This is a genomic window from Mesorhizobium sp. WSM4829 (genome assembly GCF_055811475.1).
The window spans coordinates 1-57,671 of record NZ_JBVVQJ010000003.1 but is presented as its reverse complement, the minus strand read 5'-3'; the positions used below and the strand labels follow the sequence as shown (position 1 = coordinate 57,671).

General features: G+C 57.6%; 41 protein-coding genes and 4 pseudogenes (1 of these 45 running past the window's edge). 25 read left to right on the top strand and 20 right to left on the bottom strand.

The window, feature by feature from the left end:
• Together AC0L17_RS04125 and AC0L17_RS04120 are read right to left on the bottom strand one after the other, a co-directional pair.
• Nucleotides 1–2,684, bottom strand: partial view of a DUF3320 domain-containing protein gene (locus tag AC0L17_RS04125; protein WP_473514868.1) — the start only. Its footprint begins 2,884 nt before the window's first position; 2,684 of the gene's 5,568 nt are visible here — the first part of the coding sequence; it begins with the start codon at nt 2,682–2,684; its stop codon lies beyond the left edge, outside the window.
• A gap of 412 nt (nt 2,685–3,096) precedes the next feature.
• The gene (locus AC0L17_RS04120) at nt 3,097–3,528 is read right to left on the bottom strand and encodes a hypothetical protein (protein WP_473514867.1); all 432 of its coding nucleotides are present in this window, start codon (nt 3,526–3,528) and stop codon (nt 3,097–3,099) included.
• A gap of 1,053 nt (nt 3,529–4,581) precedes the next feature.
• Here AC0L17_RS04120 and AC0L17_RS04115 point away from each other — a divergent pair.
• Nucleotides 4,582–4,950 carry a helix-turn-helix transcriptional regulator gene (locus AC0L17_RS04115; RefSeq protein WP_473514866.1) on the top strand — a complete coding sequence of 123 codons (369 nt, stop codon included), beginning with the start codon at nt 4,582–4,584 and terminating at the stop codon, nt 4,948–4,950.
• On the opposite strand, the gene AC0L17_RS04110 is transcribed toward AC0L17_RS04115, so the two are convergent.
• The 4 genes from AC0L17_RS04110 to AC0L17_RS04095 all read right to left on the bottom strand — a co-directional run bounded on the left by AC0L17_RS04110 (nt 4,931) and on the right by AC0L17_RS04095 (nt 9,352).
• A complete protein-coding gene (locus tag AC0L17_RS04110) occupies nt 4,931–6,184 on the bottom strand; it encodes a tyrosine-type recombinase/integrase (protein WP_473514865.1) in 1,254 nt (417 codons plus the stop codon). The two genes, AC0L17_RS04115 and AC0L17_RS04110, sit on opposite strands and share 20 nt — an antisense overlap.
• Before the next feature lie 862 nt (nt 6,185–7,046).
• Entirely contained in the window at nt 7,047–8,453 is a 1,407-nt protein-coding gene (locus AC0L17_RS04105) for an exonuclease domain-containing protein (protein WP_473514864.1), read from the bottom strand.
• Between the two features lie 7 nt (nt 8,454–8,460).
• Nucleotides 8,461–9,015, bottom strand: a complete 555-nt coding sequence (locus AC0L17_RS04100; protein WP_473514863.1) for an ImmA/IrrE family metallo-endopeptidase — start codon at nt 9,013–9,015, stop codon at nt 8,461–8,463.
• Nucleotides 8,993–9,352: a helix-turn-helix domain-containing protein gene (locus tag AC0L17_RS04095; protein WP_473514862.1), complete on the bottom strand. Its 360-nt coding sequence runs from the start codon at nt 9,350–9,352 to the stop codon at nt 8,993–8,995. Before AC0L17_RS04095 ends, AC0L17_RS04100 begins: the two co-directional genes overlap by 23 nt.
• Nucleotides 9,353–9,503: 151 nt before the next feature.
• Here AC0L17_RS04095 and AC0L17_RS04090 point away from each other — a divergent pair, with 151 nt between their 5' ends.
• The 4 genes from AC0L17_RS04090 (at nt 9,504) to AC0L17_RS04075 (ending at nt 12,405) form a co-directional block, all read left to right on the top strand.
• A complete protein-coding gene (locus AC0L17_RS04090) occupies nt 9,504–10,031 on the top strand; it encodes a hypothetical protein (RefSeq protein WP_473514861.1) in 528 nt (175 codons plus the stop codon).
• 7 nt (nt 10,032–10,038) lie between these two features.
• The gene (locus AC0L17_RS04085; protein WP_473514860.1) at nt 10,039–10,536 is read left to right on the top strand and encodes a DUF7665 family protein; all 498 of its coding nucleotides are present in this window, start codon (nt 10,039–10,041) and stop codon (nt 10,534–10,536) included.
• Nucleotides 10,523–11,023, top strand: a complete 501-nt coding sequence (locus tag AC0L17_RS04080) for a hypothetical protein (RefSeq protein ID WP_473514859.1) — start codon at nt 10,523–10,525, stop codon at nt 11,021–11,023. Before AC0L17_RS04085 ends, AC0L17_RS04080 begins: the two co-directional genes overlap by 14 nt.
• Nucleotides 11,024–11,328: 305 nt before the next feature.
• A complete protein-coding gene (locus AC0L17_RS04075) occupies nt 11,329–12,405 on the top strand; it encodes a ThiF family adenylyltransferase (RefSeq protein WP_473514858.1) in 1,077 nt (358 codons plus the stop codon).
• Nucleotides 12,406–12,657: 252 nt separating this feature from the next.
• On the opposite strand, the gene AC0L17_RS04070 is transcribed toward AC0L17_RS04075, so the two are convergent.
• The 6 genes and pseudogenes from AC0L17_RS04070 to trbG form a co-directional block, all read right to left on the bottom strand.
• Nucleotides 12,658–13,407: a hypothetical protein gene (locus AC0L17_RS04070; protein WP_473514857.1), complete on the bottom strand. Its 750-nt coding sequence runs from the start codon at nt 13,405–13,407 to the stop codon at nt 12,658–12,660.
• Nucleotides 13,407–14,462 carry a nucleotidyltransferase domain-containing protein gene (locus tag AC0L17_RS04065; protein ID WP_473514856.1) on the bottom strand — a complete coding sequence of 352 codons (1,056 nt, stop codon included), beginning with the start codon at nt 14,460–14,462 and terminating at the stop codon, nt 13,407–13,409. The genes AC0L17_RS04070 and AC0L17_RS04065 overlap by 1 nt, the downstream gene beginning before the upstream one ends.
• A gap of 375 nt (nt 14,463–14,837) precedes the next feature.
• A complete protein-coding gene (locus AC0L17_RS04060; protein ID WP_473514855.1) occupies nt 14,838–15,104 on the bottom strand; it encodes a DUF2274 domain-containing protein in 267 nt (88 codons plus the stop codon).
• A gap of 3 nt (nt 15,105–15,107) precedes the next feature.
• On the bottom strand, nt 15,108–15,917 hold the full coding sequence (locus AC0L17_RS04055; RefSeq protein ID WP_473514854.1) for a TraB/TrbI/VirB10 family type IV secretion system protein: 810 nt from the start codon (nt 15,915–15,917) through the stop codon (nt 15,108–15,110).
• Nucleotides 15,829–16,281 (bottom strand): hypothetical protein, encoded by a 453-nt coding sequence (locus AC0L17_RS04050; RefSeq protein ID WP_473514853.1) that lies wholly within the window; start codon nt 16,279–16,281, stop codon nt 15,829–15,831. The genes AC0L17_RS04055 and AC0L17_RS04050 overlap by 89 nt, the downstream gene beginning before the upstream one ends.
• 63 nt (nt 16,282–16,344) lie before the next feature.
• Nucleotides 16,345–17,280, bottom strand: a pseudogene (gene trbG / locus AC0L17_RS04045) (P-type conjugative transfer protein TrbG); the annotation flags it as partial.
• Nucleotides 17,281–17,407: 127 nt separating this feature from the next.
• On the opposite strand from trbG, the gene AC0L17_RS04040 reads away from it, so the two are divergent.
• From AC0L17_RS04040 to AC0L17_RS04020, 5 genes are all read left to right on the top strand, one after another.
• Nucleotides 17,408–18,751 carry a metallophosphoesterase gene (locus tag AC0L17_RS04040; protein ID WP_473514852.1) on the top strand — a complete coding sequence of 448 codons (1,344 nt, stop codon included), beginning with the start codon at nt 17,408–17,410 and terminating at the stop codon, nt 18,749–18,751.
• Entirely contained in the window at nt 18,752–20,836 is a 2,085-nt protein-coding gene (locus AC0L17_RS04035; protein WP_473514851.1) for an ORC-CDC6 family AAA ATPase, read from the top strand.
• Nucleotides 20,826–21,869, top strand: a complete 1,044-nt coding sequence (locus AC0L17_RS04030) for a hypothetical protein (RefSeq protein ID WP_292596915.1) — start codon at nt 20,826–20,828, stop codon at nt 21,867–21,869. The genes AC0L17_RS04035 and AC0L17_RS04030 overlap by 11 nt, the downstream gene beginning before the upstream one ends.
• Nucleotides 21,870–22,366: 497 nt before the next feature.
• Nucleotides 22,367–22,750 (top strand): hypothetical protein, encoded by a 384-nt coding sequence (locus tag AC0L17_RS04025; protein ID WP_473514850.1) that lies wholly within the window; start codon nt 22,367–22,369, stop codon nt 22,748–22,750.
• Entirely contained in the window at nt 22,731–23,045 is a 315-nt protein-coding gene (locus AC0L17_RS04020) for a hypothetical protein (RefSeq protein ID WP_473514849.1), read from the top strand. The genes AC0L17_RS04025 and AC0L17_RS04020 overlap by 20 nt, the downstream gene beginning before the upstream one ends.
• 113 nt (nt 23,046–23,158) lie before the next feature.
• Here the strand turns inward: AC0L17_RS04020 and AC0L17_RS04015 are convergent, their stop codons facing one another.
• Nucleotides 23,159–24,010 carry a hypothetical protein gene (locus AC0L17_RS04015; protein ID WP_473514848.1) on the bottom strand — a complete coding sequence of 284 codons (852 nt, stop codon included), beginning with the start codon at nt 24,008–24,010 and terminating at the stop codon, nt 23,159–23,161.
• Between the two features lie 188 nt (nt 24,011–24,198).
• Between AC0L17_RS04015 and AC0L17_RS04010 the strand changes: the two genes are divergently transcribed.
• The 10 genes from AC0L17_RS04010 (at nt 24,199) to AC0L17_RS03965 (ending at nt 43,736) form a co-directional block, all read left to right on the top strand.
• Nucleotides 24,199–24,774 (top strand): hypothetical protein, encoded by a 576-nt coding sequence (locus tag AC0L17_RS04010; RefSeq protein ID WP_473514847.1) that lies wholly within the window; start codon nt 24,199–24,201, stop codon nt 24,772–24,774.
• A gap of 155 nt (nt 24,775–24,929) precedes the next feature.
• Nucleotides 24,930–25,649, top strand: coding sequence for a LuxR family transcriptional regulator (locus AC0L17_RS04005; protein WP_473514846.1), 720 nt, complete (start codon nt 24,930–24,932; stop codon nt 25,647–25,649).
• An 84-nt stretch (nt 25,650–25,733) separates the two neighbouring features.
• Complete coding sequence (locus AC0L17_RS04000; protein WP_473514845.1) at nt 25,734–26,393, top strand: acyl-homoserine-lactone synthase; 660 nt, start codon at nt 25,734–25,736, stop codon at nt 26,391–26,393.
• A 326-nt stretch (nt 26,394–26,719) separates the two neighbouring features.
• Nucleotides 26,720–28,525 carry a S8 family peptidase gene (locus AC0L17_RS03995; protein ID WP_473514844.1) on the top strand — a complete coding sequence of 602 codons (1,806 nt, stop codon included), beginning with the start codon at nt 26,720–26,722 and terminating at the stop codon, nt 28,523–28,525.
• Between the two features lie 116 nt (nt 28,526–28,641).
• Complete coding sequence (locus AC0L17_RS03990) at nt 28,642–29,064, top strand: S8 family serine peptidase (protein WP_473514843.1); 423 nt, start codon at nt 28,642–28,644, stop codon at nt 29,062–29,064.
• Nucleotides 29,065–29,178: 114 nt separating this feature from the next.
• Complete coding sequence (locus AC0L17_RS03985) at nt 29,179–29,487, top strand: twin-arginine translocation signal domain-containing protein (RefSeq protein ID WP_473514842.1); 309 nt, start codon at nt 29,179–29,181, stop codon at nt 29,485–29,487.
• A gap of 20 nt (nt 29,488–29,507) precedes the next feature.
• Nucleotides 29,508–37,157 (top strand): phage tail family protein, encoded by a 7,650-nt coding sequence (locus AC0L17_RS03980; RefSeq protein WP_473514841.1) that lies wholly within the window; start codon nt 29,508–29,510, stop codon nt 37,155–37,157.
• 14 nt (nt 37,158–37,171) lie between these two features.
• A complete protein-coding gene (locus AC0L17_RS03975) occupies nt 37,172–42,220 on the top strand; it encodes a hypothetical protein (RefSeq protein ID WP_473514840.1) in 5,049 nt (1,682 codons plus the stop codon).
• A 243-nt stretch (nt 42,221–42,463) separates the two neighbouring features.
• On the top strand, nt 42,464–43,222 hold the full coding sequence (locus AC0L17_RS03970) for a glycoside hydrolase family protein (protein WP_473514839.1): 759 nt from the start codon (nt 42,464–42,466) through the stop codon (nt 43,220–43,222).
• 118 nt (nt 43,223–43,340) lie between these two features.
• Nucleotides 43,341–43,736: a hypothetical protein gene (locus AC0L17_RS03965; protein ID WP_473514838.1), complete on the top strand. Its 396-nt coding sequence runs from the start codon at nt 43,341–43,343 to the stop codon at nt 43,734–43,736.
• A gap of 823 nt (nt 43,737–44,559) precedes the next feature.
• On the opposite strand, the gene AC0L17_RS03960 is transcribed toward AC0L17_RS03965, so the two are convergent.
• Nucleotides 44,560–46,311 (bottom strand): adenylate/guanylate cyclase domain-containing protein, encoded by a 1,752-nt coding sequence (locus tag AC0L17_RS03960; protein WP_473514837.1) that lies wholly within the window; start codon nt 46,309–46,311, stop codon nt 44,560–44,562.
• Nucleotides 46,312–46,723: 412 nt separating this feature from the next.
• On the bottom strand, nt 46,724–47,917 hold the full coding sequence (locus AC0L17_RS03955) for a trypsin-like peptidase domain-containing protein (RefSeq protein ID WP_473515022.1): 1,194 nt from the start codon (nt 47,915–47,917) through the stop codon (nt 46,724–46,726).
• 587 nt (nt 47,918–48,504) lie between these two features.
• Here AC0L17_RS03955 and AC0L17_RS03950 point away from each other — a divergent pair.
• Both AC0L17_RS03950 and AC0L17_RS03945 read left to right on the top strand, forming a co-directional pair.
• The gene (locus tag AC0L17_RS03950; RefSeq protein WP_473514836.1) at nt 48,505–48,615 is read left to right on the top strand and encodes a DUF4236 domain-containing protein; all 111 of its coding nucleotides are present in this window, start codon (nt 48,505–48,507) and stop codon (nt 48,613–48,615) included.
• Between the two features lie 759 nt (nt 48,616–49,374).
• Entirely contained in the window at nt 49,375–49,833 is a 459-nt protein-coding gene (locus AC0L17_RS03945) for a thermonuclease family protein (protein WP_473515021.1), read from the top strand.
• 263 nt (nt 49,834–50,096) lie between these two features.
• Here AC0L17_RS03945 and AC0L17_RS03940 read toward each other — a convergent pair.
• Nucleotides 50,097–50,471 (bottom strand): annotated as a pseudogene (locus AC0L17_RS03940) (DUF3604 domain-containing protein); the annotation flags it as partial.
• A 117-nt stretch (nt 50,472–50,588) separates the two neighbouring features.
• Complete coding sequence (locus tag AC0L17_RS03935) at nt 50,589–51,191, bottom strand: HdeD family acid-resistance protein (protein WP_473514835.1); 603 nt, start codon at nt 51,189–51,191, stop codon at nt 50,589–50,591.
• 526 nt (nt 51,192–51,717) lie between these two features.
• Between AC0L17_RS03935 and AC0L17_RS03930 the strand changes: the two genes are divergently transcribed.
• The 3 genes and pseudogenes from AC0L17_RS03930 to AC0L17_RS03920 all read left to right on the top strand — a co-directional run bounded on the left by AC0L17_RS03930 (nt 51,718) and on the right by AC0L17_RS03920 (nt 54,048).
• Nucleotides 51,718–52,071: an AI-2E family transporter gene (locus AC0L17_RS03930; RefSeq protein ID WP_473514834.1), complete on the top strand. Its 354-nt coding sequence runs from the start codon at nt 51,718–51,720 to the stop codon at nt 52,069–52,071.
• Between the two features lie 73 nt (nt 52,072–52,144).
• Nucleotides 52,145–52,757 (top strand): annotated as a pseudogene (locus tag AC0L17_RS03925) (AI-2E family transporter).
• A 496-nt stretch (nt 52,758–53,253) separates the two neighbouring features.
• Complete coding sequence (locus AC0L17_RS03920; protein ID WP_258118459.1) at nt 53,254–54,048, top strand: methyltransferase domain-containing protein; 795 nt, start codon at nt 53,254–53,256, stop codon at nt 54,046–54,048.
• Between the two features lie 264 nt (nt 54,049–54,312).
• Here AC0L17_RS03920 and AC0L17_RS03915 read toward each other — a convergent pair whose 3' ends face one another.
• The 3 genes and pseudogenes from AC0L17_RS03915 to AC0L17_RS03905 form a co-directional block, all read right to left on the bottom strand.
• The gene (locus AC0L17_RS03915; protein ID WP_473515038.1) at nt 54,313–54,906 is read right to left on the bottom strand and encodes a phospholipase D-like domain-containing protein; all 594 of its coding nucleotides are present in this window, start codon (nt 54,904–54,906) and stop codon (nt 54,313–54,315) included.
• Between the two features lie 57 nt (nt 54,907–54,963).
• Nucleotides 54,964–55,077 (bottom strand): annotated as a pseudogene (locus AC0L17_RS03910) (hypothetical protein); the annotation flags it as partial.
• Nucleotides 55,078–56,793: 1,716 nt separating this feature from the next.
• Nucleotides 56,794–57,432 carry a hypothetical protein gene (locus AC0L17_RS03905; RefSeq protein ID WP_473514833.1) on the bottom strand — a complete coding sequence of 213 codons (639 nt, stop codon included), beginning with the start codon at nt 57,430–57,432 and terminating at the stop codon, nt 56,794–56,796.
• Nucleotides 57,433–57,671 lie beyond the last annotated feature (239 nt).

Below are 57,671 nucleotides of genomic sequence, written 5' to 3'. Positions count from 1 at the left end.
CCAAGTATGGACGGCGCGAGGTGGCCGAGATCGTTCCAAAAACCCTCGATCATCGGCCGGCCGATATCAATCACCTTGCGAACCCGAAGCGCTCGCGCGCCCGCTTCGGAGCGCTCGGCCATCCGCCCAGCAATAAGTCGCGGTTCCGAGCCAAGCCCCCTCAGCGTGCGCATCCATTCCACTAATGCCAAAAGCGGTGCCGACGACGATTTCTCCCGGCGCCAATCTGCTCCGAAGGCAGAACGACCAAAAGCGTCGCCATCACGAACCCTTGCGGCCGCCGCTTGCCCCTTCATCAACAGGTCTAGGAGGCGCACTATCTCCGTCGGCGCGCTAGGGTCGACCAGAAGGGATCGCCCAAGTGCCTTGGCGCGACGGTAGTCGCCGCTCAATGCCTTGAACAGTCCACTATAAGTGGCGAGGGCCTGCCTTGTCGCCGCTACGTCCGTGTTCCAGGCAGCATCGACAACCTTGCCCTTCAGCTCGGCTTGGACCGCCTCAAGTGTCGCGACGCACTCGGCAAGGTCTGCCGCTTGTTCAAGTCCAGAGTCCCAGACGGTCGCCGCGAACGCTTCGGGGCTTGCGTCAGGGGCTGCCGCAACTCTCTCCCCCGTCACGATTAATCTAACGAGCCCTGCCAGCGTATCCGGTACAACCGTTGACCCCAGCTCTTGGTTCAACCGCTCCGCTTCATCCCGCAAGCGCGGGAGCAAAACGGTCAGCTGTTGCGCGCGAACAAAGCCGTCTTTCGGAAATTCCGATGGCAGCGTCGCAAGCTCTGTCTCGAGATCTTCAATTGGCGTGTCGATTGCCGTCGCCGCCAACTGCTCCGAAAGGTCTTCGAATTGGCGGGCGAAATCCGATCCTGTCCAAAGAAGCGAGGAGATCTCCTTAGGATGGTCATCCCACACCGGCGAGATCAACGCGTCCGCGGAAAGCTCTGGTGCGGAAGCGAGCAGTTCCGCGCGATCTTCCACCTCGCCGCTATCGCTGAGAATTTGCGGAGGCTCAGCCTCGATCCGCACGGCAATGTCGATCAGTTTGGCCTGCACAGCCTTCGCTTGATCCAGCAACGACCCAATGCGTGGGATAAGCCGCTCTACGGTGGTCGGCAGTACAACATCCAGGCCAATCCCTCTCCAGGGATGGTGGATAGGCAAACCGATTTCGTTGATCCGCTGAGAGACCTCGTCGAGCAGCTTCCGGCGTGACGACACGCCTTCACTCGTCCAATCGGTGGCACCGTCGAGCTTGATATCTACGGGTTTTTGCCCGTTCTGCCTCAGCCGGGTTAGCTGGCCGAAAACTTGGTAGGGCGTCAGGGCGGATGCGCCAAACGGAATATGCATCCGGTCGGCATGCGCATTGAGCTTGTCGCGCGCTTCCAACAGCTGTTCGGTGAGTGAAGACGGGAATTGTCCTCGAGGCGATCCGAGCTGCCAAGTACGCCGCAGCTCATCCAGCATCATGCGCTTGTTCGCCTTGTTGCTATGGAGTTCCAGGCAGGCGTCCCCTACCCCCGCATTGTCGAGGCGGCGCTTCACGACCTCCAGCGCGGCCATTTTTTCGGCTACGAAAAGCACCGTCTTTCCGTCGGCCACGGCTGACGCGATAACGTTCGCAATCGTCTGCGATTTGCCTGTGCCCGGAGGACCTTGGACCACAAGGTCGCGGCCCTTCCTGACATCGTGAATCGCTAGCGTTTGGGAACTGTCGCTGTCGACGATATGTAACATCTCCGCAGGCGCGATGTGCGGATCGATCGCGACATCGTCAGACATCAGTGGCTCGCGTGCTTCAAAGCCATCTGAAAGGAGCGAGCGGATCTTCGGCTGCTCGATGATCTTGGAGCCCTCGGGCCAGATCTCGGGATCAAGGTCCCGGTACATCAAGAACTTCGCGAACGAGAAGAAGCCCAGCACCATGTCGTCCCGGAGCACCTCCCAACCTTCTTTGGTTGACACAGCTTCGGCCACGGCATTGAGATACTTTGAGGCGTCGAAGTCGTCTCCCGCGTCGAAGCTCGGCATGGCGAGCTTGTGCATCCGATCGAGATAGAGCTCGAGGGAGAGGTTCGCGCTCTGATCCTCTGGCCTGGCGCGTAGCCGGAACTTCTCTCCAGCCGTTCCTCGCTCGAGCCGGACGGGCACCAAAATGAGCGGTGCTTGACGGATGTTTTCTTTGTTATTGGGATCGATCCACTTCAGCATCCCGAGAGCTAAAAAGAGGACGTTGACGCCCTGCTCCTCTTCTAGGGTCCTGGCATCATGGTAGAGATCAAGAAGCCGACGTTGGAGGCCAGTTGGGGTCATCCGCGTCTGCAGTTTGGTGTCTGAATGCCGCGCAGACACCCCTCTATCGTCGGCGTCATCGTCCTCTGGCTGAGCAAGGGAAATGGGGGAGAAATCAATATCGTCTTCCGCGGCGGTGCCTTCTTGGCCTGCCCTCGGTCTATCAGGCTTGCCGGCGAGGAAGGTAAAAACCTTCCCTTCGTTCGCCAACAAACGATAGACCTCGGATGACCGCTCATCGACGATGTCGATCGTTTTTGCGCTCTTGGAAAACCGCGGCACGTTCAAAAGCCGATTGCGGGCGGAGAGATCGAGCAACTCCATCCTGGCGCGCTCGAGTTTCTCCCTTAGAGGCAAATCGCTTTGGAAGACCGATTTTTCGACGTCAGACAACTACACCCCCCGTGCAGAACGAAACACATAGAACCTACGCAATGGCAGTCGCAACAAAAAAACCAGTCGATTTTGAAATTTGTGAATAAAAGGTTTCATGCCGGCTAGGCCTCAATATTTGTGAAAGCCGACGGGACGGGCTGCCTTGCCTCGAACCTCAAGCAATCGCGCCATTTTGGACGTATGGGACAATTGCCAAACCTAGAGACGCGATAGAACCGTCTTCAGACCCAGCTTGTTCTCCCTTGGTTCCGATCAGCAGCGCCAATCAGCACACTGGTTGGATGCGCCGGAAGGTGGCATATAGCGTCACCGATCGCTTGCGATTTAACGGTAGAGACCGACGCGAGAGGATGTCGCAGACCGGCTCGGTGCCGCCTGCGAACTCTGATGGACCTGCGGTCACCTCCGTCTATTTCTTCAGAGCTAAAAAATCCCTGATGTTAGCGAATGTATCTGGATCGTGGATTGCAGCCCTTAGATGCTCCCGTAGCGACTGATCATCTTGGAACAACTTCAACATGTCGTGAATGAGGAATTCGGCCAGCTTTCCAGTCCTACCGCTGAATTGGCTATCTAGGTAGGTGGCGCAAGCTACTTCCAGATCGTTTAGGAGGTCGCGAAAGGCACCGGTCCATTCAGGGTTTTCGCTATCGCCGAGAGTCGGCTCTGAGCGGGACAACATGTCGATCCGTGCGCGAATATTCTCATGTATTGTAGCCACAGCTCCTGCCGAGGCTGACAATTTGTCCGTTCTCATCTGGTACAAAACTAGTCCGACGCCAACCAATCCAAGAGGAAAGCCGATGACTGTGAAGAGATCGGCCAAATTGCTGAGGCTCAAGACTTCTTCCCGCCGCTAGTTGGTTTCACGCCCAGCCGCGCTTTGTAGCGATCGGTACTCAGAGATTTTGTTTCGTTGGTTGCGCCAGTGCGAGTCTTCCCGTCACCGGCAGGCCTTTTAACAACTTCAATCTTCTTAATCATTTCGTCCCTCAGCTGATCATGAAACCGGCGGGCCGAAGCCCGCCGTCACTTTATTTTCCGTGCTTGGTCGGATCCACAAGCTTGTAAGTGGATCCCTTTGACGGAGTCGGCGGCAGTGGCTCATTGCGAGTCACTGTTCTTTCCGGTCCTTTGCCGCCACGTGGGCCAGTAATTTCGTACTGACCTGATCGTGGAGCGGGTTGACCAGGCCGAAGGGGAGGATTCTTCGCCATTAGTCTTTACTCCTGTGGCTTGCCAATGAAGCCTCAGGACGCTAGCTACCGACCTGCTAGGGAGCGGACCCGCGGTCTTTGTTCGTCCACTCGGCGCCACATTTACCGCGAGTACGCGTAGAGACAGAGGCAGGCTACCGAATCGGCGCCTGCCTCTTTTTTATGCAGAACTTGACCGGCAAGTAAACAGAGATTCCCGTTCTGTTAATAAGAAAGCACGAGCAAATAAGTCCGTATTGCTGTCCTTCTAATACGTCCTTCGACCTGGAAGAGCTAGAGGTACGGCACAACATCGTAGAAACTCGGGCGTGGGATGGCTCGCCAGTTCGTATTCCGAAAGCACTTCCGAACGGACTCATGCGTAGCGGGCGACCATTCGGGCCTGCCTCAAATTGCCCGTGTGCACTCGGTTTGTGGGCGCTGCCAGCGGCGAGAGTTCGACTTGGTAATTTTGCTGCCTAGTGCCACCCAGCGGCGGGAGATACGCCTAAGGGGCTTGTTGGCGTCCGTATGGTGCGGAGGATGAGCTGGCGAGATGGCGATAGAAGATCCCAGACCTCGCTATCATGATGCCTCCAAAGCTCGCCTGCTGGTCAAAGGAGACGATGTGATCGTAGTTGAGAGCTATACCTGGATTGGAGCAGATGCACGATCTTTGATCCGAAGGAGCCTTCGGTATGCACATAGTCAAACGGCAGAAGCCAACTCAATGCCAAAGCTGCCAAGGCATAGAGACCGCGCCATCGGATCGCCCCCTTCCGGTTCTACCACACATTGAGGCGCGACAGGTCGTGCGAACTGTTCGCCGATCGCAATTGCGAGAAATCGTCCCGTTATCGGACACGACCATTTATGAAATGGAACAACGAGGCGAGTTCCCCCGACGGTTCAATCTGACCCCCCGCTGCGTCGTTTGGGACCTGGGAGAAGTCGAAGCGTGGCTTCAGGAACGGCGGAACGCGTCCTCTGCTGGTTCGATCGAACTAGCCCCGGGACCAGACGTGCGGTCACGGAAGACGAGACCCGTTAAATCGGATCGAGGATGACGGCTGCCCCGGAAATCGGCTGCAGTGTGGGTGCGTGTTTATTGCCAGCCGCCCACGCTTCAATCATGTCGGCCCATTCCTGCAGCATATGGCGCCGCTGCGGTTCGTATTCAGCCTTGTTGTAGACGCCGCGGGAGGAACGACTGTCCTCGTGGGCAAGGCATTTTTCGATCCAGTCGCGATTGAATCCGATCTCGTTTAGGAGCGTGGAGCCGGTCCGCCTTAAATCGTGCACCGTAAAGGGAGCAAGCGGCAGAGCTTGTTGTTTTGCGCGGTCTACAATCGCCATGGTGACCCGATTGAAAGTCGCCCGCGACATGGGTTCGTCGGCGTCGTAGCGAGATGGAAGCACGTATCGAGAGTTCGCAGCGCAAGTCTTGAGCGCAATCAAGATGTCGAGGGATTGGCGGGACAGGTAGACGTTATGTGGCTTCTTCCGCTTCATTCGCTCTTTGGGAATGGTCCATACCGCGTTCTCGAAGTCGACCTCATCCCACGTCGCGTCCAGAAGCTCACTTTTCCGAACCATCGTGAGCAGGATCAGCTTCAGGCCCAGCCGAATGGTCGGCAATGTCGGCACATTTTCCAACTCTTTCAGCATGATCCGAATTTCTGCGGGTGACAACGCCCGGTCTTTCGCCTCGAAGGTGGCTATCGACGCCGGTCCTACCTCGTCCGCCGGATTGGCGATCTTCTCGCCGTGCAGAATGGCATAACCATAGACCTGCTTAACGATTTCCCGGACATGAATGGCCGTTGCTGGTGCGCCACGGGCACTGACTTTTGCGCAGAGCGCCCGCAAGTCGTCCGATGTTATTTCTGTGAGGAGCCTTTTGTCCCAAATCGGCAAGATGTCTCGATCGAAGACGGCTTTGCGCATCGAGCGCGTGCTGTCCGCCATCTTCGCCTCTTTAAACCATCCTCTGCCGGCATCGCCGAACGTGGCGGTCCCAGACAGGCGCCGCTTGTCACGCTGCTTTTCCTGGGCTGGCGATTTTCCGGCTGCCACCATTTTTCGTGCGGCAAGACAGCGGTCACGCGCCTCAGCTAGCGAGATGCCTCCCTCACCATAGCGGCCCAGCGTCACTGTCTCTCGCCGTCCATTCACGCGGTAGTCGTACCGGAACGATATCTGCCCTGTGGGAGTCACGGTCGCGTACATACCGTCACGATCAGTGACTTTGTATATTTTATCTTTTGATTTCAGCCTCTTAAGTGCGATGTCGGTGAGCATAGGAAGTGACGGGCGAGGCGCATCTAGAATTGTTCAATGCCTAATTTTACCGTCATTCGTTTTACCGTCAAGCCTCTGTGAGAGCCCTTTGGATTCAATCCCTTACCTTGAAAGATGCCCAAATGCTTGAGTCCGGCGCAGTGACGGCATCAGTCTGCAGCGAGGATGACGCGAAAGGGAATCCCGTCAGATCTACCGCCAAATGATTCCGCTTAGGGGCGATAGCCAGCGATAGGCATAGAGACGAAAGCGCTTGGAATTCAGCCACTTAAGGAAGTGTCGCCGATAGTCGCCGAATGCTGGCGAACGACCGAGCTTTCCACTCGATGATCAACTGGAAATTCAACACACTGATTTTCCTATCTCATTTCTGTCAATCAATTCCACAATACCGTCCCAAATACCGTCGAATTCCTACGCTGTTGAAAAGGCTACAACAATGTAGTCGCTGTCGCGGCATGCATCCTTTTGACTGCATCATTTCCGTTGCGCCTTTGCGGCGCCCAAGCGACAGGTGCGCGCACGTCATTTTGGCGGATCCAGCGGACGCGCTATGCAAAACCGACACAGGACAGCGATTGCTTCAGTTTGGGGTGTCCATTGCATCCCGTTTGTCCCACCGAGCACAGACGAACTTGGACAATTTGGACTGTATACGAATTTACGCCATTCGCGGCCAGTTCGCGAATGACCGCAGGGGGGTCGGAAGCAGCTTGGCAGCTTCTGGGCACGCTGAGCAAATTCCGGACGTTCAACTCGATGACACGGGGCCTGGATTGGCCCAAAGCGGACACAGGTCGGTTACGTCACATGCGGCCGCCAGACGGCGACCTTCACAGAATCAACTAGCTCAAGCAGAGCCTCACGCTGGTACGGAAGCTAGGCGATCGCGCCAGGTTACAAGGTGTGCCCTATGCATCTGCAGATGCGGCTGATCGGCTGTGCTTGCCAAGGCAAGCATGGACTCGGCTAACTCAACTGCTGCTGGGATCGTCAGCCAAGGCTCCATCCCGTCCAAACCGAGGACACGCCGCCGATGCTTCTCCGCGTGATGGGCACGCTGGTCGCTGGTGAGCACGCCGGGACTTTCCAGATAGACCAGTTCTTCGCCCAAAACGCGCAGGCGCCCATCCCGGATGGCCGAAAGAATGGCCTGCCGCTGGCCCCACGGCGCCGCGTGAAACTGTTCGAGCACTGCGAGGTCGTTGTCGCCAGTGAATGTATCAAAAATCTGCTGCTCGACATGGGCCGAAGGCGGGTAGACCGGCAGCGACGCTTCGCGCGCGGCGACCAGCCGGCCGGTGAGCACCGGATCATCACGCAACCGTCGTACGCGGCGTTCAAGTTCCGCGTCGTCCAGAAAACGCGCTTCGGTTCCAGCTGGAGCATCCTCGACCCCGAAGATCACGGGGCAACCGTTGACCTTTAGCTTCTTAATGGGGCGGGGCATGTTGGCTAGTCGATCAATCAGCTCCTCGTCGTCGAGGGCGGCCAGTTCGTCGGGATCGAACTGAAGATCGTAGGCGTAGTGGACATTTTTGTCGGTAGTGGAAACGCCGATACGCGTTACAAGCCAACTATATGCCCTGCCCTTGTAGAACTCAGCCATGCCGAAGATGGGCTCATCGAGGACATATTGCAAGACGTTTGACTTCTGAGCGAAGCGCATGAAGTTGTTCCAGACGTCGGGCGCCTCCTTCATCAGGATGCGTGCGAGGTGAAGGGTCGCATCGATGTCGGCCCTGGCATCATGGGCATTTGGGTGATTGAAGCCATTGGCGCGTGCAAGCTCACCTAGGTTGAACAATGGCGTGTCGCAATCGCTGTAGGTGACGAGCAGGGCCCCAGGCGAAAGCAGGTGCGCGGCGCGTGCAAGCTTGAGGATGTCGGAGCGGGAATTTCCGTCCATGACCGTGAGATAGGGTCGATGCAGCGTTTTGTAGAATGCCGCGCGCAGGAAGTTCTCGTCGAAGCCTATGTTGTTGAAGCCCATGAACATCGATGGGCCCCATGTGCGCATCGCCGCCTGGATGCCGCGGACCATCTCATAGTGCGAAGGCAACGCCGGGTTGACCAACCGCGCCGGCGTCAGCCCGTTGACCTTCATGGCCTCCGGGCTGGGTACGACGTGGGGCAGCATGCGACTCTGGAATTGGACTTCCTGAAGGGGCTGAAGATCGGCATCGGTCCTGACGGCAGCAAACTGTAGAATCTGATCGTAGGGCCAGTTCGTGCCGGTCGTCTCGGTGTCGTAGAACACGAATCCCATGCCGCCCTCACTTCGTCGCGGATACACTCTTCAGTCGGAACTCCATCATCGATTTACTGACGCGGAATTTTCGTGCCAGTTCATCCAGTGGGCTTTCGTCGTCGATATCGGCAGACGCCAGCCGACCATGAAGAGTCTTCTTGAGAAGTGGCAGAGGAACAAGCAGCGCCGCCGCGAAGCGGTTCGCTTGAACCTCAATGGGCTCTGTGCCGAGCGATGATTGGTTGTCGCGGTTGAGCAGCACCGGCACTGAAAAATCCTTGTCCACGTGCACCTCGCTGGACAGCAGTTCGCGATGTAGCTCCAAGTGGCCGCATTCGTGAGCGATGGTGAAGCGCTGACGGTTGACATGATGAAGCGCATTGACGCCAATGATCGGCGTGCCGTCCTTTATGAAGATCATGCCCGACAGCTCATTGTCGAGCGCAGAGTAGCGCACGACGGCGCCGAGGCCCTTGGCAATTCTGTCGACGGGTATGGGGGCAGTTTCTCCTAACTTGAAACGCTCCAATACGGACGCGGCCGCCTTCTCTGGTTGGTCAGCGCTTAACCTGCTTGGCAACGGTCTCTCCCCCTTTTGCAGTTGTTGGTTCGTCCATCAGCAATTGCGCGAGTTGAGCGCGCTGATGCGCCGGAAGCTGCGTCGAGAATTTGACCTCGTAGCCGGCGACGACATGACGGGCATGTCTCGGCAGCAGGTCAGCCGGTTCGATGCCCAGCGCGGATGCGAAAGCGAAAAGCTGGTGTACCAGTACCTTCTGCTTGCCGCCCTCGATGTTGGCGAGCGACGTTCTGGAGAGCTCGACCTGTGGCGCAAGCTGTTCCTGCGTGAGCTTCAGTTGTTTGCGCCGCTGGCGAATCAATCCGCCGATTTCTGGATAGACCCAGTCATGGTTCATGTCTTGTTCTACCTCTCGGGCGGCGAGATTGTCAATGTCGCAAACAATGTTGGTAAAACGGACATGATAAATGTTTGCTATTGACGAATTCTAGAATCGGCCGTAGGTCTGGCGATGTGACGTGATCCACGGCTGACTTCAGGAGACCAAAATGGCATTCGAGATTTTCGTGCATGCGAACGGGCGCAATCCCGTCGTGGCCTCGGTCGAGGACACAGACAAGCTGACCGATGTGCTGGACCGCCTCGGGCTTGGCGGTAAGGACTTTACCGACGCCCTCGTGTTCGTCGGCGAGAGCGAGGACGTCTTGGAGGACTTCGAGTCCGAGGACGGCGAGGATAAGGCCGAGCCAGTCGACCGCAAGAACACCATGGCGGATCTCGAACTCGGGAAGCGCCATCACGTCCATGTCACTCGTTGCAAGCGCGTGAAGGTCGAGGTGCACTATGGCGCCAAGACCAAACACCGCAAAGTGGCGCCGTCGACGACAGTGGCGACGTTGACGAAATGGGCGCGCAAAGCGTTCAAGCTCGATCCCGCCTCAGCTGCCGAGTACGTCCTCCAGACTACCGGCACGACGACCCAGCCGCGTGGCGACACCCATATCGGCGAATTGACCAACGCTCCGGGTTGCGCTGTGGCGTTCGACCTTATCAAGGAAGTAACGCCTCAGGGGTGAGATCGAGATGGCGCCGGATCAGAAGCTATTTGTCATGGACCTTGAGGACGGCGGGTTTCGCGCCGGCGTCCTCGTCGGTCGTTGGGGCGTTGCGGAAGCTGACGTGCTGCCCGAGGGCATGTCGTGGCCGCATGTGTGCTTCTGGCTTCAGGCGGCCGAACGGCCGAGTGCGCCGGATCGCTATTACATTATGATCGATGTCGAAGGATACCGCTCGGTTTCTCCCACCGGGTCCTTCTGGGACCCGGTTGGAAAGACCATGTTGGGTGCTGCAAAATACCCGAAGGGAAAACCGGGATCGCGCTTTGCGAAGGTCTTTCGGACGGATTGGCAGCCCGGTTTGTCCAAGGCCTTTTATCATCCATATGATCGCTTCACCTTGAGTTCGCACACCGACTGGACCAGCACGATGCCGCATCTCGCCTGGACAGAGCGAAATACGATCACTGACTACCTCGATGAGTTTCAACTGCTGCTGACGGGGGACGACTATGTCGGCCAGTGAAAAGACCGGAAAACACATCCAGGTCAGCGTGTGGATGTGGGCGTGGCTCGTCCTCGGGCTGCGCTTCCGCGGCAAAGGGCGCCGTGAGAGCGGCGCGTTTCTGCTGGGCCGGTGGACTGGCCAGTTGGGAACCGTGGCGCGCGTCGTTTTCTACGACCAGCTGGACCCGCACGCTTATCAGAATGGGATCATCATGTTTCACGGCGACGGTCTTGCGGCGCTCTGGAAGATTTGCCGGGAGAGCGGCCTTGAAGTGCTCGCCGACTCCCACACCCACGGCAATGCGAATACAGGCCAGAGTGTGATGGATCAGCGCAACCCGATGATTCCGGAAGTCGGCCATACGGCCCTGATCTTCCCATACTTCGCTCGCATGGCACCGTGGTCAAAGCGTGGCGTCGGAGTACACGAATATTTGGGCAGCTACAGGTGGCGGCGGCATGACCGAGGCGGTCAATCAGATCGCTTGCGCTTGATCTTTTGGTAGGGGCGCACATGGCAAGCATTTCGCGAATTTCTAAGCTGCTCGTCGATCGTAACGGCGATGATCCCCGGAAGGTACTCGCCCGGCGACGTGGGTTTGCGGTGACAATGAAGCTGGGCGAAGATGTCGCCGCCTCAAGGTCGCTTCAACTGGCTGCCTTGACCGCGGTTCGTCTGGCAGCCCGGTGCTTTCCGGGCGCTGTCCGCGTGGACGCGCCGGACTCCGTCCGGAGCGCGCCGGCCCTGGTTGGAGCACCAGGGGGAGCCACGCTTGGGTTCGCCCTTGCCAGGGAAATTGGAAACCGCAACATGACGCCGACCGATGGTGGTCGGCTTGTTCTTTTCGGCAATGCTGCCCACGACGGGGCTGCCACCCGCGTGACGTTCGACGGTTGGCTGGCTGTAGCCGGTCCGCAGCACTTTCTGAGTCGCTATGCGGAACGCGAGCATTGCTCGCTTGCGCCCATTCTCGCTGCCGCCCTCGCAATTTCGGAGACCTTCCTAGGTTTCGCGGGCATCGACCTTTTGGCTGGAAAACGCGTCGTGGGTCTTTCGCTGTGGCGCCCCGACCTCGGCCACACAAATCCCCAAGCCGTCGGACCGGTCGTGACCGCGCTGCCAAAGCAGGCGTGGCTGCTAGGTTTGGGGCACCTCGGCAACGCTTATCTCTGGGCGCTGGCGACGCTCCCCTTCGCCGATCCTGCCGATGTACTTCTGTACCTGCTGGACTTCGACAAGGTCGAAAAGGCAAATACCGAAACCGGCGTGCTGTTCAGGAGCCGCGACATCGGCAGGCTAAAGACGCGGGTGTGCTCGAACTGGCTGGAGCGGTTCGGCATCAAGAGCCGCCTTGTCGAACGGCGCTTCGATGAGCACACGCGCAGGCTCGATGGCGAACCAGCACTTGCGCTCAGTGGCTTCGACAACAACGAGGCGCGCCAGCTTCTCGTCGGAGCCAGATTTGGGCGTGTCGTTGATAGCGGGCTCGGCGGCACCGCGACTAACTTCGATTCGATTAGCTTCCGGACATGGCCGAATGCCCGCGCGGCGGGCGAAATCTGGCCGGTGCTTTCGGCCGCCGAGAAGGCAGATGCTGAAGAAGCGATCTTGAAAGCGGCTGAAGAAAACCCTGCCTATCGCCGCCTGAAGCGCGACCGTTGTGGCATTATCGAATATGCTGGGAAGTCAGTCGCTGTGCCTTTCGTGGGCATGGTGGCCGCAACACTGGTTATGGCCGACACCCTGCGAGTACTCAATGACGGCGAACGCTTGCAAAACCTGAAGGTCCGGCTGGGCGAGCTTTCGGGCGAACTTGCAGTGACCTGGTCGAAATATACGAAGGATGATTTGGCTGCGGTGGCCTATGCGCCCGCGCAGAAATATTGATGCACGTCCCGCCTTAACCGTGGGTTCGCTTGATGCCAGTGTCGAGGGTCCGCAGAGCGGCCATTTCGGAAGTAAATCGGCATCACGGGCCACGTTTCGGACCGATCAGGTTTATCCTAGTGAGAGCCGTGGCTAATTTGATCGAACCGCAGCTCCCAACCTCAACAAATCTGACCGGCTGGTCCGGCAGTATCCGCTTCCCAGACCGATTGACCAAGGTCATCCCAACGCGCCTACCCTTACCAATATTGCTCACTCGGCGGGCTGAATTGGGCTGATCCTGCCATCGGCCGTGTGGGCGGCGGCATACCGATGGCTGGTCAGCAGCTTCTCCGTCTCGGCTATCTCGCGCACGATCGCATCCCGCGTCACCATGGACTCAATGATAACTGGAGTACGGGACAAGACCATTGCGAAGGGTTCGTACGCGCGCTTGGCGGCGAACGACATCGCAAAATGTGTACCTTTGCTATTGATTTCACTGACATGGAATTGAGCAAGCCGGTCGCCGAACCGTCGCAGAATACGCACCGCTTCGGTCATGGAGGAGTCGACCTGCCGGGCGTGAGCAATGTCCAGGCACAATTTAGCATCTGGGAGCATGTCGAAGAATGGCTGTAATTCTTCTGCTGTGCGGCCGGCTGGTTTGCGAGAATCCATGTTTTCCAGACAAAGACGCGACCCTAGCGCCCGCCATATAGGGATGTCGCCGATTGTATCGGGATGGACAACTACATTCAGCCCCATATCCGCGACAGTCTTCAGTTGCTGAACCATCGGACGTTCGTCGTCGAAATTGGTGGGCGCGTGGAAACTCACATAGCGATATCGTTTTTTCAACCCCGGTAACAATCCCGGCAACGCGGCCAACAACGCCGGCAGTTCTGCGGTTCGTAACGCGGAGAGTTCTACGGCAGAGGCGCGTGTGGGTTCCAGCAGATCAAGTGCAGTCGCGAAATCGTCACGGGCGATTGCTCCCGTGGAGAAGCCGATCGTCGGCATCAGAACACCCCATATTTTTGTACCAGCTTGGCAACGCCGGCGTCCGCTTCGAACAACAGCTTGGTCAGTGCTTCATCGAACTTCGTCGCCACACCCCTCGCTTCCAAGAAGACCTCATCTTCGTATGCTTCGTCCGGAGACAAATTCTCAAGCCTGGTCCGACGGATCTCATCATCAAGAACAGCAAGAAAGGAATCGTAATTATCGAAGATGTCGGACGCCAATTCCGGCGCATATCGCTCTACCACGCCTGCCAGAGAGACCAATGGAGAGCGTTGGGTCCAAGCCAGTAGATGATCAACGAGATCTTGGACCTCGAAATCGTCGCTTTTTTGGGCATGGTCCTGCAGTGCCCAAGATAGGCACATGAAGAAGCCGGAGACGAAGAGCAACTTCCTCGACATCCGTAGCTTTATATTTCGTAGCGCCCACTTTTGACCGCCTCGGGCCCGGTACTTGTTCGCGTAATCGACTGCCATAGTGCGCCAGAAACGCACCACATCGTTTAAGAGGAAACGCGGAATCCTGTCAGCACGTTTGTTGCTGCCAATGAAACTGGCGTCCTCTTGGACGTAGCGATTCAGGATAGCCTGCACTATGCGGGCATGGGTCTCGACGCTGCCCGCAGCATGGATCGGGGCCGACTCTAACAGCAGTAGTAAACGCCGGGTCATATTCTTGTTAGTATCTTCCTCGCCGCCGATGGCATGGACCAGGTCATGGCTGAAGATCAGACCGCCGAACACCTCAGTTGGTCCCGGGATCTTGAAGTCAGCTTTCTCGAGCTCGGTCTTAAGCTTGTGTATGATCTGCAAATGCAAGGAGTCGGCGCGCCCGTCGATCAGGACGGTCCAGTCGAGATCACTACCTGCGGTATATTCACCGCGCGCTAGAGAGCCGAACACAACGAAGCTACCTTCGTCGGTCGGTAGCAGGTCGTTTGCGATACGGGCCAAGACCTCCAAGCGCTCTCTGCTACGGCGTTCGGCGGCGGCGATATGACTCCACCGGGAGGCGTCGTTTCCCCTGAGTCGATCTAGCGCGGTGATAGGCATATGCGGGTTGGCTCGTTTTGAATCGGCATTCGCTCACCTGTAACTCTTCCGGGCGACTTTGTCTCTCGTATGTCCCGCGGCGATTTAGATCTACAAAGCGCAGTCAGGCGGCCGAGATGCTTATCCCGTGTACCCATGGCGCAATCGCGAGGCTGCAAAGTTTCGCCGCAATGTCCGCTTTTGGCAACCGGCAGCGGTGACCCAAACGACCGATATGCGGCGCAAACCTGTCGTTGCGTCGTGAAGTGCGTGTGCGTGACATTCAACTGCTACGGGAGCCACTGTGACCTGGCCATGACGTCCCCGGCGGCGCAAGGATGAACGCGCAGATTTCCTCGCCCAATCCGACGAGGGCCGCATCGTCTCGCGCGCTGTCTAGTCTCGTTCAGATGATTGACCCGATTTCTCCGAGATGCCGGCGGTGGGCAAACCTTCCTTTCTGGCCTTAGCAAACGCCCGGTCGGCCTCCAAGAACTTCGCCAGCATGAATGGGATAAGTTCAGCCACCGTTTCCGACTCACCATAGGTCTGACGGTAAAGCGCAGCATAGTCCTGGAGCGCTTGGCTCAGGCCCGCGCTAACGGTGATGGTGATCTTGGAAGGCGTCCGGTCCGGAAGCTTCCCGAGTTTCAGGTTCGCCATGAGCTACTCCTGTTCAACTCGGTACGGCCGAAGCACGAGATCCTTGTGCACGATGACACGCAGGGGCCATCCGGGGCGGACCGTAATGGTGGGCTGAATGTTGAGGTTCTTTTCGGTGATGCGTTGGCCAGCCCGACTGACGTTTTGCTGCGCAGATTCCCGGATGGCCTTCACCAGGTCGCTTTCGTTTTCCCCAAGGCTCGATTCCGTGCCGACGCCTAGCAATGTGGCTAGAGCAACGCCCTTGATCAGCTGCCAGGTGTGGAAATCGACCTTGTCCTCAAGGCCTGCGTAGCCGTCAGTATCTGCCGCGGGCAGATTGTCGATTTCGATCGATGAGCCGTCGGGCAGTATTATTCGCTGCCAGACGAGCAGCGCGCGCTTCTGCCCAAAAGCGACGACGCTGTCATACGTGCCGATCAGCCGAGAGCCCTGCGGAATGAGCAAGACGTTGCCTGTGACTGTGTCGTGCACATTCTCTGTGACTTGCGCGACGACGAGGCCGGGCAAATCGGAATTGATGCCGGTGATGAGGCTCGCGGCGATCACGCTGCCAGCCATCAGCTGATACGGCGAAGCCGGGGTCTGCAGCGCATGCGGATTGTAGACCCCGCTGGTGTTCCGCTGACTAATAAAATCAAGCTTACGCTGCTGATTGTTCTGGTCGCCCTCGGCCGGAGCAACGGAAGCCGACGCGCGTGCGGCATCGGATTGCGGAAGCGGCTCAAATGGCCTCTGCACATCCTGCCCACTGCCGGCGACGTTTATCTGCCATGGTCGATTCTCGATCGAAAAAAAAGACTTTCGATTCACGCGCCTCGATCGACTGCTGAGCGAGCCTCTGCTCCTCTGCGGAAACCTCCTGCCCCGGCGCGATACCGAGCTGGCGCTGGCGTTCGAGGATCGGCCGGCCCAGATCGCCTGGTAATGGCGGGCCGAGCACAGGCGCGTTCGGCTTGATTCCGGAATAGTCTCTTGGAAGCGTTTCAAGTCCCTCGGCGGTTGGCTTTCGCTGGGTGTTGTAGAGATCTTCCGCCTTGTCTTTGATGCGCAGTGCCGGTCCCTGAAGCGCCATCATAGTGACGCCGAATATGGCACCGGATCCGACCGCCGCGATTGCGATGATCACGCCGCGCCTGAACCGCACAGCGCGGCGCGGCGAGGCGCGCAACTGCAACTGCTCGGGATCGAGTTTCGGCGGTATGTCAGAGCGGGAAGTTTCGGTCATGAGCCCTCCCCCTCACCTGCTGGAACGCGCAAAGAGAGGTATGCGACGGGGCGGGTGCCTGCCGTCGGACCTTGTGATGCGCACCACTTGCTGTTGCTTGGCGCCGAGGCGCAGTTCGGCCGCCGCGAATAGCCGGTCGACAATGTAATAGTTGCCACGCATGCGGTAGTTGACGAGCTGATTGTTGCCGTCAGCGCCGACGATGAAGAGTGGCGGTGCATCGCCCTGATCGATGCGGCGGGGAAACTCGATATAGACCTTGCTGCCGTCGTCGAAGGCACGCCTCGGCCTCCAGGGCGGTGTGTCACCGGTGATAGAGTAGCGGAAGCGGATGTTCTCGAGCGCCACATTTGACGCCACCGGCGTGACAGCCTCAGCTTGAGCGTTGCGCTGGCGCAGCGCTACGATCTGGTCTTCGCTATACGTCCAGGAGATCGCCGCCATGGCGGTCTTCTCAGTGCTCTGAAGCTGCAGGTGGTACGTCCGTCGTTCGGTGGTGATCACCAGATTGGTGCTAAGCCCCGGTGCGAAGGGTTTTACCAGCACATGGGTGCGCTGGTTGTCACCGGTGCCGCTGATGGTGTCGCCAATGACCCAGCGCACCGTGTCGCCGGCCGACACCGAGGTCAGCTTCTCGCCTGGCTGCAGGGCGATATCGCTGACGCGTTCAGGCGCGGCATAGAGCTGGTAGAGCGCGCCATCAGCAAAGGGATAGACCTGCACCGCGTTGATATACCCGTATCTGGTGGGTTGCTGCGTCGCCGCCTTGTTGGCATCGGCGACACGTTCCTCAGGGGAACTCTTGTCCTCGGCGACCTTGCCGGGCTCGGGCTGCAATTGGCCGGGGAGCGGCAAGGGCTTTGGCACCTCGACTATTTTGACTGGCTTCTCCAGCGCCTTCTCGACCGCGGCCGGCTTGAAGTCGGCAGCGTCATAGGAAATCTCAGGCCAGCGTCAAGAAACTCCACCATTGAGAGATACATCGCGGACCAACTTGTGGATGTTCGGATGGCGTTGATCTAACAACTAGAAATCGCATCGGTCTCGCACTAGGCATAGGCGTGCGAGGTCTTAGATGCGTCGAATTCGAATCCTTCAGGTCGGTGATGTCCACTATCCGGACTGGCAGTTAGTGCCTAGCGAAGTCGATGCCAAAGATAAGAAGTTTTCTCCTAGAATCTCCGAAAATCTTCGAAGTTCTGCTTTCAGAGCGGTTTTGCGGAAGCTGCGCCACCTCGCGTCATCGGACACGATGCGGGGCGTCATCTTCGTGGGTGACTTTACCTCGCGTGGCAGGTCGGAATTTCTCGAAGGTGCTTTTAGGCACTTTTCGCTGCTGTGCCGCGGTAGTGGTTCTGCCTCCCAGACAATTCCTCTGCTCTTCGTTCCCGGTAATCACGATGTTGATCGCAAGGATGCACTCGAACTGGGGACGATTGAGAAATTTCGAAGGATCAGCCAGTTGGCCGAACGTTTCGGCTGGCAGACCGTACCTCTAGATCGACCAATTCCCGTCGCTGTGGGGCAAAGGGGATATGGCACAGAAATCTTGCTCGTGAATACCTCGATTGGAAGCTGGGAACTGCAGAACCTGCCAGAGTTCCTAAGGGACAAGCTTAAGACGGAAGACTGGTCCACTCCGATCGACCTGGGGAGTCCCGCATCAATGGACGACGGCCCGGCGACCCCCGCTGCAGTCGTTCCTCCCGAGAAACCGCAGGATCTTCTCGACCAGTATTATAGCCAGCTCGACACCCCGTATGTATCTGCCCTCATGCTCACCGGTTTGATGGAGCACCTGCTGCAGCCCGGTAGGGCGTTTGGCGTGATCGTCGGGCACCATAATCTGCTTCCGCAGAAAACACCGCGTATCTCGCCCTACGCCGAGATGCTCAATGCTGGATTCGTGCGTGCACAGCTTCTTTCAGTAGGCAAGCCGGTCCTGTACTTGCACGGTCACATCCATCAGGATGCTATTGAGGTTATCAGCGACCCGCGGAATCCTGGCAGCCAGGTCATCTCAATTTCCGCGCCCGAAATCGGCGGTGGATTCAACGAGCTTGTTTTCTTCATAACCGATCAGGACGATCTTATCGGGGTGAGAGTAGTCCCCTACCGGACGAGGCCGGAAGACGGGACGCTCGTCGAGGAGGAACATTGCTTCATCCCTACATCCTCTAATTCCCGAACCTCGCTGGATGAAAACACGTTCGGTCTTCTCGTTCGCCTGAGGCAATATCGAGTTGAGCGGGGCCGAGACCTCTTATTCTGGAACGAGGTCGCTGATCTCGTGCGGTCGAATCCGGTTGCGGATACGCTAGAAGACGCACTGATCATGCTTCATGCTTCTCAAGAGATCGGTATTCACGGCCTGAATAGACCCAACAAGGACTGGCGCATTCAAGTGAAGGGCAAATAAATGCAAAATCCATTCGGGCCGAACCGAATCGAGTATGAAAGCCGCCCCGTCCTTTGGTTCAGTAAAAAAGCTGCCACCATCTCCAAGGCGGCGAAGCCTGTGTTTGTGGCTGGTACACGCGGTAGTGGAAAGACGAGCATCCTGCGCTCGATGTCCACGCTCCATATTCTCGACGACAGGAAGCTCGAGGAACAGATCGGCTCTCTTGACTGGTATGGAGTGTTCTTCCAGCTCAACGAGACGTTTTCCCCTCTCATCGACAACGCAGTCCTCTCGCTCGTTCCCGAACCCATTCGCCTTGATCCGGTGGCGGTCAAGAATAGGCAATTCGTGATCTTCTCCCACTATCTCGAATTGAAGATCGTGGAGCGCCTCCTGGAGACCCTCAGTTCGCTTCGGCGGGAGAGCCACTTGGTCTATTCTGCGACTGACGACAGAAACGTCGCGCTTCGTATTAACCGGGACGTTCTGCATTTTTTGAAATTCGAGGGGAAGCGCGACTTCTTCGGGCTCGATGAACTTACTTCACTCGTATCGCGATACATTGAGCGATGCTTCAACGCGTTCTTCATGGGTCGCAGAGAAACGGATTCCCCTTTCTTCGCGACGGATCCCGGTTCAGTCCTGAGCAGGGTTGTTAGTGCGGTGTCACCCTTAATCAGTGGACCTGCCTTCGCGGCGGATCACCCGATTAAGTTTAAGATCATGATTGACGACTGTGAGGTGCTAACACCACTGCAGCAGCAATTCCTCAACACTATCGTCAGGAAGACCCGCGGCGAGGTCAAATGGGTGCTGGCGTACATAGGGGGCCTCTACGACACTATCCGGACGGTCATCCCTGGTCAGTCTCTGTCCAATGCGGACCGGGACGTCGAGAACCTGGATTCTGCGACCGACAAAGAGTTTGCGTATCTCTGCCAAAACGTCGCATCCTTGCGTCTGTTCTATGCATTGCCCGACAAAATGCGAGAAGGTCTTAAGATCAATGATCCATTGACCGCATTTTCGTTGAAACGGCGCTTAGGGGTCCTATCGCTCAATCAGATTATCGAACGGGTGATTGAAAGCGCCAGTCCCGAGAGTTCAGAAGGTCGGCAGAAGCTGATCCGCATTGCGGAAGACGCCCGCGAATTTTTCGACCTTAACATGACACGATCGCAACTGGAACAACTTGCCCCCAATCTCAAGGCGCGCCCGTACGTGGAAGGGCTGGCCCTGAGCCAGATTCCAAAGGAGGAGCGCGAACGACGTGGGAGCCCGATCGACGTGAAAGCCTTCCAGAGAATTATCGCTAGAAAGCAGAGCTGGGCGTTCCTGGAAGCCTGCCGCATCCTTCGTCTACACGAGTATCCGTATGTGGGTCACCAGATCATTGTCCAGCTAAGCGACCTCTGCATACGCGACTTCCTAGATATCATGGGCGAAATCTACGCCCGCGTGGTGGGCGGCAACGCGAGCCACAGTCGCGTCTTAGACTTCATCAACTCTGACACAGAGATTCCGATTGAGCAGCAGCGGCGCGCTGTTACTTCGGCGTCCGAAAAGAAGCTCCAGGGATTGGAGTCACTCGCCCAGCCTTTCGAAGAGGAAAGCGTAAGAATGGTGCGCGCGCTTGGAAGATTGACTGCAAAACTCCAGACGGAACTCGACGAAAATGAACTGATCGGAACAACCGAACGAGGCTTGTTCAGAATCAACCGAGGCGATGTGCGGTCGCTAGCGACGAAGATGGAGCTTCCAGACAGCAAGATCGATGAAGTGCTCAAGCGCGCCGAGAAAGACGGCTTCATCCGGGAAGTGTCGGATCGCCGCAAGCTTGAGAGCCCCTACCAGAATCCGGACGCCACCGAGGTGACTGTACGGCTGCATCGGCGCTTTGCACCCCACTTCAGGTTCTCTTATCGCGGACCCTACGAGACCAACGTGCTCCCAGCTGGACGCGTGATAGAGCTTCTCCTAACGCGCACGCAGACGCCGGAAGACTGGGCTGACGCGGTATTCAAAGAGCTTTTTCCGCCAGCCGAAGACTGGGGTCGTTTCCAGAAATCCTTATTCGATGACGGAGACACCGATGTTCAATGACCGGTATAGTGTCTATGGAAACATCGCGGTCGCTGAGTGCCTCACCGAGGAAAGTGTCTCCCTCTCGGCCGACGTTGCGATCATCGCATTGGGGTGGGAGACTAGGTGTACCGCACTCGAGGTGCACGTCTCCCTCTCGGTCAAGCAGGTGCTAGTCCTTGATTTTGCGCTCGCAGACTCCGGCGAAACAGCAATCGAGGAAAGCAGGCGCAAATTACGGGAGTTCTCCGCGCGTTCCGGTGCCGAACTAACGGAGCTGGTTCTTCATTCTTCCGTCGACTACCAACGAAATATGAACACGCTGCAGATTGCCTTGGCTGAACTGGGCCGTAAACTCGGCTCATACCATGGGACGCTCCGTCGCGTATTCGTCGATTGCTCGACAATGCCGCGTATCTACATACAGTGGCTCGTGGCACACGGCCTTGGTAGTGGAGCAATACACGCAATCGATTTCGGATACGCTGAGGGTTCCTATCAAAAAGGAGACGATCCTGCTGAGTTCTCCAGTCAAGTTGACAGGTACGAGACCGTCCCACTGCTAGAAGGCAGTGGAGGCATGGGGGAAGAGAAGCTGCTTCTAGTCGGGCTCGGAGGCGACGCCGACATGTTTTACGGCCTCGTCAACGAGTTCAGTCCCGAACGAGTCGCCGTTTTCGTGCCGCGCAGCGACCTCCACTCTGAAGTCGATCATCTGCTCAATCAGCAGGTAGACAAAGTGAAAGAGATGTATCGTCTCGAAGACGCCGAAGTGTCCGATGTACCTGCGTTCAGCCTTTCATCTCATCTCGACGTACTGAGAAGCCACGTCATCGGAGCGGGTAAACATGCAGTCATCAGCGTATTCGTTGGCGGTCCCAAAGTGCAAGCTATCGCATCCGCGGTCTTTGCATGCTCCGACAAGAGGGTGCAAGTTAAGGCCAGAATACCAAAGCATTATCCTCGACGGGAGGTGTCTGCAAACGGCCGATACCATATTTACCGCCTGATTGACCTCACTTCTCCCGCGTGTAGCTTACCGGATACGTGGTGAAGAAGCCGTAATTGGCGCTTTTCAGGGCCGACGGTGGAGGTCCCAAGACATCGCTTCTGGCGCGATCAAATGGTTTCGCTTGCGATGTCTGTTTTCAGACGATGCCGAGCTCAACGCTATTGCCGATATCGGACGCAGAGCGGTCGCTCAGTTCCCATCGGGTCATTGTTGGTCAGAGGCGGTCCTCGGCGGATGTTTCGCATTCGTAGCAACCCTCGCCTGACCCCTGACCGATGCCCCCAACGTACACACGTGGACGGTCTAAAAGCCGTCGGTTGCCCATCAGGTCGAGTGGTGCGGGTGAGCTCAGAAGAAGAGAGCTTGGAGCGATTGTAAATCGCCGTTGTAGCCGTGGCCGGGAGCAGACGGGTCTGTTTTGGACCTAGCAGACTTGAAAGTGGCAATCCCCTTCGCTCCGCTCTCCTAGCAGATGGATCGTTTGGCCGATCGCCCAACCTGTATGATAATGTCCTTTATCGTATGGACAGGAGGGAACTTTGGTTAAGGACGATGGGCTACGCTTGCCGCCCCCAAGATCTGGACGAGCAATTGGTCGCGCGGTTGCCGAAAGCGCGGTTGAAGAAATACCACTTGGCGGGCTCCTCACGAAAATATGGAACTTAACCCATCCACCTCGCGAGCAGCGCGAACAAGAAGAATGGCAAGAGCAGATTACTCAACGGACGAACGACAACACCGCCGCGCTGGCAGAGATGGCTGATCAAATCAAGCAAGCCTTCGCTGGCTATATTCGCGCCAATACCTACCAACCTTACATCGGCTCAGCTGGGCGGCTTTCCTTCTTTCGCAGGGGGATGCTTCGATCTCTAATGCGCATCGCCCGCGGAACGGGCCAGGGACATGATCTGGTGGTTCCTTAGAGAACAGCTGGCTGAAAACGAGGTTGAGGTCGCCGAGATTCTTCAGTCGCTGCGCATAGCATTCGATAAACTTGTCGACGAGCCAGGCAGCATTGCGTTTATTCATGCGCTGGACACGGTCTTGAACAGCGACTTCGACAAGATGACGATCCGGAGGGGCATCGAAGCTGTTACTAGCATGGACATTTCGGACCCTGCCATCCAGAAGGTGGCCGACACGATCTGCCGCCAGATCTGGGACTTCAATCGCGCTGTGGTGGAACTGGGCCGATTTGCAAATGGCAAGGCAGCTTGACGCGTCGTGCCGCTGAAGCGGCGACGGGTATAACGGCTGATTTGAAAATTAGCGGCACCAGACGAAAGGGCTGCCGCGGTGGCAAACCATAGCTCGACACGTACGATACAACTCTAAGACCGCAGGCCTGACAACGTCACGTTCAACGAGGTTGGACCGCATGTACCCTTCGACGACCCGGAAGGCGCGGCCGAGATCGCCGTGTGTAGAAAAAGCAGGCAAGGCCTGGCCTGGCTTCTCTGAGGGCGGCCGCAGAGAAGATTGTCAGCAGGAAGTAGGAGAGAACTGGCCCGAAGACCTCTGAGCTCGCCGGGAGAAATAACGCCACCGACCGTGTGCACGCCGAGCTGATGAACGACGCCGGTCTGAGGACTACGGACATCGATCCGTTTGAGTTGATCTTCGGCCGAGACCTTGCGCTCGACGAACTCGGAGATCTTTGTCTGGACGTCTCGCAGCTCGCTCGCCACCTCGCTGCGCAAATCCTGATCGATCTGGATGATCTGCAAACGGATTTCGGAAGTACGACCCTTCGATTGCGCTATGGCCGCAGTCAGTTGCCCGTGCTCACCTTTAAGCCGCACAGCGTCGCGTTCAAGCGCAGTTATGCGGTCGATTGAAACCAGCTTGCGTTGCCAAAGTCTGCGCATGCCTTCGAGCTCAAATCCGATCAACTTGATTTCCTGGCTCTTGGCATCTCTTTGCTCGGTCAAGCCGGAAACTTCTTCGGCAAGCTGCGCTATGCGCTCTTCCAACTGAGCCTTCTGACCGGCGCGTGCCTGTCGGCGAAATTCGAACAGAGATTGCTTGCCGGCCATCGCCCGACCAATATCGGGGGCATCCTGCCGTGACACAAGCGAAGCTGGAAAGATGATGCTTCCTTTGCCGTCGCGCTCGGCCTCAAGGCGAGCCAGCCGCGCCTCGAATTCGTCAGTCAGAACCTTGGCGGGACGGCTCAGGATCAACCGGGGGGATTGCGTTAAACCACATAGAAATGCGGGCGATAGATTCCTCTACGGCTCGATTTAAAACGGTGACAAGTAACGACCATCTACCACATAAATTTGCTTTCTGTTATTATCGCAAGATAAGGGAGTTTCACCACGGTTCTTCGCGGGGATAGCCGAAATCTGACGCATGAGGGGACTAGTTAATGGCACAGTCGTCTGCCAACGCGGTAAAAATTTTGTCTGACGAGGAGTTCTCAAAAATCCTTGCCGATGAAATAGGGCCACTTGCGTCTGAACTGCTCTTGATCCCACAGGATGGCTCGGATGTCGCCCGCCTGCCCTTCGACTGGTCCAAGGCCAAAGGCTACTACGTCGAACATTGCCCGCGCGGAGGTGGAAATGATTGTCCGGATGGCGAATTCGCATCGGACTGCACGCATTTCGTGGGTCACGGGCTTTCGAAGAGCAAGATCATCGTCAACCTTCCGAGCGCCATCTGTGCCAATGGTGTTTGCATCCGCGTTGTCGAGTTGGCCGCGGCCTTCAAAAACTCGACGGCAAAATACGCCAACGTGACGAAGGTATCTGATCTGGCTGAAACGCAGGAAGGGGACTTCTGCTTTGTAGTGACGTGGTTCGGTCTTTCAAAAGATCACGTGATGGTGCTGGCTGGTCGCATCAATGCGTCTGGCGGCAGAGTTTGGGGACACACGAACCCGCGCTGTGCCGAGCCAGTCGACCTTACTGGCGAAAGCCTGGTCATATACCGAATCCAGTAAGCGCCTCCCGGATGCCGGTCCGCGGACCTTCGCGGGCGAGCACATTGTCCGAGAGACTGAGGCACCCCATTCACCTAGTAGTTGAAATGTATATTCGATATTTCTAATTTAGGCTATACTTATGTCGATTGAGTGTCCAGGGCGAGGCCTGTTCCATGATCGATGGAGACGTATTTGATTTTGTCGAACGCTGTAGGAAGCATTCGGCGACGGAGCCGCTTCTAAGCGACCTTCTTGAAACGGTGAGGGACCTCGGCTTCGAGCACCTTATCCTGAGCGGCGTTCCTCTCGGTGGGCAGAAGCTTGCCCCAATGGTCGAACTGAATGGCTGGCCGGCCGGCTGGTTCGAGCGTTATGTCGAAGCCGAGCATGCCGCGGTTGATGGTGTTTGCATCTACTCGGCAAAGACTTTGAAGCCGTTCCTTTGGTCCGAAGTCCCGGCAAAGTGGTCAGGGACGGAAGGCTCACGACGCGTTGCCGGCGAGGCGACGGAGTTCGGCATCTGTAGCGGCTTCGCCGTGCCGATGCTCAGCGTTCACCATTGGCAGTCAGTCCTGTCATTCGCCTCCTCTGCAAAGAGCTGCAGTTTGTCGCCACGCCAACAGGGGCAGCTAGTCACGATGGCGGTATATGCCGGGATGTCGATCCAGGCTTTGTCAAATGATGACCCGGATGAAGGTTTGCTGACCGCCCGGGAAAGGGAGGTGCTTTTGTGGGCCGCGGCAGGCAAGACCTCGTCCGAAACCTCCCAAATCCTCGGTCTGACCGAGCGCACCGTCAAATGGCACTCAACGCGAGCTCGCGAGGCTTTTGGCGTCGCAACGACCACGCAAGCGGTCGTCGAAGCGGTGCGCCGTCGTCTGATCCATCCCTAAAACGCGTCAACTGTCCGATCGGACAGGTGACGTATATTAGCGCGACTGCGAGTATCCCTGCGAGAAGGACCGGGGGATCGCGCCATGATAACGGCCCACGTAGTCAATGCCCATAACAAGCATCTCTACGAAAACGAATTCGACGAGTTTCTGCGCCGGCGGCACGATTTCTTTGTGCATCAAAAACTTTGGCGCCCTCCAAGCCCGGATGGTCGCGAGCTAGATCAATTCGATACAGATGCGGCGACATACCTGCTGGGCATTGAAGACGATCGCGTAGTGACCTCGGCTCGATTGATCCCAACTAGCGAGCCGCACATGGTATCGGAGGTCTTTTCTCACATGTGTGAAAAATCGGGCGTCCCAAGACGTCCGGATTGGGCCGAATGGACGCGCACATTCGTCGTTCCCGACAAACGAACTGCTGGACTGAGGGGCACGCTGACGCAGCTGTGCTGCGCGGTGATGGAGTACGCTCTCGATGAAGGCCTGAGCGCCGTCGGCGGCATACAGGAAACCTACTTCATGCCCCACCATGGCGCCCTCAAATGGCGTGTCGAGCCAATGGGCATGGCCAGGGAAGAAAACGGGGAGTGGTACATCGTTGCATATATCGCCGTGAATGAGGCTGCACTTGCGAGCGTCCGCAATATACTTCGTATCAACAATTCTCTGCTCGTCCGGCGCGGGGCCCAGCCTTCATTTCTCCGTTGGCCCGAGAAGCGCTTGGAGGTCGCCTGCTGAGCTCGAGATGGACCACCCATAGAAGAAGGCGATCGCGTACAGATTGCGATTCTTGTCACGAGCAGTAACAACGACGGTCAGCATTAGCTCAAGTTGGATCAAATGTCGAAGTGGCAAGACGCTCGGCCAAGCAGAGGTGGCTGGACAAGTGATTCGTGCGAAAATCAGTAATGCTTGGGCAGGAGACCGGGGTGAGAGTGACGGCCGTGTAGACCGCCAGCGAGGTTGGCTGCGCGTCAAGCGGATGTGGGAGCGGGCAACTGATTGCTCCCGTCAGGCCCCTGACACGCTGGTAACAGCCGTTTTGAACAGGGAGGTGAAACATCATGAGACGCAAATTCCTTAAAGTGCTCGGGTTGGTAGCCGCGTTCCCTTCCGGAATAGCTATTGCCGTGGCACAAGAGCCGACGTTCCAATCGCAAACGGAGGCCGAAATCGTACCCGGCCAGTTCATTGTTAAAACCCAGCCAGGTTTTTCCCCGGAGGCGCTCTCAGCCGCGGCGTTGGGGCCCGAGGCCACTGTTATCGATGATCTGCCGCTAATTGGGGCCAAGGTTATTCGGGCCGACGAGGAGTTCGGGACGTTGGCGGCCCGCATACTCCAAATTCCCGGTGTTGCTTATATCGAGCCGGTCTACGTGGTCCGTGTCGACGCCACCCCTAGTGATAGTCAGTATGCGGCCCAGTGGGGGTTTCCGAAAATATCAGCACCAGCAGCCTGGGATACCCGGACTGAATCAGCTGACCGTGTTGTCGCTGTGATTGACACGGGGGTTGACTACAAGCATCCGGACATTGCCGCGAATATGTGGACAAATCCTGGCGAGACGGCGGGCAACGGTGTGGACGATGATGGCAACGGCATTATTGATGATGTCTTTGGCGCCAACTTCGTTCCGAATGCAGCCACTGGCGACCCGATGGACGACCACCGCCACGGCACTCATGTCGCGGGCACAATAGGTGCGGTTACGAATAATAGCCTTGGCGTTGCCGGAACGAATTGGAAGACACGAATAATGGCCGTGAAGTTTTTATCGGCCAACGGCAGCGGCAATACTGCTAATGCCATCCGGGGCATAGAGTATGCAATACGGATGAGAGCCAACATCATGAACAACAGCTGGGGTGGTGGCGGCTACTCGCGTGCCCTCGAAGACGCGATTCGACTGGCTGACAACAAAGATGTGCTATTCGTCGCCGCAGCGGGTAACAGTAATTCTGACAATGACGTAACTCCCCATTACCCCTCAAGTTATGACATTCCCAACGTCTTGGCGGTCATGGCGACTGATCAAGCAGATGCCAAGGCCGGCTTTTCGAGCTTCGGCGCTACCGGTGTAGATATTGGCGCGCCCGGCGTTGGCATCCTCTCTACCATTCCCGGGGGAAATTATGATTCGTTCAATGGCACGTCGATGGCCTCCCCACACGTCGCCGGAGCTGCGGCGCTGGTATGGGCCGAGACCCCATCACTAACGCATGTGCAGGTGAAGGAACGACTTATGACTACCGCAGACCTCATCCCTGCTCTCTCGGGTCAAAGCGTGACGGGTGGAAGACTGAACCTTGCTGCGGCCACTACTGGTGGCGCCACCACATGCAAGTCGAAGCAGCAGGTTCAGATCGCTTACGATGAGTTTTTCTGGTCGGATAACAAGACGATCACCAAGAACGACAATATTCTTTCGGTTAGCTTTGAGCTGCCTGAGCCGATGGTCGTTGATATCGCCGCGCACGGCTCGGCCCGACGGATAAGTGGAGCGGGTAACACTATTATTCGGACCGGCCTCTATACTGGAGCGTCGCCCAACATCATGTGGACTGGTTCGTACCGCCGAGCGAATATCCGCAATACAAATGATAGCCGGAACCTGTCCTCCAATTTTGGCGTTGTTTTGCCGGCTGGAAAGCACACCCTGTATTGGAAAGTCTGGGTCTCCAGTGCAACATTACAATTCGACTCCGGGACCCTTACGGTTCGCGCTATACCATGCAGCATGGGTGGAAAGCGGACTGTGGCGGTGTCCGCCGAAAATGCCGACATCACGCAGGCCGACCCGACACAACAACCCCGCGTCGAGGAATTGGGGACAGATAGTCAGGGAACCAGCCTTACCACGACTGATTGAGTGGTGCTGCGGGACCATTGCGGGGTTGGCCTCCAATCCACCCACGTGGTGCTCAACACGGGTCGGCAATGCAAAACTTTACCTAGGGTTCCAACAGGCGTAGTCTAAAACACGCAATGAATGCACTTTATCTAAATGTCGCGGACCACGCGCTTCTATTTCCTTGCCTCTTGGCAGTTTGGGCAGGCTCTGCGTTGCCAGCGGCAGCCAACAGTTCGGTCGGGTGTGCCCAAATCGAAAATCTCTCTACCCTCATGTCAGTGGAGGAGAAAACTGTCGAGAACCAGATACTCGTGAGATTCAAAGACACTCTGAGCAACGAAGAGATCGAGGCGATCAACCGTGGGCTCGGTGTGACAGTGCTCAGCCGTATGCTCGACGGCAAGCTCTTCCTAGTAGAAACCCCGGATCCCGGAGTGCGAGATAAAACTATCGCGGCATACTTGGCCAACAAGGGAGTGTTGTACGCCGAGCCCAACCAGCGGGTCTCTATCCCGCCGTTTGGCGAAACCGAAGGGGCGCCCGAAGCTGATGAATAACGATTCGGGTAAGGTGTTGGGTTAGCTTTTTAGACTCTTCGAAAGGCCTGCGCCTCAATATCAACGCGCCGATCGGTCGGCCTGTGATCTGTGTGTGGTTTGCGGCCTCATTCCATGGGGGCAAATTTGCAGTACTCAGTGCTTAGAGACTGGCTGATCGCAAGGACGCTCAAGAGTGAACCGGTAGGTTCCGTCAACTCGTCGTCGCCAAAATCGAACATCACCCGCCGAGGTTTCCTCGCAGCTTCCGCTGCCACTGGCGTTGGATCGTTGGTGGTAACGGCGGGATTGTACGTTCCGAAAGTCTCTGAACGGAACGGGGCCGTTACAGTCGAGTACGCCGGGGAGCAGTGGATTTTAGATGCTTCCCGATTTGGCCGGAGGGCGCGTGCATCTTTCAGCCACGAGGATCCATTTTTTTGATCTCGCTCCGGCGTGCTCGAATGCCGGGTACCACGCTTGCCTTCGATCTGCTGGCTCAATTGGCTCCCCGAATAGACGGTTGGCACATCCGCATCAAAGTCCCCGCTTGGAATCTGGACGCGGATATGCCGCTTGCGTCTTGGATGGCGGGTCATGATCCGATCGAGGGCGCCGGCTCGCTGGGGACTTTTGATGTTGCTGGTATAACCATCAATTGCCCGCCCAACGCTGCGATAAAAATTCGTCCACCGCTTCAAATTTCGACTCAGAACGTCGAACTTGTGGGTCACGATGCTATTCGTGCTGCAGGGGCTCTCACGCTCCAGCCGGAAGCGGACCACGAAATCGCATTGCGCGAAACGTTGCTCTTGGCGCCGCGAGCGCGAGCGACAACGCTTTTACTCGAAGATGTCAATTGTAGCGACGAAATCTCCATTGGCCGCAATGCGGCAAGTGAACCAGTCGCTTTTGCCCCTCACACAATGCGCAGTGTGCGGATTGAGGCATTCGACGAGGGAGGTGTTACGCACGGCGTCTTTTTGATGGAGGGAACGGGCGTCCTCCGCGTAGGTCAGCCACAAGACAAATTCGAACATGCTGCGGGAATTCGCTTCGAGCGCATCGCAATTGTCACGGCTGGTGGTCGTCGATCCACGCAGACGATAGTCGCGGGTCGAGTCGCGCGTGTTGCCCACGCGATCGATGTGTCGGGTACGCAAATCCTCGTGTCGGGCGACGATAACGAACCGTTCTATCTGCATGTTGCGAATGGTGTGGTGCCGCACACTGTTGTCCGCGCCACATTTCATCAAATGTGGCTGCCTGTGGAAGATGCGGACAGCGCTGCGGCCGCGTTTTCCGGAAGCTCGATCGACATTGTCGTTTCCGAGTCTACGAAACTTCATGGGCAACAGGACTTCGTCCTCAGTGACAGAACTTCGGCAGAGGAGCTTATCTCGCTCGCGAGCACGAAGCGGCCATTGCGATCTGAAATAAGCGCGCCCGAACGAACGGGCAATATGGTCGTGCTGGGCCAGCATCCTTATGTCGTTGCGCAGACATCACAGGCTACGTTCCGGCTTCAACGGGGACTTGACCTTTTCGACCTCTCATTCGCTTTCGAAGGATTCACTGTCCGTGTCGAGAGCGGAAAAGCATATTTGGTGAGGCCAGTTCCTTCTCGCCCAAGAGACCCATTCGCGCCAGCGAGCATAACGGTCCGCTTTCCGCCGCAGCACATCGCTGAAGAATGGTTTCCAGTCCAGGATCCCTCTGCGTGTATGCAGAACCCGCCTTGCTTTCCTGACGTTACCCGTGCCCGAATGTCAGGACCCTCTCAGGTCGTTTTCTCAGTTGATCGGGACCGCCGACGAGCTATTTGGGCGCGTCAACCCCTGACGATTTCAGCGCTGACTGAGTGGAGCAATCTGGCACTTGAAGTTCACGCCCGCGCGATGCCCGAGGACGCTTCGTTTGAAGCGCAAATGGACTACCTCGGAATTGATGAGAGGACTTCACTTAGACAGGCGATGGACAAGGTTCGCGCGACACTAACGCCGCCGACGCCCGCGCAAACTCAACTCGAACTCGCTGGTCGCCTGATCTTTTCGCCTTCACGAGAGGCGAAATGGATTACCCCGCGCGCGGTCGATCCACGATCTGCGCTGCTCTGGACAGCGCGGCTCGATGACGTCGGGCGCCGGTCGATGCGCGCAATTTGGTCCCGCTATCTCAAATCCGCGTCATTCGATCAGTGCGCCGAACCGATAGATAACCCTGAGCCTTTCCAGTGTGACCCGAGAGACCCTGAGCGAGAAGCAAAACAGTATCTGCTTGTTTTGCGACAAAGCACGCATTGGGATTTGGTCGGACAGACGTCCGTATATGGACTGCCTGCATTGCGTCGCATCATGGAGAACGCAACGCCGGGCGATGACATCGAGGAGGCATTAAAAAAGCTGCCGCGCAGCCGCGTTGTGCGACCGCTTGAGGGCGAGAAGGGCCATCAAGTTGTGGTCGAGATGGACGCGGCGAAAAATTTTATGCAGCAGGATTCTGGGATCGCGATACCTGCGACGTTTGCCGATGCCGATGTAATTTTGTCTTCCATGGGCGGAATCATCAACGCCGAGTGGCGTGGTGAGCCTCCCAATCTCCTCTCGCTGGATTCCTGGCCGGATTATGTGTGGCCAGCAAAATTTGATGTCGAGCGCTTCGACTATCGCACGTATCTGGGACGCGAGATTCGGGTGGAGGTCGTCAAGAAAGGCTACCTCCTGCCCTTGGGAATCAGGGCGTCCTACGTTGAGCTGACCGAGCGGCTGTTCTTCCGGCATCCAAAATTCGGCAGTCCGTACGCGTATCCTGTCCAACGCAATTTCATCACGATTCAGAAGCCCGTCAAACAACTACCCGGCGTAAACGATCTTTATGAAGCGCGAGATTTTCCGGCCGACAAGATCGTCATGCGGACCAAGGTCACGCCAGACCTGGTTGCGCCCGGCCGTCCTGGCACTCACAACCCATTAGATAAAGTACATGGCGTCGAGATTCGCGAAGGCGGTCAGCTCACGTTCCCGTCGCAGAACACCCCAATCCTGATGGAAATCGATATTTTCTGGCCGCGGGTTGCACCCGGGCTGCCGGGCACGCGTGGCGACGTCGAGTTCAAATGGACGCTCAACGAAGACGAAGCACCAATTACGAGCAATCTGCTTTTCGTCAGCAACAAAGCGGTCGGTTACGAGCCGCTTATGGCGGAAATCGTGCGCTTCTATCAAAAGATCAGCAATCCGGGCGTCGCCCCGATTGTCACGGCGAGCTCCTCGGCGGTTGGATCGGCAGCCGATCTTGGCGACCACGATGCGGACACGACATGGGCGGCTGACGCAACTCCGAACGGCCATCTGCAGTTCGAGTTGGCGCAACCAACCTCGCTGGCGAATCTTGCATTGACGGCGGGCGCGAGCCCGCGGCGCGCCCCTCGAAGTTTCACCCTGGTTGGATCCGATACTGGAGGGTTTGCCGGTGAGCAGGTCCTCATCCTAACCGTCAGCAATGAACCCGATTGGAAAGCTAACGAACGCCGCTGGTATGCCGTAAACGCAGCGGTGCCCTATCGGCACTATCGCCTAGTTATGACCGATACGTCGGACGGTCCGGGTGGTTATCAGGTGTCCGACGTCGATCTGCTCACACGTGACTACAGTTCCCTCTGCAAGGCGCGACATGGCGGAGCGCGCCGACGTTATGCGCCGACCGAGAAAGATGGCGAGACCACGTTCGATACCGACAGCTGGACAATGTCGGCTCGAGGTATGGTTGTTAATTTGGGTAATGAATACACCGAGCGTTTTGTCATGGATGGGCGAATGGAAGGCGGAGATCAGCCTCCATGCTATCCGGTCATGGCCACTGCCAAGGTCAATATCCAAAGCCTCGATCGGCTGCTTGGGCGACCCCAGGGGCTTATTACGGTCGGCTTCAACCCGAACTACGTCATTAAGGGCTTCAAGGACAACAATCCCAGCGAAATCTATCTCAACCTGTTGGGCCCGCACATCGAGCTCAATGTCACTGGACAGTCGACAACGAGTGGAGGGTTCGCGCAGCCGAACTCCCTGGCTGTCGCGCTATCGAGGAAAATCGGCATTGTCGGCGGCGCTCTGAAATCGCATGCAGAGCGCCGACGCGATCGGACGATTCGAAAGCTCGCCGGCGTGGCTCCGACAGGACGTTCGCACGACGTGCTGGCTGCCAGGGAAATTCGTCCGGCGGGTCCAGGTGCCCCGGACTCACCCTATTCGTTCAAGGAAGCTCAAGACGGCTATTTCAATCCATCGGAATTTCTCGGCGCACTGACAAAAGCCAAACTGCTCGGCATCGTCTCGCTCGAAACCGTCTTGAAGCGAGTGGAGATTGGACTCGCCCCAGAACTGACGGAAAAAATTGGTTACGGGCCCCTCGGCGCCGATACGGTCGAAAAGGCACTAACCCGTATCAAGGATTTCTTTTTCAAGGGAGTGGATGGGCAGAGCTTCGCAAAACGGATCGTTGCCGTTCTCGACGGAATTCAGAAGCGGATCGAAACGGAAATCGGGACGGGCACCGGCCTCTATTTCCGCGACGTATATCCCGAAATCTTTTCACGTTTCACGGCGCTACGAGCGGCGGTCATCAGCGGTTTGCCGGTCATCGAACAAGCTAGCGGACCTAACGAATTCGGGAAGGTAACCGGCAAAATTAATGCGATCGTCAACACGGGACGTCCGTTGATCGCCGAACTGGATCGTGTCTTGCACGATCCAGTGCCGCCGCTGATCAAGGGCCTGATCAAGGATTTCGCGACGACCTGGGTTCAACTGAAGAATCTGGTCAGCACCGACTTCCTCAGCATCGGACGCGATCTGGCGGCAAGCCTGGCTGCCAATTCCCTCAAGCAGGTTTGCGAAGAACTCGAAAAGTCCAGCCTCGGCGGCCTGTTGTTGGGAGCGCCCGGCATAACTGCCGCGCAGATTATCGCCAATCCCAATGATGCATTGGACACGATCAAGGACGCTCTGTTCGAGAGCGTGCTTGCTCAACCGCTTGCTCAAGCGGTTTCAGAGTTTCGTGGTTACGAGTCACAGGTAACAGCCAAGATTGCCTGGGCCGAGCGAAAGCTTTCACGGGAAGTCATGTCGAAAATCGGCTCCGCGGTGGAGGCGATCAAAAACGAATTAGAACCACCGCAGACGCCCACCGAAGCCAATATCTTGCTCCAACAAACACAGGAGGCGCTGCGAGACGCAATTTTGGCCGGAGTTACCGTCGTCATTGCACCGGTTCTCGCCGGCAAGAACAACGCAACGACGATCGAAGAGGTCCTGGGCACCTTGGACGCCGCGGCCGCTGCTTTGCCGGCGGCTCTGACCAAGGCAGAGCAGCGTATTCAGCAAGCGATTACAGACAAGCGAGATACCTTCAAGGCCAAGGTCGCGGGCGATCTCGACGCTCTGCTTCGCCGCTTTCGGGCTGCGGTCGTGCAACCTGTCATCGATGCCATAGACAAGGACATCGACCCGCGTATCAAAGCGCTCCGATCGACTTTGCAGGCGCAGATCAATGCAAAGCGCACCGAGGCGATTAAAAAAATTGGCGACGTCGCCTCCAACATCCTTCAAGGGATCGCCAAATCGGAATTGTATGCGCGCATCGCCCAGGCCGGGCGCGCGCTCGATCAGTGGTGCAACGCTGGCTCCACCGACATTGGCACCGCGCGGATTGTCGCCTTTGCTGACAATGTCGCCGCCAAGCTCCTTGCCGCAACCAGCCAAATTTCCGGTGACCTGACCAAGCTGCTGCAAGCTGCCGACCGGCTGAAGCCCCCCCCGGGCACGCCACAGGAGGTGGTGGAAAAATTCGAAGTCGCAAAAAATGCGATCAAAGTCGAAATCCAGCAACTCGGAATTCTGGCACAAAATGTTCATACCGCACGCGAAGAACTCAACGCGATCCGTACCAACGTGAACGGCAGTCTCGCTGCTGCCTGCAGCGATGTCGTTAAGTTCCTAAATCCCGCCGACCAATTGCTGAAACTCAGGCAGTCCTGCCTGGGAAGAATTCAGACGATCGTCAACCGCATTGATGAGATCGAAAAGCTCATTGGGTCGATGCTGCGGTTTTCGAAATTTTCTGCAGCGCAAGCCCGGTCCGTGCCTCACGCGTTTGTGACCACCGATCTCGATACCACGATCCAAGAGCTGATCGACACCCTGGCCGAGCTGATCAAGGGCCTTACCGGCGTCGGCCAAATCGGAAAGCCAGGTTCGTGGGCTGATATCAAAGCGCTGATCAAAGCGATCACCGATCCCACCGATCCGGATTATGCAAAATTTGCGCAGCTCCGCGCCGTACCCGGCTACGTCGATCGCATCGAAAAATTGATCGACGATTTGGAGGCAGAAGCTGGGGCCCTTCGCGCGAAATTGGAGGCGGGAAACCTTACTTCGGGCGTCCTCACAAGGCTGCAAGCAGAAGTTTCCGGTCTGGTCAAAAACTTTGAAAAGGAAATCGCCGCTCAAATCTTGCAATCACTGACGCTCGCGGCGACCGCTGCCGAACGGATGAGCGCCGCAGCGGCGAACGGGCTGGCGGATGCCGCCGATCGCCTGGCGACGTTCCACATCGCAGCTGAAAAGGGGCTGACAGCTCTTTTCAATGCGTTGAACCACCCAGACGTCGCGAAGCTGGTCGCTCTCGTCCTCGCGGACGACCAAGTCCTCATAAGATTCGAAAACGCCATCAGGGCGGTGGCAGCGGATCGCACCGTCTTGCAGCAGATCGTGGCGGCCAGAAACACCCCGGCGCTGGCGTTCGCGCATACGCAAACGCTGCTTGAGTCTTGGCTGGCCCCAACGTCCGGTCCGGCGCTCATCGTTACTCTGAGCGAGATGGCTCGCGTCGCTGACTCGTTCTTGCGAGGCGATCTCGGTGACATCATCTCGCGGCTGGGCCTCAAGGATACGCTGAAATCGGTGTTGGAAGAGCTCAGGTTGGCAACGACCGAGCTTCTGCCGACCCGAATCGACCTTGGCTATGCGTGGAGCACGGAACTCGGTCAGTTTCCGGCCGACAACTATGTCTTCAAGATGCGGGCTGGACCAAGCAGCTCGGATTTGACCATTCGCGCCAATGTTTCGGTCGACTTCATCTCCGGCGCTCGGACGGCGGTGATTGAAGGGACCATGAAGCCCTTCGAGATCTGGTTGGTTGGATCTTCAGTCGACGTCGCGAAAATCCTGTTCAAAAAAGCAACATTCACGTCGGTCAATGGAGCGTCGCCTGACGTCAAGGTTGAGGTTGATACGGTTGAGCTCGGCGGATTGGTCGAGTTCGTCAAGCCATTGCAGGCATGGCTGTCCGGCGGCAGTGATGGCGGTCTCTACTTCAAGCCGACGTTTTCGCCTGTCGGCCTGGAAGTTGGCTACACGTTCGACGCAGGCATTATTCAGCTTGGCACTCTGCAGTTCATCAACGTCGCATTGGGAGCCGCCGCCCGTCTTCCCTTCAACGGAGATGATGCGGAATTCGAATTTCATTTTGCCAGCCGGGAAAGGCCCTTCCTAATCGCCCAGCCGCCGTACGGTGGCGGCGGCCATGTTCAACTGATCGCCAACGCGAGATCGATCAAAGGATTTTCGCTTTCGTTTGCTTTTGGCGGGGTTGCGGCCGGCAAGATTGGTCCTCTCAGCGCCCAAGCCCGGCTGACTGCAGGCGTGTATCTCGCCGCTGTGGCCGGCGGAGGCCGCACCATCACGGCGTTCGTCGAGGCGGTGGGCGAGGGAAACATCGCCTGCTTCAGCATCTGCATTTGCATACAGATCGGCATGACGCAGAAGCCGCAAGGGGGGCGAAGTGTTCTCTTTGGATTCTCGAGTTACTCGCTCACCTTCAAAGTCGGATTTGTAAAGGTCAGCTATAGGTTCACGACAACCTACGTCATCCAGGGCAATGCAAGCGCAACAAGCGCGTCGATCGCGGCCCGGTCTCAGGACAGCACGGAGTGCCTACCGTTGATCTGCATCCCGCCAAAAGATGCGCAAACGGCAAGCCGCTATCGGACCCTCAACCCGAGGAAGGCGTCTGAATGGCGTGCCTACCGAAGCCACGTGGCGATGAGGCTCATTTGAATTGAGGGGCGAGTATGGCGTCGAATTCCGATAAGTTTCGCGTGGGCGTGAATTTTCTCGTTGTTCCAGACGGGATCAGGGTTGTTGGAGGTCAGACTTTTGTCCGATTGAGCTTGTCGATCACGCCGGCCGTGTCGCCCGCTGCCAATGTGTTGTCGGTCGACATCAGAGAGTGGCCGCAGCAGGTTCATCGCCTGACCAGGCAATTGCGGATCGCCACAGCAGGCCTCAACAGCACCGGCGGCAAAGATCCGAAATACGGCATTGTCGCGCCGGCCTATCTTCGGCAGATCTACCAACCGGACATCGCCGGCGCCGCGGCTGATGGATTTGCCGCGCAAGCAACCGTGCTGTGGAAGCGAATTTTCGCACCGAATGGCGATGTCGATGCGCAATTTATTCGATTGATCGACGCTCTCAGCAAGGCCGAAGCCGACATGCTGCGCTGGCCATCGCAGGCCACTGATTGGCGCTACGGGAACTATGGAACGGCTGAACTGGCGGGCGTGATCGACGCGATGTACTCGGCCACAACTGCTCTCAGCCTGTTTTCTCGATCGTTGGATATCGGTGAGGCGACAAAAAGCGGAAATGACGCAGGCGAGCTCAGCATCAATTTCTGGAAAATGTTGACTGCCGACTGGTTGGGCGGAGTGCCCGGCAACGACTCCGTTCACCAATTGAAACGGATTGCGAATCGAGCCAACCCTGCGGCCCGCTCCCAACGGGAAGCTGACTCGGTGGCCGTCGAAATGAAAACATTGGCCAATCGGTTGGCAGGGCGTCCAACGCCGGGCGTGATGAACGAAAGCGACCCGGTAAAAATTGCGGCCGACACTGCAAGAGATATGGATCAAGTCCGCCGCTTCTTCCTGCGGCAGGTGTGGGACCCGGAATTCTGGAGCACCGGAAAATCGGCAGCCAATAGACTTGATCTTTTGCAGAAGACCATGCGTACCGAAATCGCGCGCTTTCTGGAGGCATGGTGTGTTGGTTGGCGTACGGTGGACCGCACCGACGGCGATTTTCGAAGTGAAGAAGAGGAGCAAGCCCCGACGCGGAAGTACGGTGCGATTCAGTCGTATCCGACGCTCGCTAAGTTTTTGGGTTTTATCGTCGACCTGGAGGTTCCGCTCGCAACGCTTGCCTCGCAGAGCCAGGAGGGGGCCGGCGCGCGGCAGTACGGCGTCATTGCCGTTGACCCCGCGCCTCCTGGCGTCGATCCGAAGGATTGGGGCAGCCCTCAAGCGATCGGCCCGCTTTGGACCACGTTTGTCTATCGGCCGGCAGCGGCCAATGCCCCACCGGCCGCTTACTTTGGGCCCTGCCTCCTGAGCGAAGTGGCCGCGCTAAAGCCCGATGGCACCCATCACCTCAAAGAAGGCGTGCTGGATTTGAACGCGCCGCTGGAGGTGGGAGGCGTCACCAAGCGGTTTGTTCTGAACACCTTGGACGTCACCAACGGCGTGATCGGCATTTTGAAGGATTCCGAGGAGGTCGTTTTTCGCAGCGCTTCCGGTCTCTCGGAACGTCGGATTTCTACTACGTTGCCAACGTTGCGCTCTCGCGGGATCGAGCTCATTGACCGGTCGGTCGTCGGTCACACGATCTTGGAAGCTGACAGTGAGCGTCAATCGCGCGCGATTCGAGCCGCGGCCAACGAACCCTATCTCACTGATGTTCAGAAATTGACGACCGGTTACCGGATTGATGTTGCATTGGCCAAGCCGAACGACGAATGGCAGGACCCGACCCGTTGGGCGCCGTTGATGGCAAGGTCGGTCACCTACCGGGCCCATATCAATGGCTCTTATCGCTATCGCGATATTCCGCAAGCGTATCTTCAGCTACCGGGCATTCGGAACCAGGTCGATCGTGAAGACGGCCACACGCGCATGATGACCGGCGAGCGCACCGTTGAAGAAGAGGCGCCGGACGAGCCGACTGAGCCGGCTCCTGCCGTGAAGGCCACAAAGGTTCAGACCGTATCCCATCCGCAGCTCTTTACCTGGGGCGGACAGAGTCTTGCGATCCCCGCCACGAGCGAACTTGTCCCTGGCGCGCCGGCGAATGCGGACTGCCGGGTGGTTTGGCCCAGTCCCGCGACAGATCTGGCCATCGATCTTGAATTGAATCTGCCAACCGAGCCGGTCCCCGGCCAGTCCGATCGCCGACCGCTTCCGCTGCGAGATGGCCGCAAGTACATGGTGGGCGCCCGTCTGAACCTCATCAATGGATGCGGCCTAAAATTTGACGACGCCGTCAGCCGATATCTGGATCCGAATGCATCGGTCGTTCTCGGCGAAGATCATAAGACACCGTTCGAATTTCGCCGCCGAGACAAAATCGAGGCGCCGGACGTGTTGTTACTCTGGAACGGGCGGGTCGTCGGAAGCGACCCTTCCGAATGGCTTGGGGAGGCGATTGATGTTCTCGTCGTTCGAAGCGGCGACATCAACGGCACGGATGCTGCGGCGCGCTTTTTGGTGCCGCCGCGTGTCAGCTTTGATCTTGCGGAGCAGGCAGGGGTTTTCGACCGCAATTTCGATAACAAGCCGATCGGCGCTTTTTCGACCGGCTGGTATCGCGCGCAGCTTGATCCACAGACCGGAACGTTTCCGGTTGCCCGGAACGGGGGGTGGGAGTTTCCCAAACTTAACGATCCGTCCGAGTGTCCGACCGCGCCAGTTGCTCCCATTGCATCCGAACCGAGCCGAGGCTCGGTGCTCGCACTCGATGTGGTCGCCGACCAGCCAAAGTCCGAGTTTTTCGCCGATCCACTCGCCAGAAGGATGCGCGCCGCGTTCTGTCATGTGGTGGACAGCCAAGAACAACCTGCAGCCGATTTTGGTCCGCTCAGCCGGCGTATTGCGTTTTGGGGTGACAGCGCCCAACCGGAGGATGCCGGTCCGGTCTATCTGCATCTCAAGAAGGCCGGCAGCGCCGAAAAACCCACGCTTCGCGGTTGGTTCGACGACAGCGCAACGTCACAGCACGTGCCATACGTCCATGGCGGAACCGTTCGCGTCAGCAAGCTTGATGTAGCCCTTAAGCCTGCGGAAACGGTCGATCTGGCGATTTGGTCAGTATCCGACACTCGACGGGCCCTAGAGACCCACGAAATTTTCCGCAACTTGCCTTTGTCGCTCAAAGAGCTGCTCGCTCAAGTCGATCGCACGTCCTCGCGTGAGGTTCGCGACAAGGTGAAAGCGGAAGTCCAGAAATTCTTGGGCGGCGATTCCGAAAAGGCCTACGAAGAGCTACTGAGTCTCGCGCCCCTGAGGAATTTCAATTCGCGCCGCTACGTCAGACTCGTTCATGCCGTGCAGCGGCCCATTTCGGCCCCGCAATTTCTGGCGGGTGACGCTCCATCGCAATGGCGGTTGCATCCGGTTGTTGTCACCGTTGCGGGTGACAACGGGGGCGCGGCCCAGAAGAGCTGGGCGGAATTTGTCGATGCGCACAGCGGGCAAGATCCGCTTAGTTGGCCGAGCGTGCCGGGTGGAGCGACGACGTTCTTTGTCGGAGAGTTGGACGTCCATCGGCTGTCGACCGGAAAGTTGCGGTGCGAAGCGCGATGGCTTGAGTTCGGCCCGGAATCCGAAAAATTTTCGAACGAAAACAAGGAGTGGAAGAGCGATCCGCCGCGGCAATACGCAAAGCTTTTCGAGGTGCGCGATATTCCAGCCGACGACGTCAATCGTGCAAAAAAAATGGATTTGCTATGGGACGAGCGGCAAGGTTTGCGAGCTTTGTCGCACTCCTTTGTGAACGGCAAGGCCCGTCATCTCACGCTGATGGTGATCGGCACCTCCCGATACACAGATTTCTACCCGCCGGCGCAGCCGCCGAAGGATGCATTCCAATTGGGTCCGTACGAATCCCAATCGGCTAGCTTTGACCGCTCCGAGGTGCGCGTCTGGATTCCATCGACGATAAGACCTGCTCCGCCGGATGTTGACAGCATTGTTCCGTTATTCCGCTGGATCGACGAAGGAAATTTTGGCGATCGGGACCTTCGCTTCCGACGCGAGAGCAGCATGAAAGTGTTTCTCAAGCGGCCGTGGCACTCGGCGGGTGAAGGCGAAATGCTTGGGATCGTTTGTTGGCCGGCAGATTTGGTCAACGCGGACGCAACGTTGCAAAATCAGTCAACCGACGAGGCAATCCGCAAAAATATCTGCAATCTTGAAGTTGCGACAGGGAAGCTGCACCGGTTCGTAACTCGGTGGGGTTCCGACCCCATTCGCCTTTCTGGTCAATTGGACGACCTAATCTCCGCTGATCGGTTTAGCGGCTATGATGCAAAAGCCGCCAATTGTCTGCTGTCGCTTGCGACGGATCCTGTCGAAACACTGGCGCCGACGCAAAAGGCCGATAGCGACGCTGGGACGATCGCAGTCTCGGTGCTGGGTTATCGCCCAAAGCTAGAAGCGAAACTGGGAATGTGGACGTGTGACATAACCATTGACCACGGCCCGGCATACTTTCCGTTTGTTCAAATGGGGCTGGCTCGCTATCAGCCGAACTCTGTCGGTGGGCTTGAATTGTCGAGCCCGGTTGCCCGAACGGTTCAAATTCCTCCCTGTCGCGATGGGCGCGTGCGCTTTTCCAACGACCGAGAGTTTGTGTTCGAGCTTCACGGGATCGGCTTTCATCGCAGTGAAGCAGGCAAAGTGCATGAGGACGCGCGCCACACAACAGATCTGCCGCTTCTCAATCTCCGCCTCATGCGCGCTCATCGGGAAACCAATGTTCCTCGCAACAGTGACCGTTCCATTCGGTGGCGGCGTGTCATAGACCAAGACGGAAAGCCCATTGAGTACACGCGCATGCGGCCAATTCGGAAAGGTGCAGAAGTCTGGTGGGTTGTTAAAGTTACGCTGCCCCATCGCAGGCAGGACGTGGACTACGGGCTTTATGTGCAAGAAGTGGAATACATGCCGGCTGATCACTTCAAGGGGTCTGATGCGTCAAACTGTGAGAGGGAACAATTCGAATCTCGCTTGGAGGAGAGGAGCCAATTCTCACGCATCATCGATCTAAGAACGTCCAATGCATAGGAGCTGACTTGCCCGGCTAAAGGGCGGGAATTGTTTATCAGGGAGGGGCTTGTGATCGCGTCACTAACCAGGTGGTTTTGCATTCTCTTGTTTGCATGCATCAGTACCGCGCAGCCAGTTTCAGCGAGAAGATGCCGCGCGTCGTCATGAGGCAAATCCCGCTGAATAGAGCATGAGGTCGCCTTCGTCGGGTCCGTAGCCGACAATCAACGAACCAGCACTGCCCAACAAGAGAGGATAATCATGGAAATCCGCGACTCTGCTGTAGAACGCACAGCGGGATTTGAAGGCTTTGTTGAGCATTTCTATCTGGACACAAAGGGCAAGGTTACGATCGGTTACGGACGGATGATTGCTGACGCCAATGCGGCCGAGGCACTTCCAATGAAAGACGGTGGCAATGACGCGACTGATAAGGCCAAGCGTGACGAATGGGCGTTGATAAAGTCCAAGCCGGTCGGGCACCCCGCTTCCTACTACAAGCAGTTCACGAAGCTTACGATCCCAGTGGATGAGGCCAAAGCGTTGCTGCGCTCCAACCTCGAAGGTGCCGCAGCGGATCTCGAGATACGTTTTTCAGAGCTAGATGAATACCCCGAAGATGCGCAGGACGCCTTGCTCGACATGATGTTCAATCTGGGCCTCACCAAATTCACAAAGACAAAATGGCCTAAGCTTTTTGCAGCGGTAGAGAAGGAGGATTGGAAAACAGCCGCTGCCGAGAGCAACCGTCCTGACGTGCAAGATGCGCGGAACGAAGCTATTCGAGATCTGTTCTTGAGTGCCGCCGTAAAATACTTTGGAATCCAGGTTTTGGCTGCGGCGGTGGATCGTTCGTTTAGTGAGCAAGTGGCGGAGTTACAGAAGTTCATAGCCGCGGGACAGGATCTGCAGAAATTCTTTCCAAGTGGGATCACCGAGATCCGTCTGAGGGTCAAGGTCGGCAATGCCGAAATAGAGTTTGAGATGAGCGGACCGGAGAGTGCAAAGCCACTTGCATGATCTTTGCGTGTATGTCGGATTCAATTGACCGAACCGGCGTAATCTAACAGATGTGCGTCATTGACGTCATCTTGAAGTGGCGACATCGCAACGAGGACATCGCCATACGGAGGAAGTCATGGCCACTATCGACTTCGGCAATCTGCCCGCGGGCGCCTACCCAATGCCGTATGACGACGGCCAGATCATGTTGTGGACGTTTGACATGACCGGGCTCGGGGCGACCGCCGATGTCGACGCGCGAGGGCTGCATTTGCGGTACCGCTCGATCATGCAGTTTCCAACGCCTGCCGATAAGGCACAGCTCATAGTGCTCGCTGGGAGGAACGCCGATTTCACTGCCTGGACCTTAGGCAGCAGCGGGTATCAGATCGCGGACACGAAAGCGCTGGCGAGTTCGCCGCAGCCACAGAACGTCTCATTTCTAGTGCCAGGCCTTGTCAGAATTTCTATCGAAGCGAATAACGAGCTCTTCCTGACCGTGCTAAGCATCCAAAAGTCCCGAGAGACCTGAGAGGCAGCAGATTTTGGCCAGGAAATTTTTGGGCGGGCAAAGGACTATGCGACCAAAAGGAAAGCCGTCTTCGGCCCTGGTGCGCGACAGGATATCCGTCGCTTCGCAGATGTCGGGCTGAAGACCTCAAAAAGATTGGAGCGGAGGATGATGATGCCCGTATCCGAGCTGCTGTTCTCCCAATCCAAACCCTGATTCAGCGTTGATACGAACGAGTTGGGCGTATGCCCGCATTGACCCCGACAGCCGATTCAACTTCTGTAACGTGCCCTTCGGTAAGACCTGCAGGCGGTTCAGCCCCTCACGGAGCGAACCATGGCGAAAGTGAGCGAAATCCTGCGAGAGAACGTTGGAATACAGTTCCTCTCCCTCTGCCATTGCACCCTGCCCCAACATTCTCTGGGTTGATTTGAGAGCGCAGCAATCCTGCAGAACTGCGGCTTCGCATAGAAAAGCTGACAACCACATCCCCGCATATTTCCGCTGAACGCTCGTTCTCTCGGCGGATATTTTCCAAAGCTGTCAACCTCGCAGTTTTGGTTCTCAGCTATCACTTGAACAATTTCAGATACTTGCAGTGTGTCAAACCCCAGCAGGTTGCGTGAACTCTCACTACACTAGGCGAATGCATCGGATAAAAACTCTTTGGCGACCGCAGCTGATGAACGTTTCGCCCCTAAAGCGGTCATCGTCGCATTTGGCCGGAACTGGGATGGCAACTTACAGGGATGGACCGGTCGGTATTGCGCTTTCGCAAGCCTCGCTCCGGCGCCGCTACGTCCGCCTCGTAGCGTGCGGATATTTCACCGCCGCCAAAATACGCCTAGTCCGGCAGGCCCGCCAGACGCCAGCCATCAACAAACGGCTGCGCAATGCTCATGCTCCTAAAGGGTGAGTTCGCCGCCAGATCACCGAACCTCCAATTTGGATTGCCCGCAAGAAATAGGCGGGCTTCCTCCTGTGCCTCAGAAACGCGGCCGGCAAGGGCAAGTGCGGCAATCAGATGTTCCCTCGAACCCGTCCCGTAGGTTTCTTCCCTGCTCAAGGACGCAACAGCTTCTTCGTAGTGACCGGAGGAAATCTGCGCCATTCCCATGATCCAGAAATACCATCCGGGTGGACGAGGATTTAAACGGAGCGCCTCTGCACAAGCGGTCAGCGCCGCTTGCGGCTTGCCTAAGTAGATTTGAAGCTCACCCATCCATGCAACGGCATCTGCATTGTTGGGATTTTGCCGAACGGCGGCATCGAAATGGAATTTTGCTTCATCCCAATTGCGCTCATAAAGCTGAACGCAGCCCAGGATCCTGTGAGCGTGGGAATCGCCGGGATCGATTTCCACGGCTCGTTGCGCGTGCATCAGAGCCTTTGCGCGGCCGGGTATCTGTGGTTCTCCCCAGATAATCCAGCCAAATAGCAGTGAGATGGCAAGATTGCTGTGCGCTTCGCAATAGTTTGGATCGATCTGAACGGCACGTTCCAAATCAGCACACGCCTCACGGTTGTCTGACCTCGAAATGTTGCATTTGCCTCGCGATCTAACACAAAGATCATAGGCTTCGAGATTTGATGGTCGGGAACGGACAACAATATTCTTTTCACCAAGCTTGCCAGAAATCGCTTCAACAACGCGTCGCGTGACCTCGTCCTGAACGTCGAAGATGTCGGCGATATCGCGGTCGAAGCGCTCAGCCCAGACGTGATTGCCGCCTTCCGACCCATTGATTAGCTGCACATTAACACGCAAACGCTTGTCGGATCGCCGTGCGCTGCCCTCAAGTATGTACTTTACCCCTAGATCGCGAGCGATCTGACGGACATCACTAGGCTTGCCCTTGTAGGCGAAGGTGGAGTTGCGGGCGATTACGAAGAAGCCCGGTACATTCGAGAGATCGGTGATGATGTCCTCTGTCAGGCCGTCGGTAAAGAACTCCTGTTCGGCGTCGCCGCTCATGTTGATGAAGGGCAGCACGGCGATGGACGGCTTGTCGAGAAGGGCGAGCGGAGCCGGTGTTGCTCCGGTTAAGACAGGTGGCTCGCGACGGGGAGGCGTACCGGCCTCCAGCGCATACACACGCATCGGCTCAGCAATGTTCTTAAGGACTCTCTCGCCGAGATCACAAACCGCGAGGTCGAGCCGGCTCCGCACCTGACGGTAGGCATCTTCGGACAGGCAGATGGTTCCTGGTTTCGCTATGCCTTCTAGACGAGCAGCGATATTGACGCCATCGCCCATCAAGTCGCCATCCGCCTCCTCGACAACATCGCCGATATGAATACCGATGCGCAGTTCAATTCGACGCTCTGCCGGCAATCCGGAATTGCGCTCAAGCATTCCTGCCTGCAGCTCCATTGCGCAGCGGACGGCGTCAACGCCGCTCCGAAACTCGCAGAGCACGCCATCGCCGGTGCTCTTCACGACCCGGCCCCGATGAACTGCGATGGTCGGATCGACGAGGTCGCTTCGCAGCGCGCGGATGCGGGCGAGCGTACGATCCTCGTCGCTCGCCGTCAGACGGCTGAAGCCGACGATGTCCGCCACTAGGATTGCCGCGAGCTTGCGTACTTCGATCATTGCCTGCCCATACCCCAACTTATCACAGCTGCGGCCGGATAGCCGCGATGTTTGTGGCCTGTAAGATACCATTGCGATCCGTTCCGCATACGAACGAGAAGTAGAGCTTTGGATCGTGAAGGAGTGACCGCTCTCGAGGAGCGGTTGCATGATCGCAATCGGGCCGATCCTCCAAAAGGCATGGAGTCCAACTGAGTCCCGACCTCCGGCAACGGCTATTGCCCATCGTGGTCGTCTACGGCGGCGACGTCTCTTTTTGGACAAGTCGTTCAAGCTGGCGCCCGAGAAGAGGCGCATTGCGGACTGGCATGATTTGGGCAGAAAGCGATCTGACAGGTTTCGAGATGTGATCGGCCATAGCCACCCTGCTTCTACGCTAAGCCAGTTAGCCCTTGCGCCACCCTCGCAAGGGTCATTTCATCCCACTGTCCACGCCGGGCTTTACGGAGACAGGTCCGATACTGTGCTTCAGCCAGCACTCTCGCTTTTTTCGAACATACGAGAATGCGCGGCAAATGTTGTTGACCTCACACTCGAGATAGCATCCGAGAAAATTGGTCTTCAGGCGCCTGTAGTCGCCTCCAGGCATGTCTTTTCCAGAACCGATGATGAAGCTCGAGAACTTCACCTGGGAGCTAAGGGGCTCAACGACCATCGCAAACGCGTCCGAATTCTTGACTAGAATTTTGGCGTCATCCTTCAAGAAGCAAAAGCGCTCCCGCTTGTTGTAAGTCACGGCGTTGCATTGACCGTCTTCGCTACAAGCTTGCTGGCATTGTTGCTGGCTGACGTTTCTGAGGGTTGCATAATCGAAGCCGACGACGTCGTGGTTATCCAAGATGCTGAAGGGCCGCATGGGTCGATATGGGTCAGGAGCCGGAACCCTGGTGGCGGCTGCTACCTCGGTTTGCGCCGGCTCAGCGTTGGTACCGTAACAGGAAAGTTGAACGACCGCCGGCTGCACCTTGTCTGCCAAGTCCGCGGTATGAAGTTCGGCCGCATCTTCAGGCGCATATTCGAACTTTATGCCCCGGCTATCGAGGAAGGTTTGCAGCAAGGTGGCACGTAGCGCGAAGTTGACGTTCTGGGGAAGTGCGCCACCGCCCGCCTCCGGCTTCAACGTCGACGTTGTGATGCCGACAAGAGCACCACGGCGATCGACGACCGGGCCGCCAGAGTTACCCGGCTGAATGGGCGTCGATATCTGAAGGTAACGAGTGTCGTCGCCCAACCCCATCAACGAATTTACATTGCCGGTCGTAACCTTCACCGATGAAGAGAGAACCGATCCGAGTGGATAACCGAACGCTGCAATATCTTCGCCTAGGCGAGCGCCAGCATGCCGAAGGCGGATGACGCCGGCCGAGACAGCGCTGATTCTCAAAACGGCGAGATCGTTCCTCACATCCATCTTGACGTCCGATGTCGCGGACCCGCCTGTTGCAGTGACCCGTGTACAATCTTTGACCACATGAGCGTTTGTTACCGCCCAACCCTCGGGATTAATCAGAAAGGCGGTACCCGTGCCGATGAGTTCCTCCGCTGCCGCTGGCGCGATGAGCATCCCGAGTGCAATCAGCAGGGTTGAAGTTCGGCGCCCAATCACTGTGTGCAACTTCCGCTCTCCACAACGCACTTAATTTCGCAGGTAGCTCTTCTTGCCGCTGTCGCTCAGGCAATACCGACCTCCGCGAGGGCCAGTGCAGTATGTGCCAGAGCGGCAGGAGCAGTCGGATTCGCCTGCGATCGGCAACATTTCGGAAGAGGAAGCACCAAGCAGTCCAACTGACCCTCGAGCTGACCAGTAGCCTAAACAGATCTTCTTGCTTCCGCTGATCGACCCGTCATTGCAGACAAACTTGCTGCCCTGACAATGTGAGATTCCGCCTTTGCTTCCGCTGCACGGCTTATTGGCTGCGTCTGCCGGCGCACTCACGCGCAGTAAAATTACCAGCGCCGCCGCGCATGACAGGAAATACAAAGCCAGCCCTCTCCACCCCTCTCATGAGTTTGCGTTGTTAGGAGGATTTCGGCAAGCCGGTACTTTTCGTTGCAGTAAATAGAAGAGTTACAATCACCGAAAGGTTTTTTCCTGGAGCGATCGCGACCTTTTCGAACCTCTTCGTAACCCTCGTCAGTTTGACTCGACTCCCGATCGCTTTCGCCACATCATGGTCACGGGGCGCTTGGGGGATGGCATTCCGATTTCGGAAATCTGTAAGGATTGAGCCAGGAGTCCGCATAAATCTCAGCGCGAAAAGTGCCAGCGTTCGGGTTGGACCGAAAGGGCCCGGGTATAATTAGCACAACAGGCAAAAAGCGCCTTAGTGTGATCATCCCCGGCACTGGTCTTTCGTATTCGAAGGGTGTTTTTTCCAAGCGGCAGTCAGCGCCTGGCGCGCCATCCCGACGTGATGCTTTTCAAACCAAGCCGTCTTCGAAAGGCCCTATCGCGCTTCTGCTACTTGCCATTGGTGCTGGACTTGTCTGGTGCGGCGACCCGTCCAACGAAACCAAGATTGCCAGTGGGCGCTCCCCGACGGACGGGTCTGAACAGCCGAACCTAAAACCCGCGATCGCAGAACCGGACCCGGGGGCCTCCCAGGTTCCAGAAGCTTATGCAGGGCCTGCCTCTTCCGTTGAAAAGACACTTAATAGCACCGCAAATTTTCGGCTACGGACATCCCCGTCGGCTGAGTCGCCGATTGTGCTCACCGTCCCAGCTGGCTCTGCAGTATTGTCGTCAAGGCGCGAAGGGCCTTGGCACTACGTTTCTTACGGGAACTATTCGGGCTGGATTCTAGGCGATTATCTCGCGGAGCCGCGTCCTGAACCAGCGGCAACAACTTCGCCGACAACACCGCAGGTGCCAAGCGCACTATCAACTTCAGACAACACCATCTCAGGCCGCGCTACCATCATCGACGGAGACACGATCGACATCTCTGGCACAAGAGTGCGGTTCAATGGCATCGATGCGCCTGAGAGCGCTCAGCTCTGCCAGAACGCCAAGGGTAAGAATTACCGCTGCGGCCAGTCAGCCGCGAAAGCGCTTGGGGCTTGATGGCGAAGTCCCGGCCCGTGACTTGCACATTTGCAGAGTGGGATCGCTACGGCCGCTTCGTAGGCGACTGCTATCGTTCCGATGGCGCGGCAGTGGCCGCATGGCTGGTCAGCGCTGGGCACGCAATGGACTGGCCGCTCCATTCGGGCGGCGCCTTCGCGAGCTATCAGGACGAAGCTCGGCTGGCGAAGCGAGGCATCTGGCAAGGCGAGTTTCAGCCTCCGTGGGAATCGCGTGCCGCGCAGCAGGCGCCTAAGCGTGAAGCCACGAATCCAGTTCGACTGCTCTCCGGCTCATGCGACATCAAGGGCAACATCAGCAACAAGAGCGTTCGAATCTACCACCTCCCCGGCCAGCGTTTCTATAACGAGACAGTGATCAGCCCTGCCAAGGGTGAGCGAATGTTCTGTTCGGAAGACGAGGCGCGCGCGGCTGGTTGGCGCCGGTCGAAAAGGTGACATAGCCCCAACTTCGTTGGAACGAGTATAGTCCGAGGAAACGCTGCAGGTCGATCAAGCGTAGCTGGTTCTGTCGACGTCCAGTTCGCGCCATGCACGTCCGCTTTGGGGCCGACAGCGGACTGGCAGCTTTGGCCCTCGGATCTTCAATAGCTGACCTTCAAGTCGGTGCGAGTAACGTCGTGACGTGACCCAAGCCAGGCCTTCCTGTTTTGTTGGAAGAAGGTCTGGAAACGGGTGAATTGCGACACCGCGCGGGTCAGCGGCGTGTACCAGATCGGCGATGTGTAGGCTCGCTCGGTGATCGTCATTGCTGTCCCCGGCAGAGAGTCGACCCAATATCGCTTGGCATCGTAGGCAGTCCGGCGCGGCGTCGGGATCTCGATCACTCGGTCGCAGTAGAGGGCGGGCAAGCTCGGGTCGAACTCTGGGTCTTTCCACACCTTGATGAGCTCGGGCGCGCCGATCGTATTCGTCCAGGTCGCATTCTCCACATCGACGGTGCTGCCTACCGAACGAAATTTGCCGTCGCCGCCTGGCTTGCGGTCGCCCGACCATGCGACGTCGTAGATTTTCTCGTGCAGATTGCCATTCTTGTCGAGCCAACCTTTGACGATCTGGTAGCGGTCAAGGTTGGCGCGATGCGTTCGGCGGCGGCACGCAGTCCGGGCCGCCGTCCTTCGTCACCCTCGCGACAAAGTCGCGGACGGCCGACTTCGCCACGCCTTCGTTCCGGGAGGGAAGCGGGTCCGGCATTATGCGGCCGCCCCATGGGCGTGGCCCTCATGGCTGTGCCTGCGCAGCCGGAACGCCAGCCCGACCAGCATCACGCCGAAGACGATGGCATAGGCGCCGATGACCCAGAGCAGACCGAGCGCCCCGGCGCCCGGAGCTATCGCGATGATCGCGCCGACCAGCACGGATAGCGCTCCCGCCGCGACCAGCCACCACTCGTTGTCGATCTCCTTCCTGAGCCGGATCGCGCCGATGATCTGCATGACGCCGGTGGCGATCATCCAGCCTGCTATAAACAAGACAACCACGATCGCGGTCATGCCCGGCAAGGCCATCGCGACCAGACCCGCAAGGATGCCGAGCACGCCGACTAGCGCCAGCCACCATCGCGGCGCCGGCGCCCCGCCCTTGATGGCTGCAGTGAGCGCCAGCACGCCGTCGACGAGCGCATAGGCGCCGTAGAGCAGGACGAGCGTCACAAGCGAGATACCCGGCCAGATGAAGGTCAGCACGCCGAACAGAATCCCACAGATGCCGCGCAGCAGGATCAGCCACCAGTTCCGTGCCAGCGCATGAAGCATCATTCTGCCGGCTATTGGCCCGGCTGGACGTGTCGTGCTCATTGTTCACCTCCGTTCAGTTGCGATCGGTCGATGCGCCGGCGTAGCGAGGTATGCTCGTCGCCCGCAGCGTGTCTAGTGCTCGCTTGTGCTGGCCTCTGCCAGTGCCTTCAACGCGTCGTGACCTGACGTTGACTATCTGGGCGGCTTTCCCCCGCCGCGATCAAGCCACGCGGAGACGACGAACAATCCTGCGCTTGGTCACGGACTTTTTCAACAGTATCGGCGCGATCTTGCCATTCGCGTACGCCTCAACGATCTTCAGCCACATTTCTCTGAACGGCTATTCCGCGATGGTGGAAAATTGAGCAATTGGCCCCGACAACGGTTCCTACCGCTCGCGCGAAGGATGGCGCTATGTAACTATGATCGGACTTCGTCCGTGCGAGGAACATCGCCCCCTGGCTGACCGGCCTCGCAATGGCCGTCCTCGGAAGCGCCATTGTTGCACTTACGATCGCGCTCGGTGCTTGAAAGCCGCACTGCATGGGCTTGGCCCTTTGCACCATTTTAAGGAGGAGCCAAGGCGTTGTCCCTGAGTCCCAACGCCATCCTGATCCTATTGGCCATAGGTGCAACCGTCGCGCTTGCGAAGGTCCTGGGTGTCGTCTGGCAGCCGATATTCTGGGCCATCGTGATCGGCATTCTGTTCCACCCGCTGATGAAATGGATCGACTCGCGGCTATCCGGGCGGCCCAGCCTTGCGGCCGCGTTGACGGTGCTGGCGATCTTCGTCTTCGTCCAGATCCCGGCGCTTCTCCTGGGCTCCATGGTCATCCGGGAGGGCGTGTCGCTCTACACCCGCATCCAGAGTGGCGCCGTCGATCCTGGCGCGGAGCTTCTCAGACTGGAAACCTGTTCCAGCCTGAGCTTGGGCAATTGATGACAGGGATCGGGATCGATCTCGGCGCATCACTGAAAAGCTCCAATCGGCGATACTACGCAGTAGCGAATTCGTGCTTTCGTTGTTCCTCAGCGCAGGCCAGAACGCAGCCGCCTTTCTGATCAACTTTTTCCTGATGCTCTATCTCCTGTTTTTCATTCTTCGGGACGGAGAGGACATGTACCGGCAAGTGTTCAGAGCGGTGCCACTCCCGACTAATCAGAAGCAGCTCCTCTTCAAAAAGTTCGCCGACGTGTCGATTGCCACGCTGAAGGGAACGTTCATCGTCGGGTTGGTTCAGGGTGCGCTCGGCGGTTTGATCTTCGCCGTTCTCGGCATAAACGGGGCAGTGTTCTGGGGCGCTGTGATGGCAATGGTATCAGTCCTGCCTGCTGTAGGCACAGCCCTGATCTGGGTGCCGGCGGCAGTGATCCTCATCGTCGGCGGGGCCTGGATCAAGGGACTGATCCTCTTGGCATTCGGGACTTTCGTGATCAGCATGTCAGACAGTCTTGCGGCCAATGGTAGTGGGTCGCCAGACGAAGATGCCCGACTACTTGGTGCTCTTCTCCACCTTGGGCGGGCTCAGTGTCCTTGGCATCAGCGGCTTCGTCTTGGGACCTGTGGTCGCCGCGCTGTTTCTGGCGGTTTGGCAACTCGTTGAGGAAAACCATCCCCAAGAATGATCGCCGACGCACGCCCGTTCGTCTTGGGTTCAGGCCTGAGAGTTCGGTCGAAGGTGCGATCCCCGCCAATCCCCAATGACACCATCACGGCGCCGCCCTTCCGAGACCAATGCTCTCGTTGCTCGATCACGAGAGCAGCAGCGATCGCATTTGCGAACGTCCGCCGTGCGGTCCAAACACGACGTTCGAGATGCTATTCGCCAAGGTCAGAAGCTGGCGCGGCCGAGACGGCCGGCACTTGGGCTCGGATTATACCGCGATGGAGCGTTCTACGCCTCAATCGGGTGGAAAGCGGAAAGCAGCCATCAATCTCCAATTGCCGGATTGTTCCCGCATAGCTAGCAATGCTCGAGCCGCTTTTTACGGCGAGTTGCTCCCGCTGCCATGGGACTGCAATGCTCTCAAAGAGACTCATCGTCGGAAGGCGGACGTGATAATCTGAAGCCACATGCTTTTCGCGGCGGCTAGCGCCCAGTGGAGAGAGGGCACATCAAAAATGAGCGGCGGGCTGGAATTTGACGAAGAGACCAGCCGAAAGGTCGAAGCGCTCTATTTGACTCCCGACGTGGTCGAACAGCGGTGCCAAGTGCTGAAGGCACTGCAGCTGAGGGAGGGCGAACGGATTCTCGACATCGGTTCTGGCCCCGGACTCCTGGCTTATGACATGGCAGCTTCCGTCGGGCCCGACGGCCGTGTGTGCGGTATCGACATCAGCGACGACATGCTGGCCATGTCCAGAAAACGTTGCGCCAATCGGCCTTGGGCCGAATTCCTGCGGGCGGAGGCAACCAAACTGCCCTATCCGGACGATGATTTCGATGCTGCCGTATCAACTCAGGTCTACGAATATGTTGCCGATATTCCGGCAGCGCTCGCGGAGCTTTACCGGGTAACGCGCCCGGGCGGTCGCGTGGTTGCTCTGGATACGGACTACGATTCGTTGGTAATTTACACGGGCGATCAGCCGCGCATGGAGCGGGTGCTTTCGGCTTGGGACGAACATTTTGTACACGGCGGGCTACCCCGGACCTTGTCGGGGCAGCTCCGCGACGCCGGGTTCACGATTCGACAACGCGATGTGATTCCGATGTTCAATCCCGAGTACCACGACAATACCTACGCCAGACGCATGCTGGCTATCATGGCGTCCTTTGTAGTCGGGCGCAGAGGCGTGTCCCAGGAGGAAGCAAACGCTTGGCTTGCTGAGTTTTCTGAACTTGGCAAGCAGGGAAAGTTCTTCTTCAGCCTCAATCGGTACCTTTTTGTCGCGGACAAGGTTGCGGTTACATGACCGGTGATGTTCAGTGGAATCAATGTCGCGTTAGCGGTCAACTTCCGTCGTACCCTGCTCGATCGCGGATGGCCGGATTGGGTCAACTCAAGCGCGAACGGCGGCTCTGGAGAAGCGCCAGGAAGGTCGGCAATTGGCGCAACCGCGACCTCCAGCGTGGTCCCCCGCAAGGTCTGCTTTCAGGCGGTGGCGAAGCTGACCTCAACGGCCGACATCAGGCGCATTGCTGCGTGTGGCTCGTTTTATCCGATAGACACCCACCGGTTATTTAGTGCGCCGTTTCAAGTCATCCCTCGTCACGCGGACTTCGGCCTCTACATCGTCGCCTCGATAGATGTAACTGGTTTCATGACGTGCATATTGGCCTTCTCGATCGGCACTTAGCCAGTTGAATGACCCTACGCAGAGAAGGTCATCCTCGACGGCGACAATCTTGCTGTGAAGCTTCTCAAGACGGTGCAGCGTGACGCCAATCTGTCTCAGCGCCCCGTCAGCTTCGTCTATCTGCTTGGCGCCACCAGGCGTCAGGTCGGCGTTCAACAAGGGGTCGGCGTAGATGTCGATCTTGGCACCCCGGGCGGCGGCTAACTCCAAGGCCTTCAAAATGCCTGTACGCTCCATCGTTCGCAGCTTGATCCAAGGGCTTACGATCAGATAGCGGCGCGCGTCGGCAGACAACACATCCAACAGGAACGCGTCATGTTGTGCAGCGTCACGCAGACTTTGCAACTGTCTTTGGCTCCCATGTAGATCGGCGCGCGGCACCGGATCGAAATTGAGCTCTCGACCAGGTTTATCAAGGAAGGCCGACAACAATGCACGAGGCGAACCAGGTACCGCGCTCGCCAGCACATCCATGTCTCCGAACACTAGAAAACTGTCTTTGGCGCGTGACACGGTTACGTTCAGCATGCTGGGAGAAGCGTCGATGAAACCACCATCGGCATGTTTGGAATAGACAGGAGAAAAAATTACCACCAGGCGCTCGGCACCTTGAAGTGCGTGGACGGTGCCGATTGTTATACCCAAGCGCCCCGAGACTAGGATCTTTTGTGCGGAGCAACTCGCGGACCTGAGCTCCAAATGGTGTAACAATGCCGACGATTTCCTCTATTGGGCGATTGTACCGCGCCTCCAAAGAGAGACGGTTTTGAGAGATCCAATTCGCGATGGTGTGAGCTTCGGTGGGGTTTGAGCGGCTACTGCTCGCACGAACCGCCTTTCCGTCGATGTGAACGTATCCCATGGCAGGCAAGAGCGCATCGCTTGGCACGGGCCCGCGACGGGGGCGAAGCTTGCCCTGGTAGCAAAGGGCATTGCTGTACTCAATGATCTCATCATAGCAACGGCGGTGTTCAAACAGCCAAAGGCCCGGACCTAGGTCTGGCCAAGGCGAAATGCGACAGGCTTGTTGGGCGAGCCCCATAGCGCTGCCTGATGTGCTGCAAAGGCCCGTGGCACTGATGCTTTGGATGTCTGCATCCGAACGGAGCAAACCAGCCTCGCGTAGATTTCCAACGTCGACGGGGCGAGGTATGGCGGAGATCGGCTCTATCTGCCTCAAATCGCCGATGACCAGGGCGCGCTTGGCCAAAGCGAAGGCAGCGCCCGCGACCTCCGGCAAGGCCTGGCCCGCCTCATCGATGATAAGTAGGTCGACAAAATCGTAAAGGAACTCATTGGACCATTCGCTTCCGTCTCGGCGGCTGTAAGAAAGCTTCGAAGGGAGGCTGGCGAAGGTTGAAACTGCGCAAGGGGTCAGCATCATGCGCCGATGCCAGCGAAGGACCAAAGCGGATCGGCCTCTTTTCGCGGCAGAGCCGACGATCGCTGCCAAGTCGGCTTCCATCGCCATCAACCAGCGGCCTTCCCAATAGTGGGTGGCAAGTCGGAAAAGCTCGAAACGTTGGTTGACGTCAATACGATCCTCCAAGCCCTCCTCCAGCACATCCCCTCCGTGGAGCGACATCAACGCCTGTTTTCGAGCGGATTGGGCGGCGCTGATCTCCGCCAGCACCTTCCTGATGCGAGTCAAAGCTTTATTTGCCGAGGCATGTTCGCCCTCGGCCTTTCGGAGCGTCTGCCCTAGGAGTTGGTCAATCTCAGAGACACGCCTCAGCCCCTCAAACCCGGAAAGACCTCCCAGCGTCAAGCGCGCCCTGAGAACTCGCTTTCGTTCAATGCCCGGGAGAAAGCTGAACAGCGCCAGGAGGCTGGATTCCTGGGCTTGTTGGCGGGCGAACGCAGCGTGGTGGCGTTGCATGCTTTCGACCACAAGGGCCCAGTCGCTGACACTTGCCTGTGCACGCGCTTCTGCTACCGCCGGGTCGGCTCCAAGTAGCTGCGCTTTGTCCATCGCCAAAGATTGATGTTCGAGGCTGCGGTCAGCCTCCTCAAGTTTTGCCACCTGATGGGCAATATCTCGCTGAGTGGCAGCGACATAGTCGGCGACCTCTCCCTGAACGTCAGGGAAAGCCGCTCTGGCAGAAACTAGCCACGCATCTTTCCCTGCCTGAAAGCCATCGATGGTTTCAATCCGAGTTTGGAAGTCCTCGGTTTGATATTTCTCTGCCGCCTCCTGCCGTCGAGAATTTGCAGGCAAGAATATACCAAAGCTGCCGACTTCGGGCAGCCAGCGCCCCGCGATCGGCCCGTCGGCGAAATCCTTACCAAAAGCGTCGATGATGTTCGTGACTGCTTGATTGTTGGACGACGTAGCCACTATCACAGGTGGATCACCGCCATTCAATGCTGCACGAACCCAAAGTCCGGCCACCGCCGAAAGAAGGAGGGTGTCTTACCCGTCCCCGGCGGACCGTTGACGGCGACTACATCGCCTGGCGCTGCAGCGTCCAGCCAGGCGAGAACCTGTCGCTGCTGCTCAGCCAATGGGAAATGGGGATTGGAATGACCCAGACGACGGGCAAGTGCTTTCTCTATCTTGCGGTCAGCGAGCGAAGGCTTCGCTGGTGAGACAATCTTGGCGAGGAGCGGCGCGCCCGGACGATCGGCTAGGATTTTGTCGTATAGGTGCAAGATATTACGCACTGTCGCCGAAGCGTCCTCGGCTAGCTCCAGCAAGCCAAAACCGGCTGCGCGGTAATATTGATCTCCTTCTGGCCAGCCCTTGGCCACGGCGTCCACCATTTTGCGACAATGCGCCAAATAGGCCGCCCAATCCGAAGTGTCGCCCGCTTGCAGCGGCTCCGCGGTCAGGAAGCTATCTAAGGCATCTACAGCACCGATAGTGAACTCGTCAGAAGGTAGCGGCGTCAGCAAGTCACGCGCAATCGCGTTGCGTCGCGGCGAGATCTTGCCCTCGCGGTCAAGCAGTGCCTCGGTAACCACAGGCGCGACCAATTCGGGAAGGCCGTCGATGCTCACCGCACCATGTGACACGCGCCTTGCCACTACTAGCGGCCAAAAGCGGACCCAAACAGTCTTAGCTTTTGCTTCCCCCTTGAATAGTCGATTGACCGACTCCCTAGGCAGCAGGCCATTCCTGAGGGTCTCCGGAGAGAGTTCGATAAACCGTTGGCGATCCCGTGATCGTGCCCACTGGCGTGGTGTAGCTGACGGCATTGGACGCCGTGCTCTCCGGCATGGGCCGGACTGATCAGCGC

Excerpts from the sequence above, each read along its gene's own strand:
- AC0L17_RS04115 (WP_473514866.1), top strand. The coding sequence starts at position 4,582 with ATGCACATAGTCAAACGGCAGAAGCCAACTCAATGCCAAAGCTGCCAA.
- AC0L17_RS04110 (WP_473514865.1), bottom strand. The coding sequence starts at position 6,184 with ATGCTCACCGACATCGCACTTAAGAGGCTGAAATCAAAAGATAAAATA.
- AC0L17_RS04105 (WP_473514864.1), bottom strand. The coding sequence starts at position 8,453 with ATGGGATTCGTGTTCTACGACACCGAGACGACCGGCACGAACTGGCCC.
- AC0L17_RS04095 (WP_473514862.1), bottom strand. The coding sequence starts at position 9,352 with ATGAACCATGACTGGGTCTATCCAGAAATCGGCGGATTGATTCGCCAG.
- AC0L17_RS04090 (WP_473514861.1), top strand. The coding sequence starts at position 9,504 with ATGGCATTCGAGATTTTCGTGCATGCGAACGGGCGCAATCCCGTCGTG.
- AC0L17_RS04085 (WP_473514860.1), top strand. The coding sequence starts at position 10,039 with ATGGCGCCGGATCAGAAGCTATTTGTCATGGACCTTGAGGACGGCGGG.
- AC0L17_RS04080 (WP_473514859.1), top strand. The coding sequence starts at position 10,523 with ATGTCGGCCAGTGAAAAGACCGGAAAACACATCCAGGTCAGCGTGTGG.
- AC0L17_RS04075 (WP_473514858.1), top strand. The coding sequence starts at position 11,329 with ATGACGCCGACCGATGGTGGTCGGCTTGTTCTTTTCGGCAATGCTGCC.
- AC0L17_RS04070 (WP_473514857.1), bottom strand. The coding sequence starts at position 13,407 with ATGCCGACGATCGGCTTCTCCACGGGAGCAATCGCCCGTGACGATTTC.
- AC0L17_RS04065 (WP_473514856.1), bottom strand. The coding sequence starts at position 14,462 with ATGCCTATCACCGCGCTAGATCGACTCAGGGGAAACGACGCCTCCCGG.
- AC0L17_RS04060 (WP_473514855.1), bottom strand. The coding sequence starts at position 15,104 with ATGGCGAACCTGAAACTCGGGAAGCTTCCGGACCGGACGCCTTCCAAG.
- AC0L17_RS04040 (WP_473514852.1), top strand. The coding sequence starts at position 17,408 with ATGCGTCGAATTCGAATCCTTCAGGTCGGTGATGTCCACTATCCGGAC.
- AC0L17_RS04035 (WP_473514851.1), top strand. The coding sequence starts at position 18,752 with ATGCAAAATCCATTCGGGCCGAACCGAATCGAGTATGAAAGCCGCCCC.
- AC0L17_RS04030 (WP_292596915.1), top strand. The coding sequence starts at position 20,826 with ATGTTCAATGACCGGTATAGTGTCTATGGAAACATCGCGGTCGCTGAG.
- AC0L17_RS04020 (WP_473514849.1), top strand. The coding sequence starts at position 22,731 with ATGATCTGGTGGTTCCTTAGAGAACAGCTGGCTGAAAACGAGGTTGAG.
- AC0L17_RS04010 (WP_473514847.1), top strand. The coding sequence starts at position 24,199 with ATGGCACAGTCGTCTGCCAACGCGGTAAAAATTTTGTCTGACGAGGAG.
- AC0L17_RS04005 (WP_473514846.1), top strand. The coding sequence starts at position 24,930 with ATGATCGATGGAGACGTATTTGATTTTGTCGAACGCTGTAGGAAGCAT.
- AC0L17_RS04000 (WP_473514845.1), top strand. The coding sequence starts at position 25,734 with ATGATAACGGCCCACGTAGTCAATGCCCATAACAAGCATCTCTACGAA.
- AC0L17_RS03995 (WP_473514844.1), top strand. The coding sequence starts at position 26,720 with ATGAGACGCAAATTCCTTAAAGTGCTCGGGTTGGTAGCCGCGTTCCCT.
- AC0L17_RS03990 (WP_473514843.1), top strand. The coding sequence starts at position 28,642 with ATGAATGCACTTTATCTAAATGTCGCGGACCACGCGCTTCTATTTCCT.
- AC0L17_RS03985 (WP_473514842.1), top strand. The coding sequence starts at position 29,179 with ATGGGGGCAAATTTGCAGTACTCAGTGCTTAGAGACTGGCTGATCGCA.
- AC0L17_RS03980 (WP_473514841.1), top strand. The coding sequence starts at position 29,508 with ATGCCGGGTACCACGCTTGCCTTCGATCTGCTGGCTCAATTGGCTCCC.
- AC0L17_RS03975 (WP_473514840.1), top strand. The coding sequence starts at position 37,172 with ATGGCGTCGAATTCCGATAAGTTTCGCGTGGGCGTGAATTTTCTCGTT.
- AC0L17_RS03970 (WP_473514839.1), top strand. The coding sequence starts at position 42,464 with ATGGAAATCCGCGACTCTGCTGTAGAACGCACAGCGGGATTTGAAGGC.
- AC0L17_RS03965 (WP_473514838.1), top strand. The coding sequence starts at position 43,341 with ATGGCCACTATCGACTTCGGCAATCTGCCCGCGGGCGCCTACCCAATG.
- AC0L17_RS03960 (WP_473514837.1), bottom strand. The coding sequence starts at position 46,311 with ATGATCGAAGTACGCAAGCTCGCGGCAATCCTAGTGGCGGACATCGTC.
- AC0L17_RS03950 (WP_473514836.1), top strand. The coding sequence starts at position 48,505 with ATGGCATTCCGATTTCGGAAATCTGTAAGGATTGAGCCAGGAGTCCGC.
- AC0L17_RS03945 (WP_473515021.1), top strand. The coding sequence starts at position 49,375 with ATGGCGAAGTCCCGGCCCGTGACTTGCACATTTGCAGAGTGGGATCGC.
- AC0L17_RS03935 (WP_473514835.1), bottom strand. The coding sequence starts at position 51,191 with ATGAGCACGACACGTCCAGCCGGGCCAATAGCCGGCAGAATGATGCTT.
- AC0L17_RS03920 (WP_258118459.1), top strand. The coding sequence starts at position 53,254 with ATGAGCGGCGGGCTGGAATTTGACGAAGAGACCAGCCGAAAGGTCGAA.
- AC0L17_RS03915 (WP_473515038.1), bottom strand. The coding sequence starts at position 54,906 with ATGGATGTGCTGGCGAGCGCGGTACCTGGTTCGCCTCGTGCATTGTTG.